General features: G+C 68.6%; 57 protein-coding genes (2 of these 57 running past the window's edge). 23 read left to right on the forward strand and 34 right to left on the reverse strand.

Annotation, left to right across the window (positions count from 1 at the left end):
- The 6 genes from ABH928_RS15260 to ABH928_RS15285 all read right to left on the reverse strand — a co-directional run.
- On the reverse strand, window positions 1-87 hold the 5' portion of the coding sequence (locus ABH928_RS15260) for a hypothetical protein (protein WP_370066416.1). 600 nt of this gene lie to the left of the window's left edge; the window shows 87 of its 687 coding nt (coding positions 1-87); its start codon is at window positions 85-87; its stop codon lies off the left edge, out of view.
- On the reverse strand, window positions 84-3,143 hold the full coding sequence (gene dpdH, locus ABH928_RS15265) for a protein DpdH (protein WP_370066418.1): 3,060 nt from the start codon (window positions 3,141-3,143) through the stop codon (window positions 84-86). The genes ABH928_RS15260 and dpdH overlap by 4 nt, the downstream gene beginning before the upstream one ends.
- On the reverse strand, window positions 3,136-4,044 hold the full coding sequence (gene dpdG / locus ABH928_RS15270) for a protein DpdG (protein ID WP_370066420.1): 909 nt from the start codon (window positions 4,042-4,044) through the stop codon (window positions 3,136-3,138). The genes dpdH and dpdG overlap by 8 nt, the downstream gene beginning before the upstream one ends.
- Window positions 4,044-6,629 (reverse strand): protein DpdF, encoded by a 2,586-nt coding sequence (dpdF, locus tag ABH928_RS15275; protein ID WP_370066422.1) that lies wholly within the window; start codon window positions 6,627-6,629, stop codon window positions 4,044-4,046. The genes dpdG and dpdF overlap by 1 nt, the downstream gene beginning before the upstream one ends.
- Window positions 6,619-9,921, reverse strand: a complete 3,303-nt coding sequence (gene dpdE, locus ABH928_RS15280; RefSeq protein WP_370066424.1) for a protein DpdE — start codon at window positions 9,919-9,921, stop codon at window positions 6,619-6,621. Before dpdE ends, dpdF begins: the two co-directional genes overlap by 11 nt.
- Window positions 9,922-10,220: 299 nt before the next feature.
- The gene (locus tag ABH928_RS15285; protein WP_370066426.1) at window positions 10,221-10,967 is read right to left on the reverse strand and encodes a class I SAM-dependent methyltransferase; all 747 of its coding nucleotides are present in this window, start codon (window positions 10,965-10,967) and stop codon (window positions 10,221-10,223) included.
- A 184-nt stretch (window positions 10,968-11,151) separates the two neighbouring features.
- Between ABH928_RS15285 and ABH928_RS15290 the strand changes: the two genes are divergently transcribed.
- Window positions 11,152-11,352 (forward strand): hypothetical protein, encoded by a 201-nt coding sequence (locus ABH928_RS15290; RefSeq protein WP_370066428.1) that lies wholly within the window; start codon window positions 11,152-11,154, stop codon window positions 11,350-11,352.
- Window positions 11,333-12,181 (forward strand): hypothetical protein, encoded by an 849-nt coding sequence (locus ABH928_RS15295; protein WP_370066430.1) that lies wholly within the window; start codon window positions 11,333-11,335, stop codon window positions 12,179-12,181. Before ABH928_RS15290 ends, ABH928_RS15295 begins: the two co-directional genes overlap by 20 nt.
- 164 nt (window positions 12,182-12,345) lie before the next feature.
- On the opposite strand, the gene ABH928_RS15300 is transcribed toward ABH928_RS15295, so the two are convergent.
- Window positions 12,346-12,756 carry an ATP-binding protein gene (locus ABH928_RS15300; protein ID WP_370066432.1) on the reverse strand — a complete coding sequence of 137 codons (411 nt, stop codon included), beginning with the start codon at window positions 12,754-12,756 and terminating at the stop codon, window positions 12,346-12,348.
- Window positions 12,757-12,965: 209 nt separating this feature from the next.
- Between ABH928_RS15300 and ABH928_RS15305 the strand changes: the two genes are divergently transcribed.
- Together ABH928_RS15305 and ABH928_RS15310 are read left to right on the forward strand one after the other, a co-directional pair.
- Entirely contained in the window at window positions 12,966-13,811 is an 846-nt protein-coding gene (locus ABH928_RS15305; RefSeq protein WP_370066434.1) for a Scr1 family TA system antitoxin-like transcriptional regulator, read from the forward strand.
- Window positions 13,808-14,269, forward strand: a complete 462-nt coding sequence (locus ABH928_RS15310) for a hypothetical protein (protein WP_370066436.1) — start codon at window positions 13,808-13,810, stop codon at window positions 14,267-14,269. The genes ABH928_RS15305 and ABH928_RS15310 overlap by 4 nt, the downstream gene beginning before the upstream one ends.
- Before the next feature lie 83 nt (window positions 14,270-14,352).
- Here ABH928_RS15310 and ABH928_RS15315 read toward each other — a convergent pair whose 3' ends face one another.
- From ABH928_RS15315 to ABH928_RS15360, 10 genes are all read right to left on the reverse strand, one after another.
- A complete protein-coding gene (locus tag ABH928_RS15315; protein ID WP_370066438.1) occupies window positions 14,353-14,601 on the reverse strand; it encodes a hypothetical protein in 249 nt (82 codons plus the stop codon).
- An 11-nt stretch (window positions 14,602-14,612) separates the two neighbouring features.
- A complete protein-coding gene (locus tag ABH928_RS15320; protein ID WP_370066440.1) occupies window positions 14,613-15,647 on the reverse strand; it encodes a DnaB-like helicase N-terminal domain-containing protein in 1,035 nt (344 codons plus the stop codon).
- Window positions 15,644-16,477 (reverse strand): hypothetical protein, encoded by an 834-nt coding sequence (locus ABH928_RS15325; RefSeq protein ID WP_370066442.1) that lies wholly within the window; start codon window positions 16,475-16,477, stop codon window positions 15,644-15,646. The genes ABH928_RS15320 and ABH928_RS15325 overlap by 4 nt, the downstream gene beginning before the upstream one ends.
- Window positions 16,474-17,259, reverse strand: coding sequence for a DnaB-like helicase N-terminal domain-containing protein (locus ABH928_RS15330; protein ID WP_370066444.1), 786 nt, complete (start codon window positions 17,257-17,259; stop codon window positions 16,474-16,476). The genes ABH928_RS15325 and ABH928_RS15330 overlap by 4 nt, the downstream gene beginning before the upstream one ends.
- Window positions 17,256-19,067, reverse strand: coding sequence for a type IV secretory system conjugative DNA transfer family protein (locus tag ABH928_RS15335; RefSeq protein ID WP_370066446.1), 1,812 nt, complete (start codon window positions 19,065-19,067; stop codon window positions 17,256-17,258). The genes ABH928_RS15330 and ABH928_RS15335 overlap by 4 nt, the downstream gene beginning before the upstream one ends.
- A gap of 1 nt (window position 19,068) precedes the next feature.
- Entirely contained in the window at window positions 19,069-20,559 is a 1,491-nt protein-coding gene (locus ABH928_RS15340; protein ID WP_370066448.1) for a VirB4 family type IV secretion system protein, read from the reverse strand.
- A complete protein-coding gene (locus ABH928_RS15345) occupies window positions 20,559-22,100 on the reverse strand; it encodes an SCO6880 family protein (RefSeq protein ID WP_370066450.1) in 1,542 nt (513 codons plus the stop codon). Before ABH928_RS15345 ends, ABH928_RS15340 begins: the two co-directional genes overlap by 1 nt.
- Window positions 22,097-23,866, reverse strand: a complete 1,770-nt coding sequence (locus tag ABH928_RS15350; protein WP_370066452.1) for a hypothetical protein — start codon at window positions 23,864-23,866, stop codon at window positions 22,097-22,099. The genes ABH928_RS15345 and ABH928_RS15350 overlap by 4 nt, the downstream gene beginning before the upstream one ends.
- Before the next feature lie 109 nt (window positions 23,867-23,975).
- Window positions 23,976-24,731, reverse strand: a complete 756-nt coding sequence (locus ABH928_RS15355) for a hypothetical protein (RefSeq protein WP_370066454.1) — start codon at window positions 24,729-24,731, stop codon at window positions 23,976-23,978.
- A gap of 24 nt (window positions 24,732-24,755) precedes the next feature.
- Window positions 24,756-25,067, reverse strand: coding sequence for a hypothetical protein (locus tag ABH928_RS15360; RefSeq protein ID WP_370066456.1), 312 nt, complete (start codon window positions 25,065-25,067; stop codon window positions 24,756-24,758).
- A gap of 314 nt (window positions 25,068-25,381) precedes the next feature.
- Between ABH928_RS15360 and ABH928_RS15365 the strand changes: the two genes are divergently transcribed.
- From ABH928_RS15365 to ABH928_RS15400, 8 genes are all read left to right on the forward strand, one after another.
- Window positions 25,382-25,846, forward strand: a complete 465-nt coding sequence (locus tag ABH928_RS15365) for a helix-turn-helix domain-containing protein (RefSeq protein ID WP_370066458.1) — start codon at window positions 25,382-25,384, stop codon at window positions 25,844-25,846.
- Between the two features lie 148 nt (window positions 25,847-25,994).
- On the forward strand, window positions 25,995-26,534 hold the full coding sequence (locus ABH928_RS15370) for a hypothetical protein (RefSeq protein ID WP_370066460.1): 540 nt from the start codon (window positions 25,995-25,997) through the stop codon (window positions 26,532-26,534).
- Window positions 26,527-27,738, forward strand: coding sequence for an MAB_1171c family putative transporter (locus ABH928_RS15375; RefSeq protein ID WP_370066462.1), 1,212 nt, complete (start codon window positions 26,527-26,529; stop codon window positions 27,736-27,738). The genes ABH928_RS15370 and ABH928_RS15375 overlap by 8 nt, the downstream gene beginning before the upstream one ends.
- A gap of 281 nt (window positions 27,739-28,019) precedes the next feature.
- Complete coding sequence (locus tag ABH928_RS15380) at window positions 28,020-29,021, forward strand: C40 family peptidase (RefSeq protein ID WP_370066464.1); 1,002 nt, start codon at window positions 28,020-28,022, stop codon at window positions 29,019-29,021.
- 130 nt (window positions 29,022-29,151) lie between these two features.
- On the forward strand, window positions 29,152-29,490 hold the full coding sequence (locus tag ABH928_RS15385) for a hypothetical protein (protein ID WP_370066466.1): 339 nt from the start codon (window positions 29,152-29,154) through the stop codon (window positions 29,488-29,490).
- A gap of 18 nt (window positions 29,491-29,508) precedes the next feature.
- Window positions 29,509-29,730: a hypothetical protein gene (locus ABH928_RS15390; protein ID WP_370066468.1), complete on the forward strand. Its 222-nt coding sequence runs from the start codon at window positions 29,509-29,511 to the stop codon at window positions 29,728-29,730.
- Window positions 29,731-29,762: 32 nt separating this feature from the next.
- Entirely contained in the window at window positions 29,763-30,218 is a 456-nt protein-coding gene (locus tag ABH928_RS15395; protein WP_370066470.1) for a hypothetical protein, read from the forward strand.
- Between the two features lie 158 nt (window positions 30,219-30,376).
- Entirely contained in the window at window positions 30,377-30,622 is a 246-nt protein-coding gene (locus ABH928_RS15400) for a hypothetical protein (RefSeq protein ID WP_370066472.1), read from the forward strand.
- Between the two features lie 239 nt (window positions 30,623-30,861).
- Here ABH928_RS15400 and ABH928_RS15405 read toward each other — a convergent pair whose 3' ends face one another.
- From ABH928_RS15405 to ABH928_RS15415, 3 genes are all read right to left on the reverse strand, one after another.
- Window positions 30,862-31,065: a hypothetical protein gene (locus tag ABH928_RS15405; RefSeq protein WP_370066474.1), complete on the reverse strand. Its 204-nt coding sequence runs from the start codon at window positions 31,063-31,065 to the stop codon at window positions 30,862-30,864.
- 155 nt (window positions 31,066-31,220) lie between these two features.
- A complete protein-coding gene (locus ABH928_RS15410) occupies window positions 31,221-31,448 on the reverse strand; it encodes a hypothetical protein (RefSeq protein WP_370066476.1) in 228 nt (75 codons plus the stop codon).
- A gap of 8 nt (window positions 31,449-31,456) precedes the next feature.
- Entirely contained in the window at window positions 31,457-31,651 is a 195-nt protein-coding gene (locus tag ABH928_RS15415; RefSeq protein ID WP_370066478.1) for a helix-turn-helix transcriptional regulator, read from the reverse strand.
- 268 nt (window positions 31,652-31,919) lie between these two features.
- Between ABH928_RS15415 and ABH928_RS15420 the strand changes: the two genes are divergently transcribed.
- The 6 genes from ABH928_RS15420 to ABH928_RS15445 all read left to right on the forward strand — a co-directional run bounded on the left by ABH928_RS15420 (window position 31,920) and on the right by ABH928_RS15445 (window position 37,722).
- Entirely contained in the window at window positions 31,920-32,537 is a 618-nt protein-coding gene (locus ABH928_RS15420; RefSeq protein ID WP_370066480.1) for a helix-turn-helix domain-containing protein, read from the forward strand.
- A gap of 140 nt (window positions 32,538-32,677) precedes the next feature.
- The gene (locus ABH928_RS15425; protein WP_370066482.1) at window positions 32,678-33,202 is read left to right on the forward strand and encodes a hypothetical protein; all 525 of its coding nucleotides are present in this window, start codon (window positions 32,678-32,680) and stop codon (window positions 33,200-33,202) included.
- Between the two features lie 422 nt (window positions 33,203-33,624).
- Complete coding sequence (locus ABH928_RS15430) at window positions 33,625-34,638, forward strand: tyrosine-type recombinase/integrase (protein WP_370066484.1); 1,014 nt, start codon at window positions 33,625-33,627, stop codon at window positions 34,636-34,638.
- A 414-nt stretch (window positions 34,639-35,052) separates the two neighbouring features.
- Window positions 35,053-36,165 (forward strand): ABC transporter ATP-binding protein, encoded by a 1,113-nt coding sequence (locus ABH928_RS15435; protein WP_370066486.1) that lies wholly within the window; start codon window positions 35,053-35,055, stop codon window positions 36,163-36,165.
- Between the two features lie 187 nt (window positions 36,166-36,352).
- Window positions 36,353-36,781: a hypothetical protein gene (locus tag ABH928_RS15440; protein WP_370066488.1), complete on the forward strand. Its 429-nt coding sequence runs from the start codon at window positions 36,353-36,355 to the stop codon at window positions 36,779-36,781.
- Window positions 36,782-36,942: 161 nt separating this feature from the next.
- A complete protein-coding gene (locus tag ABH928_RS15445) occupies window positions 36,943-37,722 on the forward strand; it encodes an NDP-sugar synthase (protein ID WP_370066490.1) in 780 nt (259 codons plus the stop codon).
- A gap of 142 nt (window positions 37,723-37,864) precedes the next feature.
- Here the strand turns inward: ABH928_RS15445 and ABH928_RS15450 are convergent, their stop codons facing one another.
- The 6 genes from ABH928_RS15450 to ABH928_RS15475 form a co-directional block, all read right to left on the reverse strand.
- Entirely contained in the window at window positions 37,865-39,490 is a 1,626-nt protein-coding gene (locus ABH928_RS15450) for a DoxX family protein (protein ID WP_370066492.1), read from the reverse strand.
- A gap of 234 nt (window positions 39,491-39,724) precedes the next feature.
- Window positions 39,725-40,789: a 23S rRNA (guanosine(2251)-2'-O)-methyltransferase RlmB gene (gene rlmB, locus ABH928_RS15455; protein ID WP_370066494.1), complete on the reverse strand. Its 1,065-nt coding sequence runs from the start codon at window positions 40,787-40,789 to the stop codon at window positions 39,725-39,727.
- Window positions 40,790-40,906: 117 nt separating this feature from the next.
- The gene (cysS, locus tag ABH928_RS15460) at window positions 40,907-42,307 is read right to left on the reverse strand and encodes a cysteine--tRNA ligase (protein ID WP_370066496.1); all 1,401 of its coding nucleotides are present in this window, start codon (window positions 42,305-42,307) and stop codon (window positions 40,907-40,909) included.
- Between the two features lie 139 nt (window positions 42,308-42,446).
- Window positions 42,447-42,959, reverse strand: a complete 513-nt coding sequence (ispF, locus tag ABH928_RS15465) for a 2-C-methyl-D-erythritol 2,4-cyclodiphosphate synthase (protein WP_370066498.1) — start codon at window positions 42,957-42,959, stop codon at window positions 42,447-42,449.
- Window positions 42,949-43,713: a 2-C-methyl-D-erythritol 4-phosphate cytidylyltransferase gene (ispD, locus tag ABH928_RS15470; protein ID WP_370066500.1), complete on the reverse strand. Its 765-nt coding sequence runs from the start codon at window positions 43,711-43,713 to the stop codon at window positions 42,949-42,951. Before ispD ends, ispF begins: the two co-directional genes overlap by 11 nt.
- Before the next feature lie 313 nt (window positions 43,714-44,026).
- The gene (locus ABH928_RS15475; RefSeq protein ID WP_030255707.1) at window positions 44,027-44,509 is read right to left on the reverse strand and encodes a CarD family transcriptional regulator; all 483 of its coding nucleotides are present in this window, start codon (window positions 44,507-44,509) and stop codon (window positions 44,027-44,029) included.
- A 360-nt stretch (window positions 44,510-44,869) separates the two neighbouring features.
- Here ABH928_RS15475 and ABH928_RS15480 point away from each other — a divergent pair, with 360 nt between their 5' ends.
- Window positions 44,870-45,502 (forward strand): hypothetical protein, encoded by a 633-nt coding sequence (locus tag ABH928_RS15480; protein WP_370066502.1) that lies wholly within the window; start codon window positions 44,870-44,872, stop codon window positions 45,500-45,502.
- A gap of 225 nt (window positions 45,503-45,727) precedes the next feature.
- On the opposite strand, the gene ABH928_RS15485 is transcribed toward ABH928_RS15480, so the two are convergent.
- Entirely contained in the window at window positions 45,728-46,414 is a 687-nt protein-coding gene (locus tag ABH928_RS15485) for a response regulator (protein ID WP_196197415.1), read from the reverse strand.
- Window positions 46,411-47,793 carry a sensor histidine kinase gene (locus tag ABH928_RS15490; RefSeq protein WP_370066505.1) on the reverse strand — a complete coding sequence of 461 codons (1,383 nt, stop codon included), beginning with the start codon at window positions 47,791-47,793 and terminating at the stop codon, window positions 46,411-46,413. The genes ABH928_RS15485 and ABH928_RS15490 overlap by 4 nt, the downstream gene beginning before the upstream one ends.
- Window positions 47,794-48,028: 235 nt before the next feature.
- Between ABH928_RS15490 and phoU the strand changes: the two genes are divergently transcribed.
- The gene (gene phoU, locus ABH928_RS15495) at window positions 48,029-48,703 is read left to right on the forward strand and encodes a phosphate signaling complex protein PhoU (protein WP_370066507.1); all 675 of its coding nucleotides are present in this window, start codon (window positions 48,029-48,031) and stop codon (window positions 48,701-48,703) included.
- 532 nt (window positions 48,704-49,235) lie between these two features.
- Here phoU and ABH928_RS15500 read toward each other — a convergent pair.
- On the reverse strand, window positions 49,236-49,673 hold the full coding sequence (locus tag ABH928_RS15500; RefSeq protein WP_370066509.1) for a GNAT family N-acetyltransferase: 438 nt from the start codon (window positions 49,671-49,673) through the stop codon (window positions 49,236-49,238).
- Between the two features lie 233 nt (window positions 49,674-49,906).
- Window positions 49,907-50,665, reverse strand: a complete 759-nt coding sequence (locus ABH928_RS15505) for a phosphoglyceromutase (protein WP_370066511.1) — start codon at window positions 50,663-50,665, stop codon at window positions 49,907-49,909.
- A gap of 138 nt (window positions 50,666-50,803) precedes the next feature.
- On the opposite strand from ABH928_RS15505, the gene ABH928_RS15510 reads away from it, so the two are divergent.
- From ABH928_RS15510 to ABH928_RS15520, 3 genes are all read left to right on the forward strand, one after another.
- A complete protein-coding gene (locus ABH928_RS15510; RefSeq protein ID WP_370066513.1) occupies window positions 50,804-52,189 on the forward strand; it encodes an MDR family MFS transporter in 1,386 nt (461 codons plus the stop codon).
- A 10-nt stretch (window positions 52,190-52,199) separates the two neighbouring features.
- A complete protein-coding gene (locus tag ABH928_RS15515; RefSeq protein ID WP_370066515.1) occupies window positions 52,200-53,513 on the forward strand; it encodes a GNAT family N-acetyltransferase in 1,314 nt (437 codons plus the stop codon).
- 177 nt (window positions 53,514-53,690) lie between these two features.
- On the forward strand, window positions 53,691-54,221 hold the full coding sequence (locus ABH928_RS15520; protein WP_370066517.1) for a TrmH family RNA methyltransferase: 531 nt from the start codon (window positions 53,691-53,693) through the stop codon (window positions 54,219-54,221).
- Between the two features lie 21 nt (window positions 54,222-54,242).
- On the opposite strand, the gene ABH928_RS15525 is transcribed toward ABH928_RS15520, so the two are convergent.
- The 4 genes from ABH928_RS15525 to ABH928_RS15540 form a co-directional block, all read right to left on the reverse strand.
- Window positions 54,243-55,184, reverse strand: coding sequence for a helix-turn-helix domain-containing protein (locus tag ABH928_RS15525; protein ID WP_370066519.1), 942 nt, complete (start codon window positions 55,182-55,184; stop codon window positions 54,243-54,245).
- Between the two features lie 154 nt (window positions 55,185-55,338).
- The gene (locus ABH928_RS15530) at window positions 55,339-56,016 is read right to left on the reverse strand and encodes a fumarylacetoacetate hydrolase family protein (RefSeq protein WP_370066521.1); all 678 of its coding nucleotides are present in this window, start codon (window positions 56,014-56,016) and stop codon (window positions 55,339-55,341) included.
- Window positions 56,017-56,019: 3 nt separating this feature from the next.
- Entirely contained in the window at window positions 56,020-56,304 is a 285-nt protein-coding gene (locus tag ABH928_RS15535) for a YciI family protein (RefSeq protein WP_370066523.1), read from the reverse strand.
- Between the two features lie 123 nt (window positions 56,305-56,427).
- On the reverse strand, window positions 56,428-56,832 hold the 3' portion of the coding sequence (locus ABH928_RS15540; protein ID WP_370066525.1) for an SDR family NAD(P)-dependent oxidoreductase. Its footprint extends 342 nt past the window's final position; only the last 405 of its 747 coding nucleotides appear in the window; the start codon falls outside the window, past its right edge; it ends in the stop codon at window positions 56,428-56,430.

Genomic DNA, 56,832 nt, shown 5'->3' on the forward strand with positions numbered 1-56,832 from the left:
CTCTCGATCTCCGGCAGCGCCTGCCGCTAGACGGCGGGCGTGGTTCTGAAGTTGCGTCGCCTTGTCGTATACCGACATCTCGCTCACTGTTCATCGCCCCTTGCCACGGCCAGTTCACGCCACTCGTTGAGCAGTTCCTGAACCCCTAGTGCCGCGCTGTCGCCGGCCTCGCCGCTCCGGGACTCCGCGCTGTTCAGGGCCTCGTCGAGCCAGGCATCGGCTGCGACGAGGATCTGGCGGATGTCCTCGAACGCGTCCCCTCGCTCCCGGACGGCTGCGACGACGAGGGCGGTCCGCTGAGCTCCTTCGGAGCGGTTCGGGCCGGCTGCCTTCTCCAGATCGTCTTCCAGCTCCGAGATGACCTTCCAGTCAGCATCCTGCACACGCAGGATGAGTGACTCGATGCGCTCGGCGTCGCTGGTGGCCAGTGGAAGTCCCACCTCTCGCGCAGATGTCAGCGCGCCCCGAATCGCGGAGAGCGTGTGACTGCTTGCGGTGCCGCGTGGCTGGCGTGACCGGACCTCATGGAGACGCTCTCGAAGGAGAGCGGCCTGATCGTCAACGGAGGTCATCCACGACGCGAACCCAATCACCGCAGGCCTGACCCATGTGGGCACCACCAATCCCTCGATGTCCCAGTTCCATTCGGACGCGGCCTGGCGGAGCAGCGGCACTGCCCGAGCGGCATCGATCATCTTGACGGCACCCGTACTGCCCTGCGCGATACCCATGCTTGTCCTGATCCGCTCGACCAAGGCCGGTCGTGCCTTCAAGTGTCGTGCCAGAGTTTCGTTCCACTGCCTGGTGCGAAGTCCAATATCCGCGCGGGTCCAGGTCCGCCCCTCGTCCAGGACTACGGACAGCAGTGCCGCGTCATCGAGCCCGGGCCAGGCCCGGCCAGCGAGAGCAGCCCCGAGCAGCGAGGCCCTTATCCCCAGGACGAGTTCGTCGTCCGAGATCTCCAAGTGCCGTTGGACTGCGGAGGTTAGTGCGTCTGAATACAGGTCCGCGTACCGGCTCAGACGGCGGATGTCCTCGGCCCGCGCCCGGCCGCGCCCGTGCTTGGCGCACAGGACGCTCTTGAAGAACTCGCTGTTCGCAGCCTTGCGGTCGAATCGGATCTCGGGACGCGCCGCCTCGGCGCGTCCTTCCCCTACAGCATCCTCGATTGAGACTGTCCTCGAGTCGCGTGGCCACGCACTGGTCAGAAGCTTCGACGACTGGGCCTGCATCAGCGGCGTGGTCCACCGGTAGCGTTGGACCACCGCTTCCGCGACTACCCCTCGGATCTCGCGGGCTGTGACTTGCTCCAGCGTTCGATCGCGCGAGATCCAGTCCTCGGCGGACTGGAGTCGGGCCAGGAGGGACTTCGGCAGAGCAGTATCTGGTGCAGATGGCGCGGGGGCAGGCGCGGAGTGTGAGCTCCGCTGCGGCCCGTGGTTGGCCGTGTCCGCCGGGGTGATGCGGCCTGAGGCACTCAAGGGTGCCATGGAGAACGCCTGGAGGAGCTTCGCGTCCAGTGCCGCTGCGTGCTGTGGCGCGTCTCCCCAGAACTCGAGCGTCAGTTTCCGCCGTTCAGCGTCGACGTGGTCACTGTCGTCAACGCTCTCGCGCACGGCCCCACTCAAGGCGTGATCAATCGAGGCTGTGGGGAACTGCTCGCGGAAGCGGGGGCTTGGGAACTCTCCTTCCCTGAGGCTACTGGCGTGTTCCACCAGCACAGGTCGCACCACGCTGCCCAACACGGTGCGTGGGACGAAAGCCCACGGCTCATTCTTCGGGGCTGTCGAGTGGACTGCGCGGATCAGCGCCGGCTCGTTGAAGGGGTAGAGGCCATGGCCTTCGGCTGTAGCACCGAAGGCGTCATGGCATCGGGCCTGTAGGGGGCAACTCTCGCAGAAGTTGGGCGTAGCGCTGTCGTCTATGCGCTCCAGATCATCGCGACCGATGCGGGCTGCGTTGAGGTAGTGGCCCACAAACGACGTGATCTGGGCTGCTCCGTTGTCGTCCTTGTCATAGGGCACATCGAGGTCGTAGACGTATCCAGTGGTCGCTCGAACTCGGGTGAGCGCTGTCTCCGGCAGTTCGCGGAAGTAGCCCGTAGTCACCGCCATCAGAGTTCGGATCGGTGCGAGGATCGTCCTCCCGTCTCGGTTGGCCGCCTCGACCACCGCATCGAGAAGGTCACGCTGCACGCCCTGGATAAGGGCAAAGTCTTCGATGAGAAGAATGATCTCCTTGCCCTGCCTGGCGTACTCCCGGCGGACCTCCACCATCGCGTCCTGCAGGCGTCCCGTGCCGAGGTTGGCCGCATTCTTGACAGCCGGCTCCAGGTGCTGGTTGAGCAGGTCCACCGCAGAGGCCTGGAGGTCACCCCTGGTCATCAACTGACCTAGCAGGTCCTGGGTAACCCTTGCTGCCAACTTGACGTCGGCGATGTCCAACGGCAGGTCATCTGTGGTAAAGCCCTGCGGACGCTCGGCGCTGCCGTCCCTCCTGTCGTTCAGGAGTTGGTCGGCCAGTTGGGGAATGTATCTGCCGGAGGCCAGCATGTACTCCCTGACATGCGGGTCCTGCAGAATTACGGCCAGCCCGCGGGGTCCTGTCAGTGCACGCGCCGGTCCGGAGACATCCTTGCTCGTGGTTGCTGCGAGGACCTCCTCGAGCGCGTTCAGGAGCCGCCGGGCCAGCGCGGGCTGGTCGACATCTGCGGTGAACTTATCAAGGTCTGCCTTCAGTTGGGCCAGATCACCTGTTTCGATCTCCGCGAGCAACGACTCGATGACACCTCGGAGGCTGGTTTTGGCCTTTTCGAGGTAGATAACCTGCCGCTTGTCCGTGGAGGGGATGTGCTCTTTCACCCAGCGTACGAGATGGGACTTTCCGGATCCCGAATCGCCGACGATCGGCATTAGCAGGGCTCCGGTGTCCGACTTCCGCGTCAGGAAGTCCTTAAGGACAACCTGCTCGTCAACGGGGCGGCCTTCCTTCACAAGGGTGCGGCCTTCCGGCCGGGCCCGCTGGATGCGCAGTGGCACATGGGTGGCCAGAAAGACAGCACGCGGAGGGCTGACGGCCTCGGTGTTGATCGTGGTGGCCGCCGTCGCGGGATCCCAACAGAGATAGCCTCGGAAGTCAGCCACGGTGGTCCTCCAGGATCGTGATGTCGCTCACGTAGCGGGGGCTCAGAGGCCGCTCGGGGTCATGGAGGCTCAGCACGCGACGCGCGTCGGCGTTGCTTTCAAAGCGGAGCCAGCCCTCGTCCTCACCGCGCAGCAGGGCGAACGACAGCGCCGTACCGGCTGCGGTCTCTCCCGGGCTGGTGATCCCCAGTGCCTGTGCGTAGCCGCCGCCCGGGAGAACGGGCAACGCGCCGCGCAGGGCCAGAAGAGTCTCAACCGCGTTGACGTGCATCCCGGGTTGCCACCGTTCGAACACGGCCTGGCGGACCGCCGGTGTGCAGTCAGGCGTCAGCGGGCTGCTGCCACTGCTTGGGATGAGCGGTCGGGCTGCCAGGCCGAGCGCCGGCGCCCAATACCCGAAGCGCTGCCATCGGATGTCGTTGCTGAAGAGGGAGCCGACCTCAGGCTTCAAGGCGCCCTGCTGCTGCAACTGGGCACTCTCCCAGTTCACTGGTGGGTCCATCGGGTCCAGGGACAGGAACCACGCCAGCGCCCGAGTGAGGTCCCGCGGCCCGGATTGGTCGGCGCTATCGGCCAGTCCAGTGTTGCGATCAGGCGCGAGGACGGCGTCGCGGAGCAACCTTGTGTAAGCATCAAGGTCCTCCTGCCCGAGATCCCGCAGGACGTCTGCAAGCCTGAGGTCACCACTGCCTTCCTCGACGCTCACCAGGCCAAGTCCTCGGAGCGTGCTGACAGCCAAGTCAAACGTTCTGTCAGTCGCTCCGTCGTCCGAGGAGAGGGAGGACGGGCTCAGCAGCGCTCTGCACTGATCGACTGGAACGGGCTTCTTCATGAAGCTGAGGAACCGAACCACCGCCCACATGGGAGAAGGCAGAGATCCCTCAACGTTGATCAGGGCCATCAGAGCGCCTCCAGAGCAGCGCGAACCGAGATGTTCGCTCGGTGGATGTCGATCAATGATAGGCCCGGCCGGTCGGGGTGCTCCACGCGCTTCGGGTGGAGAAGGTAGGTTACGTCTCCGGCCTCAAAACGAGTTGACACTGCGTCATCCAACTTGGCGGCGTCGTCGTCCAGCAGCCACAGCACCGGTCCTGGGTAGCTGTTCAACAGGTCGTGGTCGGTGTCCACGATGACAGGACGGGGCAGTGAGTCCCGTTGAAGCCGTGTCACGGTGCGGGCGTCCAAGCCCGGTCCACCCACCACAGCCATGCCTCGCCGGGTGAGCATCTTCAGCAACTGTGGGACGAGGTCCCGTCGTTCCTGCTCACCATCCCACCACAGGCTCAGAAACTGCAGGTCACCGCGGTAGTGCGCGAGGGGATCCTCCGGGCGCCCCAGCGCGAACGGCACTGGTGGGCGCGGTACCGCCGCCAGGCGGTAGAACCCGTCTTCTCCAGGCCCCCCGTCCGCCCGACAGCGTGGACACCCGCGGCATGTGATTCCCGTTCGAAGGCTTCCGCGGGGACGAGGCACTCGGTAGTACGCGCCTAGGACGTCTCCGATGCAACGGTCACCTCTTAGGGCCGCCTGCAGGTGCGTCAGGGCCGACCTCTGCTCGGACAACAACGCGCTGCGAGCCGCATCGAATCTCTTGACAAAGTGGTCGCCAACGTTCGTCTGAATATCCTCGAGCGAGACGTCGACACGTGTGGCGATCGTCGCGTAGAAGGCTCCCAACCTGGCTCGCCACACCACGTCCGGCTCCTCTTCGAGGCGCTGGGGCGGCTCGGGGGCGTGAAGACGCACCAGGCCGGCTCGAACCATGAGGTTCAGCGTGCGGATGTTCCACTCTCGATTGCGTTCATAACCCTCGCTCATGTCTCCCGGGTGTGCATCGAGACTGACGCGATAGCGGTTGGCACCCAGGTGCTCGTCCGGGCGGAACATCCACTCCCACCGCTCCAACGCCCGCCTCGCCGTGATCACTGCACTCCGGTTGATGCCCTTGGCCACGGACTCGTCCCCGGGCCCCGACACGAGACATGCCAACGAAGGAGCACCGTCGCGACCGCCCCGGCCGACCTCCTGGTAGTACCGATCGACCGTTTCCGGAAGGCAGGCATGCACCACGGTTCTGACGTCGGGAAGATCGATGCCTAGGCCGAAGGCGGAGGTGCCCACCACGATGTCGAAGCGCGTGCGCCCCGCGGCGCCGGAGGTCCTTCCGCTCCAACCTTCGAGCGCCCTACGGCGTTCTTCGTCGTTCGAGTTCCCGGTCACGCACGTGACCCGCGCGAACCCTGACCTCCGCAAGCGCTCGGTCCAGGCCTCCGCGTCGTCGACCTTCGTGACATACAGTGCCAACGGCCGTGGCAAGAGAGAGAGTGATCGTAGAACTGCGGCCTGGCGCCCCTCCTCATCATCGCGAGCATCAATGTAGTAACTCGGCTCGTGACGCAGCCCTGACGCCCACACGATCTCAGCAGGCTGGGGGCCGGCAAACAGGTTCTCCAATGAGTTCACCTGCTGCTCGGTAAGCGTTGCGCTCATCGCCACAGTCATGGGTTCTAGCCCCTGGGGGGCAGTGCTGAGCCAGGTCCGGCGCTGGCTGGACATCGTCTGGAACTCTGGGCGAAAGCTGCTGCCCCACTGTTCGACGAGATGCGCCTCGTCGATGACGAAATACTTCAGCAGACCGGCTTCGGCTGCGTCCTCCAAGGGTTCCTTAAGACTGGAGACCAAAGCTTCTGGTGAGGTAAAGAGCAATCGTTGCCGTCCGGTGCGCACGTCGTCGCGCATCTCGCGTTTGAGATCGTCAGCGAGACCGCCGATGTATGCGTAGCGGCCGGTAGGGCTCTGCCGACCCCCGTTCGCGAGGACCTTCTGGGTGCGGCGCTCCATGTCGAGCGCCAGGACCACCGTGGGGACCACCATGACGGACACCCCGCTGCGTGCGCTCGCAAGCAGGGCGGGTGCGAGCGCGACCTCGGTCTTCCCGTGCCCTGTCGGCAGGCAGACGATCGTTGTGCTACCAGGCGGCGCGAGGGCAACCGCTCGCGCCGCCTGACGCTGCCCGATTGAGAGGTAGTGCTCATAGCCCAGGGCCTCGGTCCAAAAAGGATCGGCCGAGCAGTGCTCAAGTCGCCGTCGGTGCGGCGATTCAAGTCCCAGGTGTACCTGCCGCAGGTCGTCGTCTGCGGCCTGTTCCGCCTTCCCGCTCGGCACTTCCGGGTGCCACGGCAGCGCGGAGACCCGGAGCCCTCGAGTCGACGGCAGGGTCTGGCAGTGGACCTCTTGCCACTGGTCGCGGCTGGGAAGCAGCGGGTCCACAGGCACCTCGAGCCGCGAGGTGTTGCCGCGTGCGTGCGCTTCGAGCAGGATCTGCCGGGTCAGCGCTGCCACATCGCGCCAGCCTGCTTCATTCGTGGCGAGGCCGGCGAGCGCATCGCCGAGCCGGCGCAGAGTGCCCGTATCGAACGTGTGTGTCGCCACATCCGGCCAGGAGTTGAATAGCGCTTGGGCTCCCGCCCACGTATCACGCGTCACTCGTCTTCCTCTCCCGTTGGCTGCGCACCACACAGGTAACCGAGACCACACGTACGATCGGGCGCGAGAGTCCCTCTACCAATGCGTTCGTCACCGTCACGTCCCGGAGGTAACTTTCGGCATCCCCCACCAGGTGGCCTGCTGCTTCGCGAGCCTCTGCCTGAGCCTTCGCCACGGCGAGCACGCGTCGGGCCTGTTCCTGGGCCTGAGAGCAGCGGGCGGTCAGGTCGGTGGCCTTTGCCAACTCCCGTCGAGCTCCTTGTTCGGCCGCTGCCGCGGAGCTCCGGTAGCCCCTCCAGCCGCCGAAGATGTCGGTCAAGTCACGGATCCGCTGGGCATTGAAGTTCTCATCCCTGCGGTTGTCGTACTTCTCGTCCAGCCAGTTGCGGACTCTCCCGCTGACGAGTGCCTCATCGCTTCCAGCCGGAATCCACACCTTGAGCATGAATGGCGGAAGGATGCGGTCGGCCTGGCGCCGCAGCGCGGTCTGCGCCTCCAAACGGTCGGCAACAAGCCTCAGTGCGGCAGAGGTGTCCGCTTCCACCAGAAAGTCGAATCCAAAGTACGGCAGCGGTTCTCCCCTGTAGTCGCCGTCGATACGCCGAAACGCCGCCGCCTGGCCTCGGTCATCGACAGCGATGACGGCACCCAGCATGTCAATGAAGGGGTTGCCGATGCGGAACAACCGAGTGCCGGGTGCCCGCAGCGCAGCAGAACGGTTGAACGTCGCCTGGGCCATCGTGCGGGACAGCAGAGAGCGCTCGCGGACGTAGAGTCGGGGAGCGATCAGCGGATGTGAAGAGTCGAGGTCGAAGACTTCGCGTGGGCAGCCATCCACCGTGCGCTCGTAGTGCCGGAACTTGATCCCTCCCTCACTGTCCCCGGCGTATCGCAGCAAGGCGTCTCGCATGCTGTGCCATTGCCACTCGATTTCCCCGAGCGCAGATGCGATGTCACGCTCCTCGGTGGAGGTCTCGTGGATGGCCTCCAGCATGTCCATCTTGTCGATCTGACGACGCGCTTCGCCCATTTCTTCGCGAACGCGCTCCTCAGCCCTGGGGAACCCGTCTGGGCCTTCCCGTAGAGCTACTCCCCATACGTCAGCCAGCCCTTGGGCGATAGCGTCCTGAAGCGTTGACGCCGACTCAGAAAAGATCTCGTAGCCATGAATTAGCACCGATAGCCAGGCATCGTGGAAAGACTCCGCCCCGGCAGATCCACGCAAGACATACTGGCGGGCCGGCGTAGCCTGCCCGGCGGACCTGACTCCGCGATACCGATCGATCCGACCCAGACGCTGCTCAAGCCTGTTCGGGGACCATGGCAGGCGGAGATGAACGACCGCGTCAGCCAGTTGCAGGTTCAGCCCGTCCTCGGCGGACAGGTCAGCGATGAGCACGCGGGTGGGCTTCTTGGCAGCCGGAGCGCTCCACTCGACGACAGCCTGTTCAGACTCCTCCACGCCGGCACTGCGCGTGTGCGAGCCGATTGACGCCCTGGGGAACTGCGTACGCAGCCGCTCGGCAAGGTTCTCGGCCAGCCCTCCGGGACCACAGAACACCACGATGCGGCCGCCTTGACGCAGCACCGGCAACAAGGCGTGCACCAGCACCTTGATATCGGTATCCCGGTCTGCCTCAGTGAGCTGACCCTCAAACTCGTCCAGGATCCGAGACTCTTCTTCGACCAGGCAAGGTGCAGAGAGAAGCTGACGCTCCGGCACGGTTAGACCAGCGCGGTCTCCCGCTGCCGCGTCCCGCCGGACCCGCCAGCGGAGCGCGTCCACAAAGTCATCGGCCGGACCTGATACCCGGGAAGCGAGCACACCAAGAGCGAGTGCGTACGAGGCCTGCTGCTCCTCCGTACCCTCGTCGAGTAGATGATCCCAGATGCCCGTGCGCCACTCGAGCAGGCAGTCCTGAGCCGCCTGTTGCCCGAAGATCTCGGACTCGAGAAGCTCAGGTTCTTCCCGGCCCCGAACTTCATACGGCTCCATCTCTGACGTTGGGTCATCACGAAGCACCTGAGCACGGCGCTGCCTGATCACCCGACGGTGCAAGCGATACGTCTCGCTGATGTGAGCTCGCAACTCCTCGACGCGAACCATGATCTCCTGGCGATCGGCCTCATCGCGCAGGTCATCGTCCTCATCGAGGAGTTCGAGGACCCCCGCAGCCAAGACCTCGAAGCGTGTGTCCTGTGGCAGCAGGCCCCGGATGCCCTCGATCGTCGATGGAAGCAAGAAGGTGAAAGCCGGATTGAGCCCATACACACTGTCGGCCAACTCGGCCCGGAGTGCGTACCGTCGTTCAAATGCCTCACGGTCGTCCCACCGGTACAGGTCTGGATCCAGCAGGTGCAGTAGTCCGAGGTGAGTGATGTAGTGAGAGGTGACTGGCGTCGCAGACAGGAGTAGCAGCTTTGACGACGCATGTGCCAACTCGCACAGTTCACGGTACGGGGACTCTCCGGGACCGCTAGCCTCAACTAGCGCATGCGCTTCGTCTACCACCACGAGGTCGCTGTCGTGGTACTGGTGCCACTTCTCCGGAGTCTCGTGCGAGGAGAACTTCACTCGCGCCTGTGGAAAGTCTTCGATGAAGAACTTGTCCGTGAGCTCACGCACCCATTGCCGACGTAGCGCGTCTGGTGCGATGACGGTGATCCGGGCTCTCGGGTTGTCGATCATGGTCTGCCGGATGACATAGCCCGCTTCGACTGTCTTGCCAAGCCCAACCTCGTCCGCCAGAAGGTAGCGCTGGACAGGGTCTGCAAGGACGGTCAGTGCTGCGCGCACCTGGTGTGGGTAGATCTCCACGGCCGCAGAGAGCAGAGCGGGCACGTTAGCGCTTGCTGCGCGTTGCGCGACCAGACTGCGCAGCATCGGTAGCCGGGCATCGTGGAAGTAACCGGACTCGTTGCCGCCGGATGCCAGCACCTGGACCGGGTCGCGGACGGGCCTGTCCCAGCGGACGCGGAGATCGTGCTCATGTACGGGAAAGTCGTAGTCTGAGTTCGGGAACTGTACGAAGTATTCAGGGAGCCGGTCACCCTTCACACGGCCGGCCCGCCACTCCCCCGTACTGGGGTTCCTCCAGTACACGCGAGTCTCGGCCGGTAGCGTCACCCGGCGACACCGAGACGGTGACGCGAGGAGCGACTCGACCGCAGGCTCGGCCACGGACTCAAAAAAGTCGACGCGCAGCGAGTCTCCATGGATCTCGCCGACACGCCCGATTCCCGGTGCCCCCGGGCAGTCGACGAGGTGGCCCACCTCAAAGCGCGACGACATCCCTCTCCCATCCCCAGCTGATGCTCCATCACCACGGATGACATTAGAAGCCACCACTGACAACCACGATGAGGAACATCGATATTATCGAACTAATGATCGACAAGAAGCGCGGAACAGCCCACTGGGGTTCCTCCCTGCGCATCTTGAGCCACTCCAGGTATCAGCAACCGCCCCATTGGATCGCCAATAATCGCACGCATGACCTAATCCCTACTTAGCCGCCCCAACCGCGGTGAGGTACCCCCGCTCCTCGATCCGCCACTCGTGCCGCTTCGCCCCGTTGCCGGACTCCAGCCTCAGCACCCCTCCGTGGATGCCGCAGGGGCGGAGCCTGGCGCGGATGGGGACTCGACCGAGAACGCCTTGTACAGCAAGGCGGGGTGGCGGTGAGGGGCGGTAACGCGCCCACCGACGCGGTGGCCCATCTCCGTGATTTCACGCTCCAGGAGGTGCTGGTCGCGTTCCTCGTTGAAGACACCGATGATCAGCCGTCCACCGGGTGCCACCACCCGGGTCAGCAGGTGCTCGACGTAGGCGCCGCGCAGTTGGGGTGGGACGTAGTCCAGACCGGTGCGGACGATCGCGAAGGTGCGGGACGGCTCCCAGCCCATCGCGTTCGCGTGCCAGATCCGGCCGCTCCACTGCGGGCAGCGCTCGCGGGCCAGCGCGGCCAGGGCCTCGGAGATCTCCACCCCGTATGGCTCGATGTGAATGCCGTCCTGAGTAGCCCAGGCGGTGAGTGTCTCCATGAGGTGGCCGTTGGCGCAGCCGACGTCGAGGAAGTCGCCCCCGGACGCCGGCAGCGCCCGGACCAGGAGCCTGCGGGCGCGCTCCCAGTGGGCCGCGTCTCCGCTGTGCCCCGACTGGGCCCGGGGATTGTCGGCAGCCAGGTACGCGGGTTCGATGAGCGCGCGGACGGCCTCGTGCCAACCCTCCTGGTCGAGGTCGCCGGAGGTGAAGGCGGCGTCGATGACCGCTGCTTCGCGCCAGCTTCTCTCCTTGCTTGCTGCCAGGTCGTCCGCAGCGGGTGATTCATCCTTCATCTGTTCTCCGGGCGCGTGGAAGGAAGCATGCCTCACGCGGGGCGTAGGGCATCCCCCGATGTGTTGGGGTGGGGTCTTGAACAGCCCCGTTGCGATGCACTGCCTTCGCGAACGGGGGCACAGGCGTCGTGCTGGACGTGCTCGGGTGGGGCTTACATACAGCACTGCGGGTAACTCTCCACGCATGAAGGAATACTACGGACCTCTGGGGCGCGAGATGGTCGACAACTCCGCGTTCCAGCTCATCGGCGCGTGCCTGGCGCTCGACGTCGTCCTCACCTCGACCGGCACCCGCCAGCACTGGGACGATGCCAGGGCAGCTCTCGCCCAGCCGATCCCCGACGAGCGACTCAGGACGGTGCTCGATGTCCTTTCAGCCGGATGACGACACCCGGCACAACCTGACGACAGCGCACAAGAAAGCCGCCGCGTTCCTCGGCCTCGTGTGCACCGAACCACCAGTCTTCGGCACCTCCGGAACCACCATCGGCTGCCGGTCCGAGAACAACTGGCTCCGGGTCTCCAGAAGCAGCCGTCACCGGGCGCCCCGGCCGACCGGCCAGGGCGCCCTCGGCGCTGAACAGTTCGTCCCTGCATTCGTCCCGCGCCCCCGGCTCCACGACACCGTGGACTGGACGGAGGCCGGCTGGTTCTACCAGGCGGACGTCTTCGACCTGGTAGGTTCCGCGGTCTCCTCAACCCCGGACCTCCGCGATGACCCCGGCCTGGACGACGGCTGGTGGACCGGGCTGCGGAACGCGCTGGCTGGCATCGCGGAAGCACCGAGCACGAAGATCACTCTGCGCCAGACATGGGTCGAAGAGGTCTTCCCGAAGTACCTCGGTATCCCGGCCCCAGCCGAAATCGAGCGGACCACCGGGCACGGTGATCTCCAGTGGGCCAACCTGACCGCCGCGCCGCTCAAGATCCTCGACTGGGAACGCTGGGGCCTGGTGCCGGTCGGCTACGACCCTGCGGTCCTGTGGGTCAGCAGCCTGCTGGTGCCCGCCGTCGCACACCGCATCCGCCAAGAGTTCGCGGACGTTCTGGAGTCCCCCGCCGGGCGAGTGGGCCAACTGATCGCCCTGGCGGAGATGCTCCAAGCGGTTGACCGCGGGTACTACCCGGAGCTGGCGCCCCTCCTTGCCGACTGCGCACGTGGACTGACCGGCGTCGCCCTCCCACAGGGCATCGGTCCCAAGCACATTCGGTAGGCCCCACTGGCCGTCGATGGTGACCTCCGCGCCGATGCGCTCCCCGAGGCGCAGCATCAAGCGCTTGAGGTGCTGCTGGTCCATGGCATCCAGCAGGCGAGTCGCCGCATTCAGGGCCTCGTCCGGAGACGGGTTGACGACCCCGATCGCTACTAATCCGGTGGTCATGTGGGGAAAGCCTCCTCGACCGCGATCGAGACGCAGACCACTTTCCCGCCGGGGATGAGCGCGACCTCGAACGACTCGGACAGCGCCTCCGTGAGTTCCATCCCTCGGCCGCTCTCGTCGTCGGGGCTGGCTTGCCGTCGCCTGGGGGGCGCGGAGCTGGTGTCCGCAACCTCGATGCGGAGCAAGCCACTCGAAGGAGTGAACAGGGTTACACGTACGGGACGTTGGGTGTGTTGAACTCCGTTGGTGACGAGTTCGCTGACGATCAGTTCGACGGTGTCCGTCGGCACCTTGAAGCACTCGTAGGCGCTCTTGACGAACCGGCGGGCCTTGGGGACGGACAGCTCTGCTGCGGGAAACTGGCTCGACGCGAATACGTGAGCGTGTCTGTCTTCCAGGGCCAGCACGACTGCCTCCATCGCGTGGGGTGCAGCTGTCGAGGTGCACGACATGATCACCAATGGTGGGGCGATGACCGCGCTGCGTAGTGATGACGAGTGTGTACCCGGTCACATCGCGTGCGCAACCCTAATGGGTAACCCAATGGGTCAGTCTCGAATCTTGCAACGCCCCCCTCGGCGCAGGAGACTGACGGTCAGCCAGAAGGGAGGATCGAGTGCCCCCGCACTTCTCACCGATCGCCGCCGGCGCCCTGGGCGTTGAGCTGGGAGCCCTCCGTGGCACACGCTTGCTGCGCGAGGTGGCCACGGCGACCGGGCTCGACGCCAGCGACATCAGCAAGTGGGAGAACGGCGTCAAGCTCATCCCAGAGCGATCCCTGGAACGCCTGCTCGACGGCTACGACGTTCAGGGGGCGCGCCGGCAGCGTCTGCTGAACCTGCGGGAGAGCGCGGCCAAGGTCCACTGGTGGGCGCCCTTCCGCGAGATCCTCGATCACCAGATGGTCGGTGAGATCGAGGTCGAGGCCAAGGCGGCTCTCCTGGAGGAGATCGACGACGACTGCTTTGGCTACCTCCTTCAACACCCGAGCGCCCGTCGGGAGAACGCCCAGTACTACTGGAAGCAGCCGAGCCCCGACGAGGCGGAGCTGTGGCTGGAAGTCCATCGACGCCGGCAGCAGCGGTTGTTCGATAACCCACCCCTGCACGTGCACACGATCGTCCACGAGTCGGCCTTCGAGCGCTCGACCGACCCGGACGTGATGGTTCCCCAGTTGACGTTGCTCAAGGACCTGACAGCCCAAGGTCATGTTGTCCTACGCGTCATCCCCAAGACGTCGGGTGCAGCGGGCAGGGTATTCTTCCGGGTCAAGCGGTACAGCTTCGACGAGGAAGATTCACCAACGTATGTGTTCTCCGAGGCACTTACCGCAGGGACTGTGCAAGAGTCGGAGCGCGAAGAGATCCGCTTCAAGCGAGCCTGGGCCCGCCTGTCCGCGCTCGCTCTCTCGCCCGAAGAGTCCAACGATCTCCTGCACCGACGTCTGAAAGACTGGCTGTGACGATGTCCCACGACCCCTACGCCCACGACGGCACCGAGAGCATCACGGCCCGGGTGAAGTCGTTCGCTTCCAACGGAAACACCGGATGCTTGACGATCAAGCGGTTCCGTGACGGCTGTGTGGAACTCGGCGACGACAAGCCCGGCCACGAGAACGACCAGATTCGTCTGACGCCGGCGACGTGGTCGGCTGTCCACCGCGCCTTCGAGACGAAGGAGCCGCCGTTCGCCGAGTTCTACGACGCTGGCACCACCGAGGGCGTCGCGCTCAACCTGACGATCAGGCGGCTTCCGGACGGCGGCGTGGAACTCAGCGACGACGCCGACGGCCACGCGGACGACAAGCTCGTCCTCAACCAGGAGGAGTGGTCCGCTGTGCACCGCGCCTGGGAGGGCGGCCAGCCGGAGTTCGCCGAGTTCTACGACGCCGAGCACACCGAAGGCACGGCCGCCCTCTAAGCCCCGCGCGCTGCCACTGTCACGGTGCACGGAACGCGGCGTCGCCCCCGCACCGTTCGGCTTTGGTGCGGGGGCGGCTCTGCTCAACCGGTGTGGCGCTGCACGGCCAGGTCCGCGAGGCGCATGTTCTCCTCCATCAGGTCCAGTCCGGCCGCGACGTCGGCTCGGGTGACCTCCCACCAACCTGCCCTGTCGAAGATCCACCAGGACTCCCGATACCGGGCGAAGTCGCGGATCGTCTCGCTGAGGTACTGAGCAGTCCCGTCGGCGAGGGCGGCGTCCATGGCTGCGTGGCTGAGGTCTGCCAGCATGCCCACTTCGGAGTTGGTCATCGCGGTTCCCCTCACGGCCGGATGTTCGGCTGGATGACGGGGGTCTGCTGCACCGGCGGCGGTTGCAAGAGAGGCGCCGGCTCCTGACGCGGGGCCGCCGTGGTCGCTCTGACGTCAAGGCTCGCCTTGAGTTCCGGACCGGGTGTGCGGGTGGTGGCGTCGATGTTGCCGAAGTCGGTGGCGAGCTTTGCCCTGATGTCCTCGGCCATGATCTCCCCCGAGAGTTCGACTGCGGCACCGACGATGACGGCCGTGGTGGCGAGGCGGGTGAGGTAGTCGGGGCGCTCCTCGACGCTCACCTCCACCTTCACCTCATATGCCTGGGGGTCCTGCCGGTAGACCTCCCACTCGACGGTCAACTGATCGACCGGCTCGCCGCGTTCGGCGACGACCACGATGGCCTCGTAGACCTCACGGCGCGGACCTTCCTCGAACACCTCCGGGTACAGCCAACTGCTGACCTCCCGGATCTGCTCCGGGTGCTGGAGCAGATCCGCGAGCACGGTGTCCTGACGCTCAAGGCGGACCTCGACCCGGACTTGCTGCTCGCCGGCCGGCTGCGGCCAAGACTCGTACGGAGGCGGGGCCGGCTCGTTAAGCCTGGCCACCGGAGCTGTCTGCTCGGTACGGCGCATCGCCTGGGTGAGCCGGTCGAGCACCGGGTCTGGTCCGTGCAGGCCCGAGGCGGTCGAACGGAGCCGGTCAACGTGCAGCGCGAGGTCCCGGCGGACGGCGGCCTCTTGGACCATGCGGGCATAGCTGGCGATGTTGCGCGGCTGCGGCGCGGCGTCGGCGAGGCGCCGCAGGTAGTCGGCGTGCACTCCGGTGATGGCCGTGCGCTGCGCGATCAGCTCCGGCAGCCGGGCGGGCGTCGCCGTCGGGTCGCTGGTGCGCGACTCGATCAAGGCGGTCAGCACGGCGCGGTGGGTGGGGTGGGCCATGCGGTCCGGGGTGAGGTACGCGATGTCGTCCAAGCGCTGGCGGTCGCGTAGCGCCGAGCCGATGACGGCCTGCTCGGCACGGAGCACGAGATTGGGGTGGGTCATCGGTTCGTCCTCGACTTCGTTCCGGTGGTGGCTTCCCTGTAGCGGCGGGCGGCGTCATCGGCGGCGGCCATCCGAGCAGCAGCGTCGTCGAGCCGCTCCAGCAGCTCCTCGGTGACGATGCGCAGCCAGGCGCCGCCGATCTCGACGGCCCACCAGGCGTCGGCGAACCGTACGTACTCGGGGATGCCGGGGCTGATCGGCGCGGCAAGGCCGCGGGCCCGGGCGTCGTCCATCTGGGCCGCGGTGAGGCGGTCCGGACTACCGGCTTCGGCGGTGTCCGCGTGGGCAGCCAGCAGGCGGCTGGGAATCCCGGCCCAGGGATCGGCGGTGGTCCAGCGCTCTTGGAGGTCCGGGGTCTCGGCGGCCCTGAACTCCGGGCTTCGGTGCCCAGTTCGGCAGGCCGTCGCGTAGACGGTGGTCGCGTTCGCCACCACCGTGCGCAGCTCGGCATGCCAATAGCGGGCAGCCTGGCCGACCTGCTGCTCGGGGCCGGCTCCGTAGATCTCTTCCCGCCAGACCTTGAGCGCCCACAGTTCCTCAATCAGCCCCGGGTGTTCGGCCCAGCATTGCGGCAGCCTCGACTCCACCGCCAGCTCGTATCGGTCGTGGAGCCAGGTCACCCAGTCACAGAGGCCGCCCCAGGCCGCGATGCGCTCGGGCCCGGTCATCGAGTGCCACTCAACCAGCCTGGTGCGAGGACTCGCCTCGGTGCTGGCGGAGTTGGTGCCGCTGGTCGGCGCGCCGTCGGCGCGGCGCCCGCGAAGGCGTCGAATCCGGGCGTGCGGCCTGTGCTTGACCCTGCCGATCGGCGTGATCGCGGGCTCGGTCATGTCTGATCCTGGAGCTGGGCGGGCAGGATGCGGGTGGCTCCGGAGAGGGTGTCCGGGCACCGGGTGAGCTGGTGCCTCGTGTCTGCGCGGTCGGCCAACGAGACCGCATTCCAGTCGGCGATCACGAGGTGCACGGCGGCGTCGAGTGCCTCGATCGACGTGCTCGGGGTGACCTTGAGGCGACGCAGGTAGGCGGAGGTGTCCATCGTGTCAGTGACCAGCCGCGCCAGGCGGGGAGACAGCTCGTCGGTGCTCCTGCGGACGCGGTCCACGATGGTCGCGGGGGTGACCGGCTCGGCGTCAGCGTGCAGTGCCAGCATCGCCTCGTAGATGCCGTAGCGAACATGGGTGGTGAACGCGTCCACCGGCACCCACCCTCTGAGGTCGGCCAGTTCGCGCGGGCGTTGAACGAGGTAGGCCAGCACCAGGTCCTCGTGGTCGGCCCGCGAGGGCCGCCAGGTGCTCACGGGGAGGAACCGGCCCTCGGTGAGGGCGCGGTGGTCGGCCCAGTCGTCCGTCGGCCACAGCGCAGGGACGGTTTCCTGGTAGCCGGGGCTGAACACGACGACCACCGGGGCGCCGGTGTGGTCCTCGCCGGCGTGGTAGAGCGCGCCGTCGATTCCGCGAACCGGCCCGCTCCACCGCAGGGTGCAGTCGATCGGGGGCTCGGGGCGGCGGAGCAGGCCCTGGTGGTGGCGCCGGTCGAAGCGGGATTCCCAGCGCCGGTCGGCGGCGGAGCGCGGCTCGGCGTGACGCCCGCTCCATGCGGGTCGCGGGGTCACGCGGCGACCTCGTGGGGGTCGAGTTCGCCCGCGCGGTAGCGCCGCGACCACTCGATGCTCTCTTCGTACGCCTTGCGGTCGGGTCCTTCGTAGTGGCGCTGCATGCGGATCTTGGTGATGGGGGTGGTGGCGTGGATGACCAGGGCTTCGCGACGCTCCTCGTCCAGGGTGCGGATCTCGTCCGGGGTAACGGTCTTGCGGTCCTGGAGGGTGGTCTGCATCGTGGTGCCGTGGCTGCCGCTCTGGTAGGTCGTCAGGGATTCGCGGTAGAGCCCGGCGAGTTTGGAAAACTCTTCGAGTTCGTCGCCGCCCAGGCCGCCGAGGGCGATCTTGACGGTGGAGCTGCCCCAGAGCATCTCCGCCCCGTCGCGTCCCCAGGTCTTGCGGGCCTGCGCCATGTTCTGGAGCACCGCGACGACGTAGATGCCCGAACCGCCCGCGAAGCTCATCAGGTCGGGGAGGTTGGGCAGCGGCGACATGTTGGCGACCTCGTCCAGCAGTGCTCCCAGCGGCGGGTCGAGTCGGCCGCCGGGTGAGCGGTCGGCGAGGCGCTTGGCGGTGCCGAAGACTTCGGAGACGAATGCGCTGATCAGCGGGGCGAGTGCGGTGGCCTCTTCCTTGTCCACGAGCAGGTAGATGGTGCCGTTGCTCCGCAGCCAGTCCTCGATGTCGATGCCGTTGCCGGCCTTGGGGACGAAGGTCGCGCGGGCCAGCGGCGAGAACAGTGGGGTGAGGGCTGTCTGGACGGTCGCGAACAAGTTCGCGCGGGTATCGCCCGGGTTCCGGTAAAGGCTGTCGAGCATCTCGGCGACGCCTGGCTCCGCGCGGTGGGACTCGGCGAGCAGCTTGATCGGTTCCTCCACGTGGGCGTTGAAGCCCCAGCGCAGGACGTCCTCCATGCTGCGGCCGGCGATCGCTGCGGCGTGCAGCCAACCCGCGAGCAGGGAGGTGGCGGTGGCGCCGAAGAAGCCGGCGCCGGAGCTGTCGGTGGTCTCGCTCTTGCCGATCTTGACCATGAGGTCGGCCCGCTGCATCGCCTTGCCGAAGTTCTCGCAGCCGCTGGTGGGTGACCACTGCACCTGGTCCGGCCACTCGACCATGCCGGTCGGCGCCATCGCCAGGGTCGGGCCGAGGCCGCGTCGGATCAGCGCGGTCGCGTCCAGCACGTCGCCGCGGACGCTGGTGACCAGCATCGGGCCGTGCCAGGCCCGAATCCAGGGGATGATCACCTGACTCGTCTTTCCCTGTCGTGGGGCGGCCAGCATCAGCACGGAGTTCTCGACGCAGACCCACAGCAGCATCCCGGCCATGGTCCGGCCGAGCTGCACCGCAACGTCGTCGGCGGTGAATCGGCGGCCCTTAAGGGAGGGCCGGACGATGGTCCCGCGCTTCACGACTGCCGCGGTGGAAAGGGTCTTCGACAGCTGCGTGGCGGACGCGAAGCCGCGCACCGAGCGGCTGCGGCGCAGACGGCGCAGGGCGAAGGCACCCGCCGTGATCGCCGCGCACGCGACGATCACGCTGGCGACGGCGAAGCCGACCGGACCGGGCAGGTCACGGCGGACCGGCGCGGGCCAGGCCGACCTCGGGTCGTCCAGGTGGTGAGGGAGCTGCTTGGCGACAGCGAAGGCGTCGCCGAACGGCACGGCGGGCCAGGTGGCGTGGGTGATCAGCCCGGCGAGCTGGCCGGTGGCCCAGGTCCCCGCAGTGACCGTGACCACCGCGATGATCAGCAGGACGATCAGGTAGTCCGACGGGCCGTCCAGCACCGGCCGCCGGGCGACGGTGGAGTTCGAGGCGGCGGCCATCTCACACAGCCATCCGCTCGTTGGTGTAGTACAGCTGGCGCTCGATCGGACTGAGAATGGTCTGGACCACATGGCTGGAGGTCCGGCCGATCTTCCAGATCGCGCGGCCGATCTGCTCGCCGCTCCAGGAGGCGATGTGCGCGCACTCCGTGTCGGTCAAGCCAATCGCGTCCCTCGTCATGGCGAGCGGCGCGGTGTCCTGGCGCAGGCAGATCCGCACGTCGCAGGACGCGATCAGGTTGCGGGCGATGCTGACCTCTTCGCTGCCCTGCGCACCGACAGCCTCAAAGTCAGCCAATCGGTGCGTACTCAGGACCTGGATGGTGCCCTGGGCGCGGGAGAGACGAAGGTCCGAGTCGAGCTTGCGGATCATCGCCGGGACTCGCATCGCGCGCCACAGCTCGTCGCGGACGACCAGGCGCACGGGGCCGCCCGGCTCGTCAATTGCCGCCTGGCCCCAACTCGACACGCACGCAAGGGTCATGGCCACGGTCTCGTCGCCGCGGCCGTCGATCCGGGACAGGTCAACGGTCTGGATCGGCGCGTCGAAGTCCGGCCTCACGGTGGTCGGCCCGTCGAACAGCCCGGAGAGACTGCCTCGGACCATGTTGCCGAGCGCGTCGGCGGCCGGCCGGATCATCTCCCGCAACTCGGTCACGTCGGCGTCGCGGACACGCAGGTCCTCGGCCATCTCGGGCAGCGGGTCGCGCAGCAGGGCCCAGACCTGCGGGATGGTCGGGTCTACGAGGTGGCTGGCTCCGGTGGCCTGGCCGGAGGCGTGCTGGATGGCGAGGGAGAGAGCGGCTTCCTCGGTGGGCGTCAGGTTGCGGCCGAGCCGCATGACCAGCAGGGAGGAGAGCAGGGTGATCCGGCGGCGGTGGACCTCGTCCAGGCGCTCGCGCAGCTCCTCCGGGTCGGAGGGCAGGTTCGAACCCAACGGGCCGGCGTCCAAGGGGTTCAGGCGGTTCCGGAGCCCGGGGCCGAGTTCGACCGGCTCGACGCCGAACGCACGGGCCAGCGGCGCGTACTCGTTCTTGATGTCGCCCAGCACGAAGGTGCGCACGCCGTAGGCGGCGAGCCGGGTCGCGAGGACCTTGACGGTCGCCGACTTGCCGGTACCCGGTACGCCGGTCACCAAGAGGTTGGGATTGGTGATCAGCCCTCGGTGCAGCCACTCGATCGGGTGGCAGCTGAACGCCCCGCCGGCCAGGCAGTCAACGCCGATGTAGGCGCCGGCCGGGGGCATGGAAGCCCCGTACAGCCAGGGGTACAGCCCCTGGACCTGGCCGGTGCTGCCCCTGAACACCGGGGCATTCGGCATCCTGGGCGCGCGTCCGGCGTACGGGCGGGCGTAGCCGCGCCGGGGCGCCACCGGTTCCTTGCGCTGCCTCGGCTTCTTCGCCGCCGCGGGCTTCGGTGCTACCGGGGCGGGTCGGCCGAGCACCTCGGTCAGGTCGAGAACGGGGAGGTCGGCGGTACGTCGGCGGAACATCACGCCACCCGCTTCTTGGGCAGACCCATGCCGACCGGCAGTGCTCCGAGGGCGAAGCCCACGTCTTGGGCCATCCACATCCGCTGGAGTTCGATCCGGCCCTGGTTGGCGTCGGCCTCCAAGGCAGCGCAGGCGTCTTCGAGTTCGGCCGGGTTGGTGACGGTGACGGTGCAGTAGGCGGTGTAGCGGACCAGGCCGTGGCCGGCGGCCCGTTCAGCGTCCTGGGCCTCAGCGCGGCGGAGGGCCTGCTTCTCGTGCTCCGGGATGATCTGGCCGGTCTTGTGTCGCATGCTGACTGCGACCTCGCGGGCGGTGCGTTCCTGCATTACCTCGCGCTCGGCAGCGCGGGGGCCGCGGGGCTCGATGTGCAGGTTGAACGCTCGGCGGTACTGGCCTTCGCCGAGCAGCGGGGCGAGGGCGGTCGAGTACACCTTGTTCTTGGGCCAGTTGAGGACGGCGTAGGTGACCGACACGGCGCCGTCGTGCTCATACCGGCCGCGCCAGCTCTCAGCGGCGGACGGGCCTGCCGCAGCTGGGTCCACCCCTGCCTCGAAGGGGACCTCGTGCCCGCGGAACGCGGCTGCCGTGGCCGCTGCCCGTCGCTCTGCGAGCATCCGGCTGGAGTCCGGATCGAAGGCGGTCCGCAGGACCTCGGCCAGCTCGCGCGGGTTGAGCCAGCTCTCGACCTGGAGATCCGCGGAGGCGATCGAGGACGTCAGGGCCCGCAGGTGGCGAACCAGGACGGCGGCAGCTCCGGCGTTGCCGCCACCGGCCGCCTTGATGGGGCCGGCGGCGCGGGCGGCGTCCATCGTGAACGCGAGGTATGCCTCCCGCTGGCTGGTGGCCAGGGTGGCGGTGGACAGCAGCGACCTGGTGATGTCCACCGCGACGGTGGGCGCGTCGGTGGCGACGTGGTCGGTGTGCCAGCGCTGGAGCGCGGCGCCGGACTCCGGGACCAGGCGCTGGAGCGCCTGAATCCGGATGATCGGATTGCCCTCCGTGCACTGGCTGTTGAGCAGCTCGCCCCAGCTGGCCACTCGCTGCTCGCGACGCTGGGAATCAACGAGGCCGATGCCGGGGAAGCGCACCCGGGCGACCGCCGTGAACGTGCGGTCGAACTGGTGGTGGATCACTGCGATCGGGTCGCCGCTGCCGCCGTCCGCTTCCAGGATTGTCAGCGGGGCGAGGATGCCGGGCAGGTCCATCTTCGGCTCGTCCGTACCGGCCTTGCGTGGTGCGAAGGCACCGGAGAGGAAGCGATTCTGCCCACGGAAGCGGAGGATTTCGAAGGACACGAAGGCGACCGCCCATTCGTCAACTGTGCGGCCGGCGATCCGGACGAACGAGAGTAGAAAGAGGAGAAGGGAAAGGGGCCAGGTCACGATGCCGGCCCGGACGTACGAGATGGCGAACGGCCAGATTGCCGCGAGGACGGCGCCGCCGAGCATGGCGGCTCGCTGGACGCTGAGTCCGAAGAGGAAGGCGACCTTCTCCTGTTGCCAGCCGAAGTACGTGCGGCTGGGAGCCGTCTCGGTGGTCATGACTTGTCGCCTCCTTCGGGCTGGTCAGGGGTGGTGGTGGCGGGCGGTGCGGTGGGGCGCTCGACCGGGGCGGCCTCGGGTCGGGACGCACTGGGGCGGTCCGACGGGGCCGGTGCTGGTGCGGGTGCCGCGTGGTCCTGGACCGCTGCGGGCCGCGTGCTGGGGGCTGGCCGGGTGGCGCTGATCGGGGCTGCGCCGGAGGCCGGCCGGGTCGTGGGGGCCTGGGTCGGTGTGGGTGCCGCCGTGCCGGACGCCGACGGGGCGGTGCCCGGTTTGCCGGGCTGGGGTGCCCTGAGCGGGGGGCCCGGTACGGGGCCGCTCTGCGGTGCGGGACCTGCCGGGGGTGCGGCGCTGGCGGCTGTGGCACCGGTCGGCGGACCAGCGGGCACCGGGGGCATCTCGATCGTGGGCGGGTCGCTGCGCGGAGCACCAGCGACCGGCAGCTCCGGGGTGGTGTCCTGGAGTGCCTGCTGGTGGTCCGCCTGCTGTCCGGCTGGCTCCACCGGCTCGGCCTGCGGCTCCTGCTGCTCCTGCTGGCCAGACCAGTCCGGCTTCGACTGGTCCGCTCTGGCTCCGCTGGTGGGCAGCGGAGCGCCCGCATGCCGGTTGACGTACCCGGCCGGCTGAGCCGCGTACGGATTCGCGCCCTGCACGCCCGCGTGTCCGGCCATCTTCTCCATGCCGCCCGCCAACGAGTTGACGGCCTGCTGGGCGAGCTTCACACCGGCAGCGGCGGCTATGCCGATCGGCCCGGCAGCAGCAGCGGCACCCCCGGCCGCCGCCCCCGCACCGCCGGCACCTCCGGCCGCCGCCCCAGCACCGCCGGAAGCTGCTCCACCGGCAGCGCCTCCGCCCTTGCTGGCGAAGCTGCTCATCGTGCGACTGGCGCTCTCCTGGCCGAATGTGTCCGGAGAGGGGCCGGACGCCGGACCGCCGCCCGCACTGAGACGACCGCCGGCGAAGCCGAGCAGCCCGGCAAGGCCAGCGCCCCCGCCCACCTGCACGCTGGCGAAGGTGAAGAACCGGGCGATGGAAGGCCAGGCCAGAGCTGCGAGCAGCAGCACGAGCATGCCAGAGAGCGTGCTCGACAGGTCCTGCGAGTCACCTGCCAGGCCGAAGCCGAGCGCGAACACCAGGGCCACAATGGGCTTGAGGATGATCAGCTGGACGGTGGAGCTGACCAGCTTGCTCCACCAGGACTTCGTGGACTGCGAGACCTGGCCGGCTGCCGAGATCGGCGAGGTGGCGATCAACACGGCGATGGCGGCGTTGCGCATCAGCATCTCGAACCACAGGACGATGGTGAGCAGGATGCCGAGGATCGCGAAGATCAATAGAAGCGATGCGCTGTTGCCCGGACTCCACGCGATCAGCTTGGCGATCTTGTCGCTGAACGCCTGCTGACTGTCGAAGGTGCTCTCAACGATGAACTTGGTGGTCTCGTCGCTTGCGAGCAGCGCGGTGGAGGCGATGGTCAGAGTGAGCATGAAGGCCAGGGCGGCCTTGCCGACGCCAACGAAGGCGGTGGCCAGGGCGGAGCCGTCGTGCGTGATGGCGGTCCGGATCACCTGACCGATGAGGAGCAGCGCCGCGATGAGGCTCGCGAGGCCGAGGGATATCGCGTAGACGCTGCGGATGCCGTGGCCCGAGAGGTCGATGGGCGGGATCTTCACGAAGGCGTTCGCGAACGCCTTGAGGACTTCGGTGCACGCGTCAGCGAAGGACTTGCAGATGGAGTTCCACGCCGAGGACGCCATGCTGCTCACGGCGTCTCCAGCGACCGTGTTGAGTATGGGACCGGTGACGCAGCTGACCGGATCGCTCAGACCGCAAGGCATGTCGCCTCCCGGCTGCTGGTGCTTGTGCGGGCCGGGGTCATCGCTTCAACTCCTGCCAGCCCTTCACCGATGCCTGGACGGACCCTGGCTCGGCGACGAGGCTGCTGTAGTCGGTGGTGTCGGTGCCGGACGGGGCCGGGATTTTCCAGTCGCCGGAGGCCGCCCAGTGCAGGTCGAGCGGGTAGACCCCCATGCGCGTCTGCGGCCCCTGGGCCGGCGAACTGGTGGTGTAGGTGGCCAGCAGCAGCACCTGGACGTTGTCGGCGGAGACCGAGCGCAGCTGGTACTCGACTGGCGCGAGGATCACCGACGCACCCGCCGGGGCGGGCCCATCCGTCGCCACACCGAGGGCCTTGCGGGCGCCGGTGGGTCCGGCAGCCAGCTGCTGCGGTGCGTCGGACCACGAAGGATCGGCGACCAGCCGGCCGACAGCGGCGGCGCGGTCGGGGTCGAGAGTGGAACCGATCTGGCGCCAGTACTCGACGGCGGCGGAGACCGCGCCGATCATCGAGTGGGGGTATCCGACGGAGACGCCGTTGATCAACTTGTCACCCTGGACGAGTTGGAGCGGGCCGGTGTTGCCAGGTGCGGGCGACCCGCTCGGACCGACCCCAGTCACCGAGCCAGGCGGTGGGATCGCGGCCGGCGGCGTGTAGATCTTGGGCCCACGTGGCGCACCGCCGGATTCGATCGCCACGCCAACGGCGACGAAGGCCAGGAGGCCGACGACCGCGAGAAGGAGGAGCGGGAGGAGCCTGCGACGCGGGCGGCGGTCGAGAAACTGATTGCTCATTGATTGCTCGCAGGAACGTTTCTGCTACGCCGCTGCGCCGAAGACGGTGTTGACCACCGGGATCGCGCAGGCAGTGACGATGACGCCACCCAGGGACCAAACCAGAGCCCGCTTGCCCTTCTCCGCGCTGTCCGGCCGGTTGCTGAGGTGGCCGATGCCCATGAGGCCACCGGAGACGACGGCGGCCACGGCGCACGCGATCAGCGCTCCCCACTTCGCGTAGGAAAGCAGCAGGTTCGCGCCCTTCGAGCCGTTGGTCGGGTCAGCCGGTGCGGGATTCTGGATATCAGCGAGCAAGGTGTGCGCCGACTGGGCAAGGTGCAGGTAGGTGGACAAGCCGGACTCCTAGTGCGGGCGCGCCGTCGCTCGGCGGGGCCGGCTCGGCTACGGGAAGTCGCCTCCGCAGTAGCGGACAGGCGGACGGTGAGGGATCGCCCGCTTGCTTCGAGGTACGCGCGCTGAACAGCTGCGATTTACTCTGGCTAACGAGGTGATGAGCAAAGATACGCAGGAGTGAATACGCCCCGTCAACCAGAATCACTGTGATCAGCCTCACGCCGACACTCTCTGTTTACACTGGCTAATGAGTGTCACTGTGCGCGACGATGAGGGGTCGTCATATACGTCCACAGAGGGGGTCCACCGGCACCATGACCGACGAAGGAACACCGGCACAGGAGCAGCCGAGCACGATCGCCGCCCGGCTCGACCACCTGTTCAAGGTCGTCCACCCGGCCGACCGCGGCCCGTACAGCAACGCCGAAGTCGCGGAGCGGATCAACGCCGATGCTGGCGAACAGGTGCTGTCGGCCACCTACCTGTGGCAACTGAAAACCGGCAAGCGCACCGACCCGACGCACAGCAGGCTCGCTGCCATCGCCAAGTTCTTCGGCGTCTCGCCGATGTACTTCTACGAGGACGAGGCAGCCGAGCGGACCAACGAGCAACTGAGGGTCCTCTCGGCACTGCGCGATGAAGGGGTTCGACAGCTCGTCCTGCGCGCGGACGGCCTCTCAGCCCGCGGCCTGGCCGGCATCGCGCAGATGATCGAAGCGGCGCGAGCCGTCGAGGGCCTCCCAGACGGCGACGATCAAGCCGAGACGCCCAGCGAGTGACAATCGCCACGCCCACAGAACCGTCACAATTCGATACCTCCGGCCAACCCTTCGCGATCGTTCGCATACGCTGACTGACGGCCGGGCGAGATGCCAGGTGCTGTGCCATTGCAGCGACCTGGAGCCCGGGGGCAACTGGAGGGCTTGTATGCGCGAGTTGAGGCGATTGCGCGCGTCCTGCTACGAGCGGGTCCGAGGACTGCCAGTTCCCCAGCCCTTTGATCTGCCCCAGTTTCTGGCGTCGGTCGGCGAACACCGCGGCCGACGCATCCAGCTCTTCCTCGTGCCTGGGCTGGCAGCCGGCGACGGCTTCCCCAATGGGTGGTGGACCAAGCTGGACGACGAGGACCAGATCTACGTCGAGCAGAGCACCTCACCGCTTCACCGCGATGCCATCGCGCTTCACGAGGTCGGTCACATGCTCTGCGACCACTACCCCGATGAAGTCCTCGACACAACAGCACTGCGCCAGGCTCTCCCGGATCTGGAGCCAGCGGCCCTGGCGCACATGTTCGCGACCCGGCACAGCTACTCAAAGATCGAGGAGCGCGAAGCCGAGATGGTCGCTTCGCTCCTGATCGAGCGAGCCGGTCTCGGGCACGCCCGCGTGGACGGCAAGCCCTCCAAGCTCATCGACCGCCTGGGCGAGGCACTCGGTCATCCCCTCCGGGACGAACGCTGTGGTTGAGCAGGTCGCCATCGCCCTCCTGTGGCTGGTGGTGATCTGGCGACTTCCGTGCGCTCGGCGCTCACCGATCAAGCGCTCCCTCTGGTGGGCACTGCTCTGGCTCGGCCTGGCGATGACCGCCCACCTGCCGACCGCAATCGCAGCCACCGACAGGTTCGCCGGCATCGCCAACCTGTCAGGCTTGATCGTCTACAGCCTCGGCATCTGCTCCGGTGCAGCCATGCTGGACTGGGTGGCTGCCGTGAGCCCGCCAGCGAGCGCAAGCGGCATGCTCCGCTTTCGCCGGCCGTTCGCGGCAACCGCGATCGGACTGCTTGCTGTGCTGTTCATCGCCGCCCCGTGCCCGGAGGCCCGCGAGTTCGTCGTGGCCGCCGAGGGCGACAAAGCCGCGATCATCGCCGTAGGGACCTTCGAGGTCTACTTCGGGTACGCCATGATCGCCGCAAGCCGCATGCTGTGGGTAGCAGTTGGCAAAGCTACCTCCCGGTGCCTGAACGTGGGCATCTGGTTGATGACGGCTGGCACCTTGGCCGGCTCGCTCTTCACGGTGGGGCGGTGCGCGCTCTTCACGGCCTGGATGGTCGGGCTTCGAATCCCTGGCGGCAACAACCTCGCGCTCTTCGTCACACGAGCGCCCCTGATCCTCGCGGTCCTGCTGATGGTGCTCGGCATCTCGGTACCGACGGTGGAAGCCGGCCGACACAACCTGAGCAAGATCCGGAACCTGCTCGCCCTGCGGCCTCTCTGGAGCGAGCTGACTACCGCGGTCCCCGGCGTCGTCCTCGGCACACCCCCGACTCTCCTCGATGACCTCACCAGGGTCCGGTACCTCAGCATCCGCCTCTTGCGGCGAACGATCGAGATCAGAGACGCCGCGCTGCTGCTTCGCCAGTACGTCAGCTGCGAGGACTGGCGGGCAATCAGGTCGAGCCTGTCAGCGGCCGGCCTGCGCGGCGACGACTTCGAGGCGGCGGCACAGGCGGTGTGGATCGGGCTCGGACTGCGGGCGCGGGAACGTGGCGCCGCTCCAGAGAGCGGCCCTGCGGACCTTCCTGCTCACGGGGCTGCCGAACTCGCTGACGAGGCGCGGTGGCTGCGACGGGTCGCTGCCGCGCGAAAGAGCGCGGCGGTACGCAATGCCGTGGTGGCCCTCGAACGGCACCAGGAGCACTCGCTCGTCTCGGCTGGCCCTGCACACCACTGAACCGCGTTCACGGCCGCACCTGCGCCTCGCCCCACCAGCCTCTCCCCCGACGGCTGGTCGCGATCCGCCTGGCGATCTTCACTCCAGTTGCCATGTATCAGGAATCACATTGATTCCAGTTGACCCGCGCCATTGACGTGAGCCTATGGTTGGCCGACTCAGAATTAGCTGGAGTAAATCAACGGCCTTGGCGGTCTTGCTTCTCGTACCGAGCAGCCGCGTCTCGGGCCCGCGCGTAGGGGTGGCTCGTGAAGAAGATCGTGCAGGCTTGCACTGCTGGCGTGGCTGTCCCATTCGGCCTCGTCATCAGCATCGCCCTTACGGCCGGCGGCGCTTCCGCCGTGACCCCCACCCTCAACGTGGGGGGCGTGGGCTGTGTGACACCCGTAGCGCCGGGAACGATCACCGCGGACGGCCAGTCGCTGACCAGTGAGCAGATCAACAACGCCGCGATCATCTACCAGGTCTCCGGCGGCCTGGGACTGCCACCGCAGGCAGCGGTGATCGCCATCGCCACCGCCATGCAGGAGAGCACCCTGATCAACAGGCCCAACGGCGACCTGGACTCCGTCGGCCTCTTCCAGCAGCGCCCGTCGCAGGGGTGGGGCTCTCCTGCCCAGCTCGTCGATCCGGTCTACGCATCGAAGGCGTTCTTCGCCGCCCTGGTGAAGGTGCCCGGCTGGGAAGCCCTTTCGGTTACGCAGGCCGCCCAGCGCGTACAGAGAAGCGCCTACCCGGACGCCTACGCGAAGTGGGAGGACCTGGCGAAGAGACTGGTCGGAACCGTGAGCGGTGGCGCGGCGAACTGTGCTGGCGCCACCGGGGACGGCAACGGCCAGGCCATCACCAATCCCGTTGCCCTCCCCGCCGGGTTCTCACTTCCGGTCGGCACGCCGGTGCAGGTCGTCACGGCGATCCAGTTCGGCATCAGCAAGCGGGGCATGCCCTACCAGTGGGGCGGCACCGGAGATCCGAGCTACGACTGCTCCGGCCTGATGATGCGGGCCTACGAAGCCGCCGGGATCACGATCCACCGCACCACGTACGAGCAGGTGTACGACGGAACGCCCATTTACTCTGCCGCCCAACTGAAGCCCGGCGACCTGATCTTCGTGGCCGGCTCCGACGGCACCCCCACCAACCCCGGCCACGTCGGCATGTACCTGGGGTCAGACCTCGTCCTTGATGCCCCCCGCACAGGCAAGGACATCCAGATCACCCACTTCAGTGGCGGCTACTGGGACCAGCAGGCGGTCGCGTTCCGCCGCATCGTCCCCTCGTAGGCGATCCGGCTTGTCATCCAGAACCGCAGCAACCTGCGACGATGTGTGGGTGCCCGGATGATTTGTCTGAGCTGTGACACATGACGCCAGCGGGATGGGCCCTTGATGGAGCGTCCGAGAGGAGACGACCGTGAGGCAGACCCGCGAGGTGGAACTGCGCCAGAACCTCCGGCTAATAGCTGGCCTGGTCGGCGGCAGCGTGATGTGTGCCACCCTGGCGCTGCTGGGCTCGTCCTGGCTGTTCTGGCCATCCGCCGGCCTGGTGCTCAGCGCTGCGGCGGTCGCCTGGCGAATCACCGGTAGCCAGCGCTACGGCTACTGGGTCGCCTGGGCTGCTAGCACTGCGGTGTCGCTGATCCTGTGCCGCACGGAGTCGGACACCAGGTGGATGCAGGAGCCCATCACGGCAGTTCTGGCAGTGTGCACACTGATCTTCTTCGTGCAGTGGCGCTCCGCCCTGCGCCGGTGAACCTGGCACTCCCAGGTTGTGGCCGCCGAACAGTCCGGCACATCGGTACCGGCCACCCCACGGTTGAGCTTGAAGACCGGCTGGAAAGTCCGCCTGCTGCTTGATCCGCGACTCGGGATGCGCGTCGGGGAGGACCGGTTGGACGAGTGGCGACAGGCCGGCCAGGACGAGCATGCAGTCTGGGCCAGGGCCCGGTCGTACGGCACTGCCGTGGTGGCCTTGATGCGCGACACCCTCTGAACTATCGCGAGCGAAGCAGCGAGGCTCACCGTATGTATGACCAGCACCACCAGCACCTGTACGACGCAGTTCGCACGGCCCTGCACGACGTCGGATACACGCTCACCGAGCCCGGCACCACTGGCCTCGCCCTCGGCACGCGAGCCGAAGGCGTCGTCCTGACATGGAACCTTGGCCCGCAGCCGCTCACCCCGCCCACGGTCCCGTTCACGGTGCGGCTGTGTGAGTCGGACCGGATCAGCGCCACGACGGCGCTCTTCCTGGCTTCCCAGATGCTGACCACCGAGCTTCAGAACTCCGGCTTCACCCTGGCTGACGACATCGGAGAGGGAGTGCTCGTCACTGCGGCGCCATCCACCAGTTGGGATCGGGCTCCCCACCGCGCCCGCTGGGACGCCGAGACGATCGCAGCCCTCCGCGAGCCCGTCAGCGAGCCGGCCGCCCCGGATCGGCCCCGCAGCCGCGCGCTGTGGTGGCGCCGCCGTTGAGAATGCCGACTGGAACTCCTGGTCAGCGGGACGAAGGGGGCAGCCAGGCGAAGATCGCCCGGCTGCCCCAGCGTCTCTGGTGCCACCTGGTGAAAGCCGTACGCGCAAGCGGGTGAAAGCCAACCCCACCAAGCGTCTCGTCCGGGCATCCTGGGGCGATGAACCGACGAGGACCCCGAAGGAGCCGACGCCGTTCCCGCGTTGCCGCGCTCGGCACCACGCTGCGCGAGCCGGGGGACGACGCCGTGTTGTTCTGGCCCAGCGCCGAGGTCCCGCGCCCCGCACCGCCCGAGCCTCTGCCGAGCTGCTGCACGGTCACCCGCACCCGGCGGATCTCGATCGGCGGCACTGTTGTCATCACCACGGCCCACCAGACCGAGTGCGTGATCTGGGGAAGCGGCTGAGAAGTGATCAGCTGAAGGACCGCCTGCGGTGCTGACGCCCCGTGCCGGGCGCTCAGGCGCTCGGGCGCTCACTAGCAGAGCCAGCACTTCCGCCGAGGCCGGGGCGCACCACCAGCATGCGCCGGAACCCGAGATCATTCCTTGGCGCTAACGGCTGAACCACTCTCAAGACCGGCACAGCAGAAGGCCGGCGCGCCCCACCGTAGGACTGTGGGGGCACGCCGGCCTTCTGTCTGTTCTCAGCCTCTGGCGAGGCTGCCCTTGTCGGTGGCAGCCCACTCAGTCGAGGACGGCCATTTCACTCTCACGCCTCCCGGGCGAATGTCGATGATCACTCCGCGGAGGTACTCTCCCGATCCGTCCTTGGCGGTCGAGATCCAGTGACGGCCGATCCAGGCGTGCGGCGGCTGGTCCGCGTAACGGTCGTGGGTGAAGGTCTGCATGATGAGCTCCTGCAATGGTTGGTCTTCGGTCCTCCCGGCGGAGGCCCGGCGTTCGCCTGTTGAACGGACTCACGTTCAGGGAGGCCGGGACGACCCGTTCGGTCCGCTCGGGCCGGGAGGTGATCCGTCGGAGAGGCGGGCGATCTGATCGCCGGTCAACGCGCCTCCCCGTTCCAACCGCGGCTGTCGCGCGTGAGACCGGTGGCCGCCCACAGCCGGACGTCAGCCGGCCGGTACTTCCGCGCCTCGAACGTCTCGATGTACCTGGGGCCGATGCCGACCGTGCCCAGATACCGCAGGTCGGCGGCTGTGATCCCGAGGTAGGAGGCGGCTTGCTCCAACGACCACCAGGGGCGGCGGCAGGCTTCATCCGCAGAGGTCATCGGCCGCTTCATCGGTTGCTCCCGGCGTCGGACGAGCGGGTGTCCAGCCACGCCCGCACATCGCTTGGGTCGTACCGCCGGTGCCGCCCGACCTTGTAGCTCCGCGGGCCGGTGCCCTTCCAGTTCATCTGGTACACCGACTGCTTCGGCACACCGAGGAACGTCGCGACCTCGTCCAAAGTCCACAGCCTGTCCGTACTCATGAGTACTCACATCTCATCTCGTTCGTCATTTCGACAACCAGAGTCGTCGTTTGAACAACCGGGATGAGCATCAACCACACTTGGCCGAGTTGTCAATGCGACGCATGAACTTGTCGATTCGACGCACATGCAAGCCCAAAGACCTGTTCGGCGAGGAGACTGGCGAGCTGCTTGCCGAATCGACATGGCAGCGCGGGTCCGACGCTTGTCGATTGCACAATCGAGAGATGATGGGTAGAGTCGCCGATACGACGAGCAAGGAGGCCAGATGTCCAGCGGCTCGGCTCCACCGACCCTGTCGGTGAGCGACGCGGCAGCGCTCCGGTTGAAGGAAGCCCGCACTCGACGCGGGTGGACCACGAAACAACTGGCAGCCGCATGCCATGAGGCTGGTGCGACCAAGCTGACGGCCCCCGCGCTGAGCAACATCGAGACCGGCCGCCGAGGTGCGGACGGCTTTCGACGGCGCGAATTGTCGATCGACGAAGTCGTGGTCCTGGCGGTGGTACTGGACATCGCTCCAGTCCACCTGCTGGGCCTGCCCGACAGCGCCGAGCCAGGGACGAAGCTCCAGCTGACTCCCGAACTAGCAGTGAGCGACCCGGAGTTGCTGATGGAGTGGTTCTGCGGGCAGAGAGCGCTGCCCGAGAGTGACTCTCGGCAGTTCTACTCGGCGACTCTCCAGCGGATGCCGGCCAACGACGGTCAGCAGGCCATCGCCGACCTCACCCGCTCCGTGCTCCAGGACCGGGCCGCGGCGCTGGCCGAGTCCTTCAACTCGGAGATGGCGGCGACCCTGGAGAAGATCAACGCCGCCGTCCAATCGGGCGCGAGCCCGGAGGAGCTTGCCGCGCTGCTGAGGCCAGGCGAGACCAGCGCGAAGTAGGCCCTACACCACACGGGCGTCCGGCACGGCCGCGACGCCAGTTCAGCAAACCCGATTGCGCGACCAACCGGTCCCGCATCCGCACGGGCAGAGAAGAGGCGATGTTATGGCATGCACCCATCAACGATTGGTAGAAGACCATGTTCCACGCTCGGATCGAGGACCGCGGTAAGCACGCGGACTACCAGAAGGCCGTCGCGCGTGCTCGTACGGCTGGCCGCACGCCGCCGGCCCGCTACCGCATCCGCTGGCGCACCGAGACAGGCCACCTCCGCAGCTTGAGCGTGGCGACTCGGGACCTTGCGAGAGCCATACAAGCCGATATCGCGTACGGCCGGGCTCCGTTGACGCTCAACCGTCTGGTCGACCTCTGGTCCGCAATGCCGGTGAGGCCCACCCGGCCGCTCGCGCCGCCGAGGCTGCCCAACCGCAGACCGCTCGACCTGCACACACTGCCGCGCCTCGGGGCCAAGCTCGCCATCACGATCACCCGAGCGGACATTGAGCACTTGGTCTCGGCGCTTCGCGCCGAGGGTCACCTGAGCCTCGCCACGATCAACGGCATCCTGGCAACGCTCAAGCGTGCCTTGGAGTTTGGCGTCCGGCACGGACACCTGGCCAGCAACCCTGCCCTCGGCGTTCGGCCGATCCCACGGCCGGCCTGATCCCAAGCGCAGGCACCGGGCCCTGACTCATCCACCTACCCGGAGCGGCCACCACTCCGGCGCAAGTGCGGGCCCAACACAAACCATGCAACCCGAAATGCGGCAGAAGCCGCTCATTCGAAACGGGCAGAAAGAAGGAATGGATATGACCATGAACACTGCAAACCAGATCCAGGTGATTTATGTCCCGCGTATGGATAGAAGACCGCATTAACCACGCCGCCTATAAGAAGGCCGTCGCGAAGGCGAAGACGACTGGGCGCAAGCCTCCGGGCCGATTCCGAGTTCGCTGGTACGACCCGAGCGGGAAGGAGCGGATGCTCACCTTCCTTCGGAAGGTTGACGCCGAATCCAAGCGAACCGAAGTCGAGAGCTCTTTTGGTCTCGGAACGTACCGAGACCCTCGGGCCGGACGTACCAAGGTGGCCGAGATCGCCGAAGCCTGGTTCGCCTCAAAGGTCGATCTCCGTCGATCGAGCCGCGCCCGGTATCGGGGCGTCCTGGACCTCCACGTCATTCCCCGCTGGGGCACCACCGCGGTTGCCGATGTGCAGCACGAAGACATCGTGACCTGGCTGGGCAACATCATGGCGGACTCCGTCGCCGCTGCTTCACCTCTGAGCGCGGCGACCATCAGGAAGATCTGGGTTGTCCTTAAGGGCGTCCTCGGATTCGCAGTACGGACGAAGAAAATTGCATACAACCCTGCTATCGGGGTGCCGCTCCCCCGGTACACGCCCGCCGAACACATCTACTTGACCGATGTGCAGGTTGAAGCGCTTGCAGAAGCCTGTGCTGAATACCGGCCTCTCATTCTCTTCCTGGCTTACACCGGTGTCCGATGGGGTGAGGTGACGGCCATTCAGATCAAGCATGTTGACCTGAAAACCAGGCGCGTTCGAATCGCCCAAGCCTGGGGTTCCGACAAAGGCAAGCTCTATCTTGAGGACAGCACCAAAAATCACGAGCGAAGGTCGGTTCCCATTCCAGCGTTCCTAGTGAAGGAGCTGGCACTTGTAATCGCCGAGAGAGACCCGGAGGAATATCTCTTCACTGCTCCGCTGGGCGGTGTCTTGATGTACCGGAACTTCATGCGCCGGCACTACAAGACCGCACTGGTAACGGCCGGGCTGGGCGACATGGGAATCACCCTGCACAAGCTTCGGCACACTGCGGCCTCGCTGGCGATCGCCAGCGGAGCCGACGTCAAGGTGGTCCAGACCATGCTCGGCCACAAGACCGCGACGCTGACCCTGGACACGTACGGTCACCTCTGGCCCGACCGCCTGGACGAGGTCTCCGACCGTCTCGACGCCCAGCGGACCAAGGCGCTGGAGAAGGCCAGGAAGAAGGCCGAGAAGGCGGCGCGGAAGGCCCAGCAGCTCGCCGAGCAGCTCGCCGCTCTGGAGACCGGCGGACTCGCCTCGGCGGCCTGATGCGTGCTGAATGCGTGCTGTAACGACAGAGGCCCTTCCATCGTCTCGACGGAAGGGCCTCTGACCAGGCAGTTTGTCGGGCCTCCCGGCCCAAGCCGGGCGATGAGCACCGCCTTACAAGAGCGGTGCTCTGGCCAACTGAGCTAAGGAGGCGCGCTTGGCAGTGTACCGGGCGGGGAGGGTGGGCGTGGTGCGGAATTGGTCGTGCGCGAGGGGCTGACAAGCGGATGGTCCGACCGGTACCGTCGCCTGAAGTTCACTCTGCGATGTGGACTAGACCTCCCGGTGAACCGTGCCGCTCCGGCGGACGTGTGCGGGGCGCAGGCGGGGCGAGCAGGGCCACAACTTCATACCACCCCACCCCCTTTACTCGGATCGTCCGGCACGTTCCTGCCGGTGAAGTGGAGCAGAACCATGCCTACGGTGACGTTCGACAAGGCCACCCGTGTCTACCCCGGTGGAGAGAAGCCCGCGGTCGACGCGCTCGACCTGGAGATCGCGGACGGGGAGTTCCTCGTCCTGGTCGGCCCCTCCGGCTGTGGCAAGTCCACCAGCCTGCGCATGCTGGCCGGACTGGAGGACGTGAACGGCGGGGCCATTCGCATCGGTGACCGAGACGTCACCCACCTCCCGCCCAAGGACCGGAACATCGCCATGGTGTTCCAGAACTACGCGCTGTACCCCCACATGTCCGTCGCCGAGAACATGGGCTTCGCCCTCAAGATCGCCGGCGTGAACAAGGCCGAGATCCGCCAGAAGGTGGAGGAGGCCGCGAAGATCCTCGACCTGACCGAGTACCTGGACCGCAAGCCGAAGGCGCTGTCCGGCGGTCAGCGTCAGCGTGTCGCCATGGGTCGCGCCATCGTGCGTGAGCCGCAGGTCTTCCTGATGGACGAGCCGCTGTCCAACCTGGACGCGAAGCTCCGCGTGCAGACGCGTACGCAGATCGCCTCGCTCCAGCGCCGCCTCGGCATCACCACCGTCTACGTCACCCACGACCAGGTCGAGGCCATGACGATGGGCGACCGGGTCGCGGTCCTCAAGGACGGTCTGCTGCAGCAGGTCGACACCCCGCGCAACATGTACGACCGGCCCGCCAACCTCTTCGTCGCCGGCTTCATCGGCTCGCCCGCGATGAACCTGATCGAGGTCCCGATCGTCGACGGCGGCGTGCAGTTCGGGGGCATCGTGGTCCCGGTCTCCCGCGAGGCGCTGGCCGAGGCCTCCGCCGCCGGGGACACCACGCTCACGCTCGGCGTCCGCCCGGAGCACCTCGACGTGGTCTCCGAGGGCGACGCGCTCGCCAAGGGCGGCACCGGCCTGGCCGTGACCGTCAACGTCGTCGAGGAGCTCGGCGCCGACGGCTACGTCTACGGCTCCGCGACCGTCGGCGAGGAGACGAAGGACCTGGTCGTCCGGGTCGGCGGCCGGTCCGTCCCGCTGCGTGGCGACGTGCTGCACGTCGTGCCGCGCGAGGGCGAGCGTCACCTGTTCTCCACCAAGACGGGCACCCGTCTGGGCGACTGACGTCCGGGTCGGTCCCACATCGGAGACAACCGGAGACAACCGACGTCAGACGCACTCCGAAGCAAGGCGTCGAAGCCGCCCGTTCCCCCGGGCGGCTTCGGGCTTTTCGGGAGAATTCCGGCGCGATACTCACTCGTTGGAGTGACGCAATGTCGCCAAATCATCACAGGTCGCTAGCATCGCCGTCGTGAAGCAGCTAGCCCGCCGCATCGGCCGATCACTTGCCTTCGTCCTGCCGCTCGTCCTGGTGACGACCGGCACCCTCGCGGTGGCCCGCGTCTCCTGGGCCCCATCGGCAAACGCCGACGTCCAGTCGCTGACCGCCGCAGCCGCCCAGCCCGCCCCCGCGCAGGGCGACAGCACCGCGCCGCAGGACGCCCTCCGGGCACGCCTGCTGCGGGAGTTGACGACCAGGAACCCCGGCGTCGCCCTCGACGACCTGGAGAGCACCATGGACCGCCAGCCGTCGCTGCGGGCGTTCTGCTCCTCCATCGCGCGGGACCTCGGCCAGGCCGCCGTCCGCAAGTACCACGGCGACGTGCAGAAGGCGCTCACCTACGCCCGCCCCGTCTGCGACGCCTCCTTCGCCGCCGGATCCCTGTCTCCGACGGCCTGACCCAGGCCGGACCCCGCCGGACCCCGGCCCGACCCTGGCGCGCCCCCCACAGAACCCTGGGTACCGGTTTCACCGGTGCTCAGGGTTCCCGCGTCGGCCGCCCGTCGGGGCTGCTCCTGGCACCGGCGTACACCTCCGCCCACAGGGCCTAGGGTGGCGCCATGACCGACGAGAATCTCATCCCCTCAGCCGGGCAGTCGCCGCTGGCAGCGCCCACCGTGACCCAGGCCGTCATCCTGGCCGGCGGACAGGGCTCCCGCCTCCGCCCCTACACCGACACCCGGCCCAAGCCGATGATCGAGATCCCCGGAACCGGCGTCCCGATCGTCGGCCACCAGCTGCAGTGGCTGGCGGAGGAGGGCGTCACCGACGTCGTCATCTCCTGTGGTTACCTCGCGGACGTCCTGCAGGACTGGCTGAAGGCCGCCGACCTGCCGCTGAACGTCACCACGGTCGTCGAGACCGAGCCGCTGGGACGCGGCGGCGGCCTGAAGTTCGCGGCGGCGTCGCTGCCGCGCCACAGCGAGCCCTGGTACGCCACCAACGGCGACATCTGGACCCGGTTCCCGCTCCGCGACATGGCGGACTTCCACACCGCCCGCGACGCCCACGCGACGCTCGCCCTGGCCCGTCCCCGCCTGCCGTGGGGCACCGTGGACGTGGACCAGTTCGGCAACATCCTGGACTTCATCGAGTCCCCGCCGTCGCCCTACCTGATCAACGCGGGCGTCTACGTCTTCTCCGCCGACTTCGCGGGCATGCTGCCGGACCTCGGCGACCACGAGCGGACCACCTTCCCCCGCTTGGCGCGTGAGCACCGCCTCTCCGGCTACGAGCTCCCGCAGGGTGTCTACTGGCGCGCCATCGACACCGCCAAGGACCTCCACGAGGCCGCCAAGGAGCTCGCGTCGACCCGTGCCGCCGTGGAGGCGGACGCCTAAGGACGCGTAGGAGCGCCTGGGGACGCGTAGGGACACAGAGGCACAGAAGGGAAGGGCGGGGAACCGGTGACCGGTTCCCCGCCCTTCCCTTCTGCCCGTCTGCCCCTCTGCCCTTCTACCTGCCGCGTACGCGCTCTGCGGGCTACCCCAGCAGGCCGCCGATCACGCCGTTGGGGTTGCCCGGGCTCTGCCCGGGACTCGGCTTGTGCGAGCGGCTGGAGCCGCTCGTGCCGGAACTGGAGCCGGAACTGCCCCCCGTGCCGTAGCCGGTGGGCGAGCTGCCCAGGGACGACGACGAGGACGTGGACGACGTCGCCCCCGTGCTGCCGCTGTGGTGCTTGTGCGAGCTGGACGGCGACGGCTTGGCGCTCGCCGAGCCCGGGCCGGAGTGGCCCGACTTGCCGCTCGTCGGCACGGAGGCCACCGGGACCGGAATCGCTCCACTCGGCCAGACGTCGCTCGGCGTGGACTGGCTCGGCGAGGGCGTGGGCGTCTCGGACGGGACCGAGGTGGTCTGGCTCACGTGCGAGGCGCGAACTGCCGCGCCCAGCACGGAACCCAGCAGGAAGGTCGTGCCGATGACGACCGTCGCCAGCACCACCCCGCGCCGCAGCACTCGGCGCCGCAACTGCTGCACCTCCGCGTGCTCGCCGAGCCGACGCCACGCCTCCAGGTGCAGCCAGCCGTCCAGCGAGAACATCGGCGCACCAGCCAGCAGCAGCGGGCTCCATGCGGCCAGAAAGATGATCTCCGGCGTGTCGTAGACCGGCACGGCGCGCCAACTGACCGTCACCAACAGGGCGACCGACAGCATCATGGCCACCGCCGCGCTGGCCCGCTGCCACAGGCCGAGGATCGCCAGCACGCCGACGTTGATCTGGACGAACGCCACCACCAGGCCCGCGCCCACCGGGTGGTCCATGGCCAGCGCCAGCAGCGGTTGCGCGACGCTCCACGGGTGCAGGGCCTGCAGCCAGTGCATCATCGAGCCGCGAGCGCCGCCGTCGAAGTAGACGGGGTCGCAGAGCTTGCTGAAGCCCGCGTAGACCGAGATGCAGCCGAGGAAGACGCGCAGCGGCAGCAGCACCAGGCCGAGGTCGACGCGCTTGCCCGGGTACCAGGCGTGGTGCTGCGCGGTGGAGGCAGCGGGCGTGTCGGGAAGCGGAGGACGCCGCGCTGCCGGCTCGAAGACCCGGACGCCGTCGAGGTCGGCAAAGCCGGAGAAGCCCGCGAAGTCCTCGTAGTTCTCGAGCTCGTCGAAGTCGACCTGGGTCATCTGCTGGGTCGACTCCATGTCGCCCAGCGCGACGCCACGGCCGCCGCCCTCGGACGCCCGGCCGACCGCCTGGGCAGGGACGCCCCGCGGCGGTACGGCGAGGTCGAGTTGGCCGGTGTAGGTGATCGGCACCACGCGCCCGCGTCGGCGGGGCATCGTGGCGACCGCACCCGTCAGCCCGGGGACGGCGACGGAGCCGGGGATCCCGACCGCTCCGCCGGCGGCAACTCCCGCCGCAGCGCCCGCGCGTGCCGGACCGGCGAACGTGCCTGCCCCCACCAGGGCGGAGTCACGCGACATCGCGCCGACGAGGCCCGGGGCGATCAACGACCCCTCGGGTGGGCTGAACCGCACTCGGAAGCTCGCGGTGGTGATGTTCAACCGCGTCGGGTCCGACGGCACCTTGACCGTGTTGAGCGTCGCCTCACCAGCATCGGCCCCACCGGCGGAGGCCGCCCGGGGACGGGGACGGGTACGTGTTCTGGTGTCCACGCTCCTCTAACCGACTGAAGGGCCGGAAGGACACTCCCGGTTGACGGAAGTGGACGGAGTTGACAAAAGTCCGCCAAGAGCGGCCACGTCCGAACTCCGAACGGACACACGACGCGTAAGGCCGGCCACCGTAGCGGCCGGCCATTGACGCATCCCCACCGGGGAGTTCAGGCGGGGACCAGGTCAGCTGGAGCAGGTCGACCGGGCCAGGTGAAACGGCCCGGGCGAAAAGGCTCAGCCCTTGTCGGCCTTGCCGGCCTTGGCCGCCTTCTCGGTCTTGGCTGCCTTGGACGACTTCGCGGGCTTGTCGGCCTTGGCTGCCGTGGCGCGCAGGCGCGCGGCCTCGTAGAGCACGATGCCCGCCGCCACACCGGCGTTGAGCGACTCGGCCTGACCCGGCATCGGGATACGGACCGTCAGATCACAGGTCTCGGAGACCAGTCGGGACAGTCCCTTGCCCTCCGAACCGATCACGATGACCACCGGTCCGGTCAGCGCGTCCAGGTCGACCACGTCGTGCTCACCGTCGGCCGCCAGGCCGACCACGAAGCAACCCGCCTTCTGGTACGACTCCAGCGCACGCGTCAGGTTGCTGGCGCGCGCGACCGGCACGCGCGCCGCAGCGCCCGAGGAGGTCTTCCACGCCCCCGCCGTCATCCCGGCCGAGCGGCGCTCGGGGACGACCACGCCGTGCCCGTCGAACGCGGCGACGGAACGGACGACCGCACCGAGGTTGCGCGAGTCGGTGATGCCGTCCAGCGCCACGATCAGCGCGTTGTCGCGGTTGACCGCGGCGGCGGCGAGCAGGTCGTCCGGGTGCGCGTACTCGTACGGCGGCACCTGGAGGATCATGCCCTGGTGGTTGTGGCCCTCGGCGAGGTTGTCGAGCTGCTGCCGCGGCGCCTCCAGCAGCGGGACACCGCGCTCGGTCGCCAGGCTCAGCGCCTCACGGACACGCTCGTCGTTGTCGATGAACTGCTGCACGTAGAGCGCGGACGCGGGCACGTCGCCCTGCAGCGCCTCCACTACCGAGTTGCGCCCGTAGACCAGCTCCGTACCGGCCTTGCCGGTACGGCCCTGGACGCCGCCACGGCGCGTGCCGGACCGCGCACGCGCGTCGGCGGCCCGCTTGGCGGCGGCGTTGGCGGCACGCTGCTTCGGGTGGCCCTTGCGCGCCTCTGCGGGCGGCGTCGGGCCCTTGCCCTCCAGCGCCCGACGGCTGTGGCCACCCGTGCCGACCGACGCGCCCTTCTTCGACCCGGGGTTACGACGGTTCCTGCGCTGGCTGTTGCCGGCCATGGCTGCTGTCCTGCTTCCTTGCTTCTACGCTTTCGCGCTCTGCTACTTCGCTTCGGGGTTGCCCTGTGCGCTGCCGCTCCGGGCTGCGCTGCGTGCTCTACGGCGGTGCGGTACCGGCTACTTGCTGAGAGTCCAGCGCGAACCGTCCGCCCGGTCCTCGATGGTGAGCCCGGCCTGGGAGAGCCGGTCCCGGATGGCGTCGGACGTCGCCCAGTCCTTGCGCTCGCGCGCGGCCTGCCGCTGCTCCAGCACCAGCCTGACCAGCGAGTCCACCACATCGTGCAGGTTGTCCCCGGCGCCCGCGCCAGCACCGGCCCAGAACGGGTCCAACGGGTCCATGCCCAGCACTCCGAGCATGGCACGGACCTCGGCAAGACGCGCGACCGCGCTCTCCTTGTCGTCCGCGGCCAGCGCCGCGTTGCCCTGCCGCACGGCGGTGTGGACGATCGCCATCGCGCCCGGCACGCCGAAGTCCTCGTCCATCGCCTCCGCGAACGCCGGCGGCACGTCCGCGGCCGGCTCGACCTGGCCGTGCAGTTCGAGGACGCGCTCGATGAAGCCCTCGATCCGGGCGAACCCGGTCTCCGCCTCGCGCAGCGCCTCCTCGCTGTACTCGATGGTGGACCGGTAGTGCGGCGTGCCCAGGTAGTAGCGCAGCACGATCGGACGCCAGTTGGCCACCATCTCGGAGACCAGCACCGAGTTGCCGAGCGACTTGCTCATCTTCTCGCCGCTGAGGGTCACCCAGGCGTTGTGCAGCCAGTAGGCGGCGAAGTCGTCGCCGTAGGCCTTGGACTGGGCGATCTCGTTCTCGTGGTGCGGGAAGATCAGGTCCCGGCCGCCGCCGTGGATGTCGAAGCTGCTGCCCAGGTACTTGTGCGCCATCGCGGAGCACTCCAGATGCCAGCCGGGGCGCCCGTCGCCCCACGGGGTGGGCCAGCTGGGCTCGCCGGGCTTGGTGGCCTTCCACATGGCGAAGTCGCGCGGGTCACGCTTGCCGACCTCGCCCTCGCCCTCGGGCTGACGGAGGTTGTCCAGCTCCTGGTGCGAGAGCGCGAGGTAGTCCGGGTACGAGGTGACGGAGAAGTAGACGTTGCCCTCGGGGGTCGCGTAGGCGTGACCGCGCTCGATGAGCGACTGCATCATCTCGATCATCTCGGTGACGTGCCCGGTCGCCCGCGGCTCGGCCGTGGGCGGCAGGCACCCGAGGGCGGCGTAGCCGTCGTTGAAGGCACGCTCGTTGGCGTAGCCGATCTGCCACCAGGGCAGGCCCGACTGACGCGACTTGGCGATGATCTTGTCGTCGATGTCGGTCACGTTCCGGACGAAGGTGACGTCGTAGCCGCGGTGGGCGAACCACCGGCGCATGATGTCGAAGTTGAGGCCGGAACGGATGTGACCGATGTGCGGCGCGGCCTGGACGGTCGCTCCGCACAGGTAGATCGAGACGCAGCCCGGTGTGATCGGGACGAAGTCACGGACCTGACCGGAGGCGGTGTCGTGCAGGCGAATGCTCACCCCACCAGGGTAGTGGGCGGGAACCGGTGCCCTGCGCCTGCACGGGCTGACGCCACACGCCTTTATTGCCCGCGTCACACAGAGAGCCAGTTGCAGACGTCAGGTGAGTGCAGCGTCCCCGAGCGTGAAAGGGGAACCCTCAGTACACCAGCGCCGTGGCCACCGCCGTCAGACCTTCCTCGCGGCCCGGGAAGCCCAGCCCGTCCGTCGTCGCGCCCGCGACCGAGACCGGCGCACCGACTGTCGCGGAAAGCAACTCCTGCGCCTCCGCGCGCCGCTTGCCGACCTTCGGCACGGGGCCGACGACCTGGACCGCGACGTTGCCGATCTCGAAGCCCGCCTCGCGGACGATCCGTGCGGCCTCTGCGAGCAGCTTCACGCCGGGCGCGCCCGCCCACTCGGGACGGTCCGTCCCGAAGTGCGCGCCGAGGTCGCCGAGGCCCGCCGCCGAGAACAGCGCGTTGCAGGCCGCGTGGGCGACGACGTCCGCGTCGGAGTGGCCGTCCAGGCCGAAGGAGTAGCCCTCCCAGCGCAGACCGGCCACCCACAGCTCGCGACCCTCGGCGAACGCGTGGGTGTCCACGCCGATCCCGGTGCGCGGCAGACGGGGAAGACCGGCAAGGCCGGGAAGTCGGGTGCCCTCAGAACTCATCGCGGGACCTCCGTCGGGCCAGGACCGCCTCCGCCAGGACCAGGTCCAGCGGGCGGGTCACCTTGAACGCCTCCTCGTGGCCGGGCACGACCACGACCCGGCCGCCGAACCGCTCGACCAGGCCCGCGTCGTCGGTCGCGTCGACACCCTCGGCGACTGCCTTGGCGTGGACGCGGTCGAGGACGTCGCGGCGGAAGCCCTGGGGCGTCTGCACCGCGCGCAGGGTCGACCGGTCGGGTGTGGCGATGACGGGCTCCGGTCCGCCGGGCGCGGCGGGTGCGCCGACCTGCTTGACCGTGTCGGCCAGCGGGACGGCCGGAACGACCGCCTCGGCGCCCTCCGCGACGGCGCGGGCCACGGCGTCGACCACGTCGACCGGAACCAGCGGGCGGGCGGCGTCGTGGACGAGCACCACGTCGACGTCCTCCGGGAGCGCGGCGAGGCCTGCCCGGACGGACTCCTGACGGGTCGCGCCACCGGGCACCACGACGAGGACGGCGTTCTCACGCTCGCCGAGCGCATCAGCGAGGAGGGCGCGCACCTCGGCGACGCCGTCCGCGGGTGCGACCACGACGACGCGGCCGACGGCACGCGAACGCGCCAGCGCACGGACGGCGTGCACCAGGATCGGCACCCCGCCGAGCTCGCGCAGCGCCTTCGGGGCGCCTGGCCCGAGGCGCTCGCCCCGGCCGGCGGCGGGAACCACTGCTGCGGCGTTCAGGTTTGGTCCCTTCAGGGATGTGGGTATGGCCATGGCGTGCCGGGCTCAGCGCCCTTCCGTGAAGCCCCACTTGTGCTTGCGTCCGGCACTCGCACCACACGCACCACAGCTCTGGGCTCCGCCTTCACCACACGCACCACGCACGCAGGACTGACGCCGCGTGGCGCGTGCGACAACGCACGCCTCAGCGCCCGGCGACGGCATCGCCAGGCGCTGAAACGAAACATACCGTGACGTCATACCCGTACGTGCGGACGCACGTACGGAATGCACCACGTACTGACACGCGTACGGACACACGCCGGCATTGCGACATGCATGCACAGTCCGAACGCACTCAGGGACCTCAGGAAGCAAGGACCTCGTCGAGCAGCGTCTCCGCCTTGTCCTCGTTGGTGTTCTCGGCGAGCGCAAGCTCACTCACCAGGATCTGGCGTGCCTTTGCCAGCATCCGCTTCTCGCCTGCGGACAGCCCGCGCTCGCGCTCACGTCGCCAAAGGTCGCGCACAACCTCCGCGACCTTGATAACGTCGCCGGAGGCAAGCTTCTCCAGGTTCGCCTTGTAGCGGCGGGACCAGTTGGTCGGCTCTTCGGTATATGGTGCCCGCAGCACCTCGAAGACCCGGTCCAGACCGTCCTGGCCGACCACGTCGCGCACTCCGACGAACTCCGCGTTCTCCGCGGGCACGCGCAGCGTCAGGTCACCCTGCTGCACCTTGAGCACCAGGTAGGTCTTGTCCACACCCTTGATCTGGCGGATTTCGATGGCCTCGATCAGCGCGGCCCCGTGATGGGGGTAGACCACGGTGTCGCCAACCTTGAACGTCATGTGACAGGTACCCCTTCCGTGGCTTTCCAGCCTAACACGATCCGGGCTGTATCAGAAGGGCGTTTCCGCAGGTCAGAGCATATCCGCAGGCTTGACAACCGGCATGATTCCGTGCTGCGACCCCTGTTCGACGGGGGCTTCCCGCAGGTCGGAGCGGTTGTCCACGAACCTGCGGGCATCGCCTCGGCTCGCGACGATCTTGCGTTCGGTGCGTTATGAAACCGTGATCCGATCTTCGTCCGACAGGGTATCGGTCGGCTCTCGAACGCGACACGGGCCACCCCGTGTGGAGCGGATAAAGCCGATCGGTAATCTGAACGCGGCCAGAACCATCAAAACGTTCAAGGAGCACCCTCCGCCGTGAGCCGCACTCTTCGTCGCGGCGCGGTCGCCGCCGTCATCGTCGCGATCGCCCCCGTCCTCGCCGCCTGCTCTGCGGGGTCCAGCGCGGCGACCCTCCAGGTCAAGCCCAACACCGGCGCCACCTCGCTGAGCAACGGCCAGCTGAAGGTCAACGGCGTCGAGGTCGTCGCCGACGCCCAGGGCAACGCCCCCGCCAACGTCGTCGCCAACATCGCCAACAACGAGTCCCAGGCGGAGACCCTGGTCTCGGTGACCGTCGGCGCCACGGCCGCGACGCTGTCCGGCTCGGGCAACATCAACACCCAGGCCAGCCTGATCCTGGGCGGCCCGAGCACCGGCGCCATCCAGGCGACCGTCCCGACGCTCAGCCAGCCGGCCGGCTCCAACATCCCGGTGACCTTCGTCTTCGCCAACGCGGGCTCGGTCACCGTGGACGCCCAGATCCAGAAGGGCTCCGGCCAGTACGCCTCCTACGCCCCGGGCACGCCGAGCCCGACCGCGAGCGCCCTGCCGCACGTCAGCGCCTCCGCCACGGCTCACAAGGGCGGCGGGACCCACAAGCCGGGCAGCAGCGCCACCCCGACGGCCGGCGGCAAGGCGAGCACCCCGGTCTCCAAGCCGACCGCCTGATCCCGGGGTATCCCCGGCAGCCGAGGCACGTCCCGAAGCCAGAGGCCGGGCCCGTCCTGATCAACAGGACGGGCCCGGCCTCAGCCACTTTCGGGTGAAATTGTGGCGCGTCAGGGTCGCGTCCGACCCCGACTGTTCGACGCAGCGCTCGAACCGGGGTCCGACCCGGTGCGCGGATCTGCGACCGGCTGGGTACGCAGGTCAGCGTCCGACCCGGTGCGCCGATCAGGGCTCGAACTTGTAGCCCAGGCCGCGGACGGTCACCAGGTAGCGCGGCGCGCCCGGGTCCGGCTCGATCTTGGCGCGCAGGCGCTTGACGTGGACGTCCAGGGTCTTGGTGTCGCCGACGTAGTCCGCGCCCCAGACCCGGTCGATCAACTGCATCCGGGTGAGCACCCGGCCCGCGTTGCGGAGCAGCATCTCCAGCAGGTCGAACTCCTTCAGCGGCAGGTCGACCTTGGCGCCGTCGACGGTGACCACGTGGCGGTCGACGTCCATCCGGACCGGGCCGGCCTCGAGCGCGCCGGGGCCGCCGGTGGTCTCCTCCGCCTCGCCGCGGCGACGCAGCACCGCGCGGATGCGGGCGACGAGCTCGCGGGTGGAGTAGGGCTTGGTCACATAGTCGTCGGCCCCTATCTCCAGGCCTACGACCTTGTCGATCTCACTGTCCTTGGCGGTGACCATGATCACCGGAACGCTGGACTTGGCGCGCAGCTGGCGGCAGACCTCGGTGCCGGGCAGACCCGGCAGCATCAGGTCCAGCAGCACCAGGTCTGCGCCGTTGCGCTCGAACTGGTCCAGCGCGTCGGGCCCGGTGGCGGCGATCGCCACCTCGAAGCCCTCCTTGCGCAACATGTAGGACAGGGCGTCGCTGAAGGACTCCTCGTCCTCGACAACAAGCACACGGGTCACGGCATGGCCTCCGGGGCGGCGGTAAGGGTGGGAGAGGTGGTCTCGGCCGGGTCGGTCGGATCGGTCAGTTCTGACGGATTCGACGATCCCGACGACTCGACGGCGTGCGGATCCGGCTGCTCGGGCAGGTGAGCCGGTTCCGTCCGGTGGGTGGACGGGTCAGTGGGTGCGTCGACATCGGCGTCAGCGTGGACATCGACGTGGCTTGAGGTGGTCACGAGCCGCCCGGGGAGGTCCCCGGAGGGGAGGCGCAAGGTGAACGTGGACCCCTGGCCCTCGATGCTCCAGACCGAGACCGTGCCGCCGTGGGAGGCGGCCACGTGCTTGACGATGGAGAGGCCGAGGCCGGTGCCGCCGGTCGCCCGGGACCGGGCCGGGTCGACCCGGTAGAAGCGCTCGAAGATGCGCTCCCGGTCCCTCTCGGAGATGCCGACGCCCTGGTCGGTCACCGATATCTCGACCGAGTCCTGCCGGGTGCCGGGCAGCTTGCGGGCCGCGATGGCGACGCGCGTCCGGGCCGGACTGTAGTTGACGGCGTTCTCGACCAGGTTGCCGAGTGCCGCCGCCAGCTGGCCGCGGTTGCCGTAGAGGTGGAGCCCGGCGATACCGCCCGCGGCCATGGTGATCTGCTTGGCCGCCGCCGAGTGGCGGCAGCGGTCCATGGCCTCGGCCACCAGCTCGTCCACCGGCACCAGCTCCGGGTCGACCATGCGCAGGTCGTCCTGGACCCGGGAGAGCTCGATGATCTCCTGGACCAGGCTGGTGAGCCGAGCGGACTCGATGAGCATCCGCCCCGAGAAACGGCGCACCGCCTCGGGGTCGTCGCTGGCGTCCTGGACGGCCTCGGAGAGCAGCGACAGGGCGCCCACCGGGGTCTTCAGCTCGTGCGAGACGTTGGCCACGAAGTCGCGTCTGACCGCCTCGATCCGCCGCGCCTCGGTCAGGTCCTCGACCAGGACCAGCACGAGTCTGGAGCCGAGCGGCGCCACCCGTACCGACACGGCGAGCCCGTCGCCGCCTCCCCCGGCGCGGCGTGGGATGTCGAGATCGGCCTGCCGTATCTCACCGTCACGGCGGGTCAGCCGCGCCATCGCCAGCATCGACTCAACGGCGATCGCGCCCCCGCGCACCAGCCCGAGGGCGTAGGCCGCAGAGCTCGCCTTGATCACCTGGTCGCTCTCGTCGAGCACCACGGCGCAGGAGCGCAGCACTGACAGCACGGTGTCCACACCGGGCGGCAGAGCCGGTTCGTCCTGCTTCTCGGCCCGCTTCGACGGGTGCTGTTCCTTCTCGCTCCAGCGGAAGGCGAGCGCGGCGGTGAGGCCGACTCCGAGCCCGACGATCGCGCTCACGGAGGCGGCGGCCACGTTCACGTCCATGTCCTCAGCGTAAGCGCACCTCGGTGACCTGCAGTGAGCTACGGAGAATGCGCTCAGCCGGAGGATGCCGAGAATTCACCTTCACGTCCCCAGTGGTTCACTCCTGCTGAGGTCCAGGGTTGCCGTGGCCACGCACAGTGGGAACATCTGCCTGATCCGGCGACATCGTCCGTGCTGTCGGACCCGTGTCAGCGGCAGATCCGTGCCACCGGCCCAGTGAGGACTGAGAAGAAGAATGCGCGACGCTTACCACGAGGAACTCGACTCGATCAGCGACGGCCTGGTGGAGCTGGCCCGGCTGGCCGGTTCCGCGATGGGCCGGGCGACGACCGCTCTGCTCGACGCCGACCTGGAGCTGGCCGAGAGCGTGATCGCCGCGGACGAGAAGCTCGACAACCTCCACCACGACCTGGAGAACCGCGCCATCGCGCTGCTGGCCCGCCAGCAGCCGGTCGCCACCGACCTCCGCATCGTCGTCACCTCGCTGCGGATGAGCGCGGACCTGGAGCGCTGCGGCGACCTGGCCCGCCACGTGGCCAAGCTGGCCCGCCTGCGCTACCCCGAGTCCGCCGTCCCCGCCGACCTGCACCCGATCGTGCTGGAGATGGGCCAGCTGGCCCAGCGCATGATCGCCAAGGCCGGCCGGGTCATCGCGACCAAGGACGTGGACGCCGCGCTGGAACTGGAGCGCGACGACGACGCGATCGACGACCTGCACAAGCAGCTCTTCGCCCACCTGCTGGACGACCGCTGGCACCACGGCGTGGAGACCGCGGTGGACGTCACCCTGTGCGGGCGCTACTACGAGCGCTTCGCGGACCACGCGGTGTCGGTGGCCAACCGCGTCGTCTTCCTGGTGACCGGCGAGCACGCGGACGAGTTCGTGGCGGAGGCCCCGGAGGCGGAGTGACCCGGCCTCGCCGGGACCGGGGCGAGGGGAGCCGGGGCGCGGGGTGACTCACCTGCGGTGCTCCGGCAGGGGCGCACGGACGGGCGTACGGGTGAACCCGTACGCCCGTTGACGTTCCGTACACGGGCCGTTTCACTGGGCTACAGGCGCCGATGCCATCCGGCGCCGATCCGTGGAATCCCAGCCAAGGACCCCAACTCCGCTGAGGAGGGCCGTCTCCGTGATCCAGGCTCCGACCCCGCAGACTCCGACTCCCCCGCCGGCCACCGACCCACGCCGTCTCCCACTTCTCGCCGCCTGCGGCTGCGGCTCGGGCTGCGGCTGCGGCTGCCAGTCCGGCGGCAGCTGCCAGTGCGGCGGCTGCCGCAGCCACTGATCGGGCCGACGCCCGGCCGGACCACCCACCCCGTCCGCCACCGAGAAGCCCGTTCCTTCGATCCCTGTCCGAGCCGATGACAGCCGCCTTCTGGCCCTGACCAGTCGTCACGACGCCGTGAGGCCCCGTTCCTCACGGCGTCACGTCGTCACGGCTTCACGCCGTCGCGACGTCGAGCCGCTTGAACATGTGGACGTCCTCGTGGCCGCCGGGGATGCCCTGGGTCCGGCCGGTCTCCACGTACCCGTGACGCTGGTAGAACGCGGGCGCCTGGAAGGTGAACGAGGCCACGGCCACCCGGTCGCAGCCCCGCCGCCGCGCCTCCTCCTCGGCGCCCAGCAGCAGCTTTGTGCCCCAGCCGTCCTTGCGGCTCTCCCCGCGGACCCAGAGCATGCTGATCCCGCAGAGCCCGGCCCACGTCCAGGCGGCGAGGCCCCCGACGACCTCCCCTGCCCCGTCGACGACCTTCAGCGAGAACGCGCCCTGGTCGGCGGCCGAGGTGCCGGTCGCGGCGAAGTTGTACTCGTCCAGGCCTCGTTCGAGGATCTCGTTCAGCTCCGGATCGCGGTCACCGGTCAGCAACTCGTAGGTCATGCCGCGATCCTAGGGTTCCCGTCGTGCGTCCACGACGCGTCGAGCAAGCGGTTGACCATCCGTCAGATCCCGCGGGTCAGGTCCAGTACGGGCGAGCCTTTCGCTCATGACTGCTGGACGCTGGCGCGACACGGAGCATGATCGCGCGGCCTGACGGCCCACAGACGGCCCAAGGCAAGAGAAGGCCCCCATCCGCGCTGTTCGCGCAGGTGGGGGCATGATCACGCAAGTGGCTACTTCTTGCCCTGGTTCTTGACGGCCTCGATGGCCGCGGCGGCGGCGGCCGGGTCGAGGTAGCGGCCGCCCTTGGTGATCGGCTTGAAGTTCTCGTCCAGCTCGTAGAGGAGCGGGATGCCGGTGGGGATGTTCAGGCCCGCGATGTCCTCGTCGGAGATGTCGTCGAGGTGCTTGACCAACGCGCGCAGCGAGTTGCCGTGGGCGGTGACCAGGACCGTGCGGCCGTCGGCCAGGTCCGGGACGATGCTGTCGTACCAGTACGGCAGCATGCGGTGGACGACGTCCTTGAGGCACTCGGTCCGCGGGCGGATGTCGGCCGGAAGCTCCGCGTAGCGCGGGTCGTCCGCCTGCGAGAACTCCGAGTCGTCGGCCAGGGGCGGCGGCGGGGTGTCGTAGGAGCGGCGCCACAGCATGAACTGCTCCTCGCCGAACTCGGCGAGGGTCTGCGCCTTGTCCTTGCCCTGGAGCGCGCCGTAGTGGCGCTCGTTCAGGCGCCAGCTGCGGTGCACCGGGATCCAGTGGCGGTCCGCCCGGTCCAGGGCGATCTGCGCGGTGCGGATCGCCCGGCGGAGCAGGGAGGTGTGCAGGACGTCGGGAAGAAGACCCTCCGCGGCGAGCAGCTCGCCACCGCGTACAGCCTCCTTCTCACCCTTCTCGTTCAGGTCGACGTCGACCCAGCCGGTGAAGAGGTTCTTCTCGTTCCACTGGCTCTCGCCGTGACGGAGCAGCACAAGACGGTAGGGAGCTTCAGCCATGGCCCCGAGCCTAGTCCAGGTGCCAATTCGCTGGCGCGCCCGCCCACCGAGTCGGTAGCGTGCGGACAGACTGTCTGACACTTACCTGCCAAAGGCGGAGTGCATATGTCCATGGCTGCCCCCGGCCGCTTACGGGTCATGTTGAACGAAACCGTGGGCGGACTGCCGACCACCTTCTGGTGGCTCTGGACAAGCACCCTGGTCAACCGCCTGGGCAGTTTCGTAGTCACCTTCCTCACCCTCTATCTGACCACCACGCGGGGCTTCTCCCCCGCCGTCGCCGGGTTGGTCGTCTCCGCGTACGGCCTCGGCGGTGTCTTCGGCTCGATCATCGGCGGCGTGCTGGCGGACCGGATCGGACGGCGGCCCACCCTCGTCACCGCTCAGGTGCTCGCCGCGGTGACCACGGTCGCGCTCGGCTACACGCGGGCGCCGGTGCTGATCGCGGTCGTCGCCGCGCTGCTCGGCCTGACCAGCGGCTGCGCCCGGCCCGCGACCTCTGCAGCCATGGCCGACCTCGTCCCCAGCGCGGACCGGGTGCGGGCGTTCTCGCTGAACTACTGGGCGATCAACATCGGTTTCGCGATCTCCGCGTCGGTCGCCGGACTGATCGCCGCCCACGGCTTTGTGCTCCTCTTCTGGGGCGACGCGATCACGACGCTGCTCTGCGCGCTCGTCGTCTTCCTGCGCATCCCGGAGACCCGGCCGGAGCAGACCTCCGCCGCGTCCGAAGCCGGCACGTCGGAAGCCGGTACGTCGGAAGCCGACGAGGGCTCGGTCAGCATGGGCACGGTGGTCCGTGACGGCGCGTTCATGGGCTTGGTGGTGCTGACCTTCCTACTCGCCGTCGTCGAGGGCCAGAACGCCGTCGCCCTCCCGGTGGTGATGGGCCGTCAGGGGTTCACAGCCACCGACTACGGCCTGGTCATCGCGGTCAACGGATTGGTGGTCGTCCTCGCCCAGATGCCGATCAGCAGGGTGGTGGAGCACGGCAGTCGCAAGGCCGCGCTGACCTCGGCCGCCCTACTGCTCGGCTTCGGCACCGCGCTCTGCGCCTTCGCGGGGGCTATCTGGTTCTACGCGCTGACCGTCGTCATCTGGACCTGCGGAGAGATGATCTGGACACCCGCCACCCAGGCCCTGGTCGCCGAGCTCTCGCCCACCCACGGCCGCGGCCGGTACCAGGGCGCCCTCCAACTGGCTTGGCAAGCCAACTCGTTCATGGCCCCGCTGTCGGCCGGTTTCATGCTGAGCGCGTGGGGCGCGAACTCGGTCTGGGCCACGTGCGCCACGCTCGGCGTCGTCTGCGCGGGCGGCTACGTGCTGCTGATGCGCGGCCGGGCCGGCGGTCTCCAGGCCGTGCGGATCGACGACGGTGAGGTGGCCGAGAGCGCGATGGCCGAGAGCGCGATGGCCGAGAGCGCGGTCAACGACGGCGGGCTGGACGGCGGCGCACTCGACGGCGGCGCGCTGGACGGCGGATGCGGCAACAATTCCGGTGCTTCTGCCGACGTCGCCTCCTAGAGTTCGGACCATGGACGAGCCGAAGGTGCAGAAGCAAACGCAGGCGCAGCCGCAAGCGCGGCAGGACGTCGAGATCCGGGTCATCGACGACTCCACCCTGGCCGCCTGGGGCCAGGCGATGAACGTCGGGTTCATGCAGCCCATGGGCGACGGCTCCGCCGACTACCACGGACAGCGCTTCGACCTCGGGCTCGGCCGCGCCCTCGGCGCGTTCGACGGTGAGCGCTGCGTCGGCACGTTCCGCAGCTTCGCCAAGGAGGTCACCCTCCCGGGCGGCGCGACCGCCGTCGCGGATGCGATCACCAACGTCACAGTCTCGGCCACCCACCGCCGCCGCGGCCTGCTCACCCGGATGATGCGGCAGGACCTGGACGCCGCCGTCGCCCGCGGCGAGGCCTTCGCCATGCTGATCCCGGCCGAGTTCGGCATCTACGGCCGTTACGGTTTCGGCCCGGTCGCCGGTCAGCACGGCCGGATCATCGACAAGCAGCTGGCCGGTGGCATGCGCGTGCCCGCCGAGGCGGACCGGGGCAGCATCGAGCTGATCACCCTGGCCGAGTACGCCAAGATCGCCCCCGAACTGCACGACCGCTTCCGCCGCAACCGCCCGGCAGCCGTCTCCCGGGACGCGGTCGTCTGGAAGTTCCGGACCGGCGAGCTGACCAGCCGCAACGGCACCTTCGAGGAGCCGCTGATCGCCCTCTACCGCGATCCGGACGGCAATCCGGCGGGCCTGCTCACCTACAAGGTCATCGACGAGTGGCGGAACTGGCTCCCCAAGGACGTCACCCTCAAGGTCAAGGACTACTTCGCGGTCGACTGGACCGCCGAGGCCGCGTTGTGGCGCTACGCGCTGCAGGTCGACTGGGTTCAGCGGATCGACATCTGGGACCTCGCCACCGATTCCCCGCTGCCGCTGGCCCTGCACAACGGCCGGGCCTGCGTGGACAACGGCGACAGCTCGGACGACTTCTTCTGGGTCCGCATCCTCGACGTGCCGAAGGCCTTCGCGGCGCGGACGTACGAGGCCCCGGGCCGGGTGGTCTTCGAGGTCACCGACGCGCTCGGTTACGCGGCGGGCCGCTACGCGCTCGTCGCGGCCGAGGACGGCAGGGGCGTCTGTGTCCCGGTGGGTGAAGACGCCGCGGACGAGGTCGACTTCGCCTGCGACATCAGCCAGTTGGCGACGGTGTACTTCAACTCCCAGCCGCTGGAACGGCTGCAGCAGGCCGGGCTGGTGCAGGAGCGCCGACCGGGCGGCCTCCGGCGCGCCCAGCGGGTGCTCCGCACCGACCGCGCGCCGTGGTGCCCGGACACCTTCTGACCCTCGGCATCACGTCCCGTGCAGCCACCGCCACCGCCATCGCCTGCCGGCGATATTCCGTGGCTGCACGGGACGACGACCGCCTAGCCTCGGCGGCATGACTGCCTTTTCCTTTGACTGCGGCCCCGGTGACCGCCGCACCAGTGACCGGCGTACCGGCACGACGACCTCGCGGAGGTGCGCCTCCGCTCGGCCGTGAAGGCCCGCGTCCGCACGCCCGCCGAGCTGAGCGGGATGCGGAGACGACGCGGCCACCCCTGCTGGGACCACCTCTACGCCGCGCCGCTCTGGCCGCTGCACGGCGCCAACCTCGGCACCCTGCTGCGCACCTGCGACGCCGTCGGTGCCTGCATGGTCGCGCCGCGCTTCCCCTGGGTGGACGAGGCCCTCGCCCGCGGCAACACGCTGCGCCGCCCGTCCTGCGTCCACCGCACCGGCGATCCGCTCGGCTGGCTGAACCGCGCCCGTGACCGCGGCCACCGCATCGTCGGCGTCGAACTCGCCGATGAGGCCGTCCGGTTGGCTGATCTCCCGGCCGCCCGCGAGCCGACGGTGATGGTTCTCGGCCACGAGCAGACCGGCATTCCGCCTGAAGCGCTCGACCTGCTCGACGCGGTCGTCGAGATCCCGATGATCGGCCGCGGCGCCAGCCTCAACGTCGCCGTCGCCGGATCGCTCGTGCTCTACCGGCTCGCCGGAATGCTCTGACCTGCGCCTTCTGGCTGCTTGTCAGCCCTGCTCACGCTCCTCCCGCTGCTCCCGCTGCTCCCGCTCCTCGCGATCCACCGCGATCCACAGCTCCGCCACCGCACCCGCACCGGCCTCCGGCCGCATCCCGGCGTTGCTGCGCACGCGCAGCAACGTCGGTGCGGGGCGGTGGCCGTAGGGGTTGGACGGGAACCACTCGGTGTAGACGTCGCGCCACAGATACTGCAACGCCTGCGGGAACTCGCCGGTGCTGGTGAAGACGGCCCAGCTGCCGGCCTCGACGGTGTACGCGTCGAGGTCCGGCTCGGCCGCCGCCCGCTCGGGCGACGTCACCACCGCGTGGTAGTAGTCGAGCAGACTGCCCTCGTCCCGGTTGTCCGGGTCGTGCGGCAGCGTGCCCGAGACGATGCCCTCCGGCTCCTGGTCGGACAGCGCGGTGATCCGCGCCATGGTCTCCGCGTCGATCCGGCCGATCATCTCGGCGATGTGCGGGTTCACTCCCGCGTGGATCTGCGGGACGGTGGCCTTACGGCCGACGATCGCCAACTCGCCCTTCTCCACGATCCGGTACTGCATGGTGCTGCTCCCTTCGACGACGAGCCGGAAGGTCATCCGCGGCTGCGACCGCAGCACGGCACCGGCGCCCGCCCGGCGGGCCTCCCCCGGGCCGATCCCGTGCATCGCCCGGAACGCCCGCGCGAACGCCTCGCCCGAGCCGTAGCCGTAGCGGACCGCGATGTCGAGCAAGGTGTCCTCCCCGGCCAGCACCTCGGCCCCGGCCAACGTCAACCGCCTGCGCCGGACGTACTCCGACAGCGGCATCCCGGCCAAGGCCGAGAACATCCGCCGCAAGTGGTACTCCGAGGTCATCGCGACCCTCGCCAACTCGGCGGCGTCGACGCCCTCCTGGTCACCCAGGTGCGCCTCGACCCACGCCATCGCGTCGTTCAACGGCTCCAGCACGCCGACGGCTCCTTCCGTTTCCCTTTCGATCACCGAGCCTAGGAAGCGTGCCAGGTATCGGACCCGACATCCTGTGCCCGCTCCGGTCGGGTCCCGCGGGTAGGAAAGCAGTGCCGCGGCATGCGGCGTGCGGCGTGCGGCGTGCCGCGTGCCGTCAGGCCAAGGGGGGCAGCGCGGTCGTCCCCGGATCGACCGCGTCACCCGCCTCGGCCACCGTGTGGGTGAGCGTGCCGATTCCGGCGATCTCGACCTCGACGTGGTCTCCGACCCGCAACGGGCCTCCCCCGCCCGGCGTGCCGGTCAGCAGCACGTCGCCGGGCTCCAGGGTCATCAACCGGCTTACCTCAGCGACGAGTTGCGGCACCGGCCGGAGCAGCCGTGCGGTGGTGCCGTCCTGGCGCAGTTCGCCGTTCACCCTGGTCCGGACGGCCAGGTCGGTCGGATCCAGGTCACGGACGATCCGCGGTCCCAGCGGGCAGAACGTGTCGTAGCTCTTGGCCCTGGACCAGTGCCCGGACGCCGTGCCGACATCCCAGGCGGTGACGTCGTCCGCGCACGTGTAGCCGTAGACCACGTCCCGGTACGCCTCCGCCGGGACGTCCTTGCACCGTCGCCCGATGACGACGGCGAGCTCCCCTTCGAAACGCACCTCACCGGTCGCGGCGGGCAGCCGCACGGCGTCCCCGGAGCCGATCACCGCGGTGGGCGGCTTGAAGAACACCGCGAGCGGTGCCGCTCCGGCCGCGGCGACGTCGTCGCGGTCACCGTAGTTGCGCCCGATCACCACGATCTTGCCCGGCCGGCCGGGCAGGGATTCCCAGTCGCTTGCCATGTCTCAGGCACCGGCCAGCGGACCGAAGTTGACCTGCCACTCGCGGATGACGCTCTGCTTGACGTACCCGGCGCGGATGTAGGGGTCGTCGGTGAAGAGCTCGGCCAGGGCCGCGCGGTCCGCCGCGCGGTAGACCAGCACGCCGGTGTTGTCCTGCGGCAGCGGGCCACCGGCCAGCAGGACGCCCTGCTCCACCAGCTCTTTCAGGTGCGCCTTGTGCTCCGCGTTGACCGCCTCGCGGCCCGCCCGGTCGACGGCGTAGGTCCATTCGACAATGAAGACTGCCATGTGCTCGTCTCTCGCTCTCTCGTGCTCGTATTCGTGTCGCGCAGTGCGCGGTTCGTGTCGCGCGGTGCTCGTGTCGCGCGGTGCCCGTGTCGCCCGCGTGCGGGCGGCGGGTGGACGCGGGGCTCAGATCCAGATGCCGCCGTTGACGTCGGTCACGGTGCCCGTGCTGTAGCCGGACTCCTCGGAGCAGAGGTGCAGCACGCTGCCGGCCGCCTCGCGGACGGTTCCCATCCTGCGCATCGGGATCTTCGAGAGCACCGCGGCCTTCTGCTCCTCCGGACGGCGCTCCCAGGCGCCTGCGACCCGGTCGGTGGCGATCGGGCCGTGGGCCACGACGTTGACCGTGACGCCGTAGGGCGCGAGCTCGTACGCGGCCTGCTTGGTGAAGCCGATCACGCCCGCCTTCGCCGCCACATACGCGGCGTTGTTGAAGTGGCTGTACGTACGCCCCCCGGCAGACGCGAAGTTGACGATGCGTCCGTAGCCGGCCTGCTTCATCGCGGGCACACAGAGCCGGGTGGCGGTCAG

The sequence above is a fragment of the Streptacidiphilus sp. MAP5-3 genome, assembly GCF_041262505.1.
Lineage (GTDB): Bacteria > Actinomycetota > Actinomycetes > Streptomycetales > Streptomycetaceae > Streptacidiphilus.

Coding starts and splice junctions, on each gene's coding strand:
- dpdG (WP_370066420.1), bottom strand. CDS start 4,044: ATGGCCCTGATCAACGTTGAGGGATCTCTGCCTTCTCCCATGTGGGCG.
- dpdE (WP_370066424.1), bottom strand. CDS start 9,921: ATGTCGTCGCGCTTTGAGGTGGGCCACCTCGTCGACTGCCCGGGGGCA.
- ABH928_RS15285 (WP_370066426.1), bottom strand. CDS start 10,967: ATGAAGGATGAATCACCCGCTGCGGACGACCTGGCAGCAAGCAAGGAG.
- ABH928_RS15290 (WP_370066428.1), top strand. CDS start 11,152: ATGAAGGAATACTACGGACCTCTGGGGCGCGAGATGGTCGACAACTCC.
- ABH928_RS15295 (WP_370066430.1), top strand. CDS start 11,333: ATGTCCTTTCAGCCGGATGACGACACCCGGCACAACCTGACGACAGCG.
- ABH928_RS15315 (WP_370066438.1), bottom strand. CDS start 14,601: ATGACCAACTCCGAAGTGGGCATGCTGGCAGACCTCAGCCACGCAGCC.
- ABH928_RS15320 (WP_370066440.1), bottom strand. CDS start 15,647: ATGACCCACCCCAATCTCGTGCTCCGTGCCGAGCAGGCCGTCATCGGC.
- ABH928_RS15325 (WP_370066442.1), bottom strand. CDS start 16,477: ATGACCGAGCCCGCGATCACGCCGATCGGCAGGGTCAAGCACAGGCCG.
- ABH928_RS15335 (WP_370066446.1), bottom strand. CDS start 19,067: ATGGCCGCCGCCTCGAACTCCACCGTCGCCCGGCGGCCGGTGCTGGAC.
- ABH928_RS15340 (WP_370066448.1), bottom strand. CDS start 20,559: ATGTTCCGCCGACGTACCGCCGACCTCCCCGTTCTCGACCTGACCGAG.
- ABH928_RS15345 (WP_370066450.1), bottom strand. CDS start 22,100: ATGACCACCGAGACGGCTCCCAGCCGCACGTACTTCGGCTGGCAACAG.
- ABH928_RS15355 (WP_370066454.1), bottom strand. CDS start 24,731: ATGAGCAATCAGTTTCTCGACCGCCGCCCGCGTCGCAGGCTCCTCCCG.
- ABH928_RS15365 (WP_370066458.1), top strand. CDS start 25,382: ATGACCGACGAAGGAACACCGGCACAGGAGCAGCCGAGCACGATCGCC.
- ABH928_RS15370 (WP_370066460.1), top strand. CDS start 25,995: ATGCGCGAGTTGAGGCGATTGCGCGCGTCCTGCTACGAGCGGGTCCGA.
- ABH928_RS15395 (WP_370066470.1), top strand. CDS start 29,763: ATGTATGACCAGCACCACCAGCACCTGTACGACGCAGTTCGCACGGCC.
- ABH928_RS15400 (WP_370066472.1), top strand. CDS start 30,377: ATGAACCGACGAGGACCCCGAAGGAGCCGACGCCGTTCCCGCGTTGCC.
- ABH928_RS15405 (WP_370066474.1), bottom strand. CDS start 31,065: ATGCAGACCTTCACCCACGACCGTTACGCGGACCAGCCGCCGCACGCC.
- ABH928_RS15410 (WP_370066476.1), bottom strand. CDS start 31,448: ATGACCTCTGCGGATGAAGCCTGCCGCCGCCCCTGGTGGTCGTTGGAG.
- ABH928_RS15415 (WP_370066478.1), bottom strand. CDS start 31,651: ATGAGTACGGACAGGCTGTGGACTTTGGACGAGGTCGCGACGTTCCTC.
- ABH928_RS15420 (WP_370066480.1), top strand. CDS start 31,920: ATGTCCAGCGGCTCGGCTCCACCGACCCTGTCGGTGAGCGACGCGGCA.
- ABH928_RS15425 (WP_370066482.1), top strand. CDS start 32,678: ATGTTCCACGCTCGGATCGAGGACCGCGGTAAGCACGCGGACTACCAG.
- ABH928_RS15435 (WP_370066486.1), top strand. CDS start 35,053: ATGCCTACGGTGACGTTCGACAAGGCCACCCGTGTCTACCCCGGTGGA.
- ABH928_RS15445 (WP_370066490.1), top strand. CDS start 36,943: ATGACCGACGAGAATCTCATCCCCTCAGCCGGGCAGTCGCCGCTGGCA.
- rlmB (WP_370066494.1), bottom strand. CDS start 40,789: ATGGCCGGCAACAGCCAGCGCAGGAACCGTCGTAACCCCGGGTCGAAG.
- ispF (WP_370066498.1), bottom strand. CDS start 42,959: ATGAGTTCTGAGGGCACCCGACTTCCCGGCCTTGCCGGTCTTCCCCGT.
- ispD (WP_370066500.1), bottom strand. CDS start 43,713: ATGGCCATACCCACATCCCTGAAGGGACCAAACCTGAACGCCGCAGCA.
- ABH928_RS15475 (WP_030255707.1), bottom strand. CDS start 44,509: ATGACGTTCAAGGTTGGCGACACCGTGGTCTACCCCCATCACGGGGCC.
- ABH928_RS15490 (WP_370066505.1), bottom strand. CDS start 47,793: ATGGACGTGAACGTGGCCGCCGCCTCCGTGAGCGCGATCGTCGGGCTC.
- phoU (WP_370066507.1), top strand. CDS start 48,029: ATGCGCGACGCTTACCACGAGGAACTCGACTCGATCAGCGACGGCCTG.
- ABH928_RS15500 (WP_370066509.1), bottom strand. CDS start 49,673: ATGACCTACGAGTTGCTGACCGGTGACCGCGATCCGGAGCTGAACGAG.
- ABH928_RS15505 (WP_370066511.1), bottom strand. CDS start 50,665: ATGGCTGAAGCTCCCTACCGTCTTGTGCTGCTCCGTCACGGCGAGAGC.
- ABH928_RS15510 (WP_370066513.1), top strand. CDS start 50,804: ATGTTGAACGAAACCGTGGGCGGACTGCCGACCACCTTCTGGTGGCTC.
- ABH928_RS15515 (WP_370066515.1), top strand. CDS start 52,200: ATGGACGAGCCGAAGGTGCAGAAGCAAACGCAGGCGCAGCCGCAAGCG.
- ABH928_RS15530 (WP_370066521.1), bottom strand. CDS start 56,016: ATGGCAAGCGACTGGGAATCCCTGCCCGGCCGGCCGGGCAAGATCGTG.
- ABH928_RS15535 (WP_370066523.1), bottom strand. CDS start 56,304: ATGGCAGTCTTCATTGTCGAATGGACCTACGCCGTCGACCGGGCGGGC.